57 protein-coding genes and 3 tRNA genes (2 of these 60 running past the window's edge) are annotated in these 56,738 nt (G+C 59.9%); 16 read left to right on the top strand and 44 right to left on the bottom strand.

Going from position 1 to position 56,738, the window contains the following annotated elements:
• The 3 genes in view from IE079_RS18000 to IE079_RS17990 are tightly spaced (at most 15 nt apart) and all read right to left on the bottom strand, a layout consistent with a single transcriptional unit that may run on beyond the window.
• Positions 1-1,442, bottom strand: the 5' portion of a protein-coding gene (locus tag IE079_RS18000; RefSeq protein ID WP_227712594.1) for a glycosyltransferase family 4 protein. Its footprint begins 463 nt before the window's first position; 1,442 of the gene's 1,905 nt are visible here — the first part of the coding sequence; its start codon is at positions 1,440-1,442; the stop codon falls past the left edge of the window.
• Positions 1,429-1,827 carry a 6-pyruvoyl trahydropterin synthase family protein gene (locus IE079_RS17995; RefSeq protein ID WP_189578322.1) on the bottom strand — a complete coding sequence of 133 codons (399 nt, stop codon included), beginning with the start codon at positions 1,825-1,827 and terminating at the stop codon, positions 1,429-1,431. The genes IE079_RS18000 and IE079_RS17995 overlap by 14 nt, the downstream gene beginning before the upstream one ends.
• 15 nt (positions 1,828-1,842) lie before the next feature.
• Entirely contained in the window at positions 1,843-2,832 is a 990-nt protein-coding gene (locus IE079_RS17990) for a zinc-dependent alcohol dehydrogenase (protein WP_189578320.1), read from the bottom strand.
• 119 nt (positions 2,833-2,951) lie between these two features.
• On the opposite strand from IE079_RS17990, the gene IE079_RS17985 reads away from it, so the two are divergent.
• From IE079_RS17985 to IE079_RS17965, 5 genes are all read left to right on the top strand, one after another.
• Positions 2,952-3,725 carry a CDP-alcohol phosphatidyltransferase family protein gene (locus tag IE079_RS17985; RefSeq protein WP_189578318.1) on the top strand — a complete coding sequence of 258 codons (774 nt, stop codon included), beginning with the start codon at positions 2,952-2,954 and terminating at the stop codon, positions 3,723-3,725.
• A complete protein-coding gene (locus IE079_RS17980; RefSeq protein WP_189578316.1) occupies positions 3,700-4,323 on the top strand; it encodes a YceI family protein in 624 nt (207 codons plus the stop codon). Before IE079_RS17985 ends, IE079_RS17980 begins: the two co-directional genes overlap by 26 nt.
• Before the next feature lie 105 nt (positions 4,324-4,428).
• Complete coding sequence (locus IE079_RS17975; RefSeq protein WP_189578314.1) at positions 4,429-5,421, top strand: DMT family transporter; 993 nt, start codon at positions 4,429-4,431, stop codon at positions 5,419-5,421.
• A gap of 75 nt (positions 5,422-5,496) precedes the next feature.
• Positions 5,497-5,573 (top strand) — tRNA-Val (locus IE079_RS17970).
• 253 nt (positions 5,574-5,826) lie between these two features.
• On the top strand, positions 5,827-6,621 hold the full coding sequence (locus IE079_RS17965; RefSeq protein WP_189578312.1) for a hypothetical protein: 795 nt from the start codon (positions 5,827-5,829) through the stop codon (positions 6,619-6,621).
• Between the two features lie 360 nt (positions 6,622-6,981).
• On the opposite strand, the gene IE079_RS17960 is transcribed toward IE079_RS17965, so the two are convergent.
• The 12 genes from IE079_RS17960 to IE079_RS17905 all read right to left on the bottom strand — a co-directional run bounded on the left by IE079_RS17960 (position 6,982) and on the right by IE079_RS17905 (position 18,401).
• Positions 6,982-7,974 (bottom strand): major capsid protein, encoded by a 993-nt coding sequence (locus IE079_RS17960; RefSeq protein ID WP_189578310.1) that lies wholly within the window; start codon positions 7,972-7,974, stop codon positions 6,982-6,984.
• Positions 7,975-8,109: 135 nt separating this feature from the next.
• The gene (locus IE079_RS17955) at positions 8,110-8,640 is read right to left on the bottom strand and encodes a hypothetical protein (protein ID WP_189578308.1); all 531 of its coding nucleotides are present in this window, start codon (positions 8,638-8,640) and stop codon (positions 8,110-8,112) included.
• A gap of 12 nt (positions 8,641-8,652) precedes the next feature.
• Positions 8,653-10,047 carry a phage terminase large subunit gene (locus IE079_RS17950; protein ID WP_189578306.1) on the bottom strand — a complete coding sequence of 465 codons (1,395 nt, stop codon included), beginning with the start codon at positions 10,045-10,047 and terminating at the stop codon, positions 8,653-8,655.
• Positions 10,037-10,441, bottom strand: coding sequence for a hypothetical protein (locus tag IE079_RS17945; RefSeq protein ID WP_189578304.1), 405 nt, complete (start codon positions 10,439-10,441; stop codon positions 10,037-10,039). Before IE079_RS17945 ends, IE079_RS17950 begins: the two co-directional genes overlap by 11 nt.
• Positions 10,442-10,787: 346 nt before the next feature.
• On the bottom strand, positions 10,788-13,160 hold the full coding sequence (locus IE079_RS17940) for a DNA primase family protein (RefSeq protein WP_189578301.1): 2,373 nt from the start codon (positions 13,158-13,160) through the stop codon (positions 10,788-10,790).
• Positions 13,157-13,480, bottom strand: a complete 324-nt coding sequence (locus tag IE079_RS17935) for a helix-turn-helix domain-containing protein (protein ID WP_227712593.1) — start codon at positions 13,478-13,480, stop codon at positions 13,157-13,159. The genes IE079_RS17940 and IE079_RS17935 overlap by 4 nt, the downstream gene beginning before the upstream one ends.
• Complete coding sequence (locus IE079_RS17930; protein WP_189578299.1) at positions 13,477-13,683, bottom strand: hypothetical protein; 207 nt, start codon at positions 13,681-13,683, stop codon at positions 13,477-13,479. Before IE079_RS17930 ends, IE079_RS17935 begins: the two co-directional genes overlap by 4 nt.
• Positions 13,680-13,895 (bottom strand): helix-turn-helix transcriptional regulator, encoded by a 216-nt coding sequence (locus IE079_RS19120; RefSeq protein ID WP_227712592.1) that lies wholly within the window; start codon positions 13,893-13,895, stop codon positions 13,680-13,682. The genes IE079_RS17930 and IE079_RS19120 overlap by 4 nt, the downstream gene beginning before the upstream one ends.
• A 79-nt stretch (positions 13,896-13,974) precedes the next feature.
• On the bottom strand, positions 13,975-14,484 hold the full coding sequence (locus tag IE079_RS17920) for a hypothetical protein (protein ID WP_189578297.1): 510 nt from the start codon (positions 14,482-14,484) through the stop codon (positions 13,975-13,977).
• Entirely contained in the window at positions 14,481-15,821 is a 1,341-nt protein-coding gene (locus tag IE079_RS17915; RefSeq protein WP_189578295.1) for a site-specific integrase, read from the bottom strand. The genes IE079_RS17920 and IE079_RS17915 overlap by 4 nt, the downstream gene beginning before the upstream one ends.
• 259 nt (positions 15,822-16,080) lie before the next feature.
• Complete coding sequence (locus tag IE079_RS17910; protein ID WP_189578293.1) at positions 16,081-16,872, bottom strand: GNAT family N-acetyltransferase; 792 nt, start codon at positions 16,870-16,872, stop codon at positions 16,081-16,083.
• Between the two features lie 257 nt (positions 16,873-17,129).
• A complete protein-coding gene (locus tag IE079_RS17905) occupies positions 17,130-18,401 on the bottom strand; it encodes a PucR family transcriptional regulator (protein WP_189578291.1) in 1,272 nt (423 codons plus the stop codon).
• Positions 18,402-18,538: 137 nt separating this feature from the next.
• On the opposite strand from IE079_RS17905, the gene IE079_RS17900 reads away from it, so the two are divergent.
• The 3 genes from IE079_RS17900 to IE079_RS17890 are packed head-to-tail and all read left to right on the top strand — an operon-like array spanning position 18,539 to position 21,818.
• The gene (locus IE079_RS17900) at positions 18,539-20,074 is read left to right on the top strand and encodes a flavin-containing monooxygenase (protein WP_189578289.1); all 1,536 of its coding nucleotides are present in this window, start codon (positions 18,539-18,541) and stop codon (positions 20,072-20,074) included.
• Positions 20,071-20,991: an alpha/beta fold hydrolase gene (locus IE079_RS17895; protein ID WP_189578287.1), complete on the top strand. Its 921-nt coding sequence runs from the start codon at positions 20,071-20,073 to the stop codon at positions 20,989-20,991. The genes IE079_RS17900 and IE079_RS17895 overlap by 4 nt, the downstream gene beginning before the upstream one ends.
• The gene (locus tag IE079_RS17890) at positions 20,988-21,818 is read left to right on the top strand and encodes an SDR family NAD(P)-dependent oxidoreductase (protein ID WP_189578285.1); all 831 of its coding nucleotides are present in this window, start codon (positions 20,988-20,990) and stop codon (positions 21,816-21,818) included. The genes IE079_RS17895 and IE079_RS17890 overlap by 4 nt, the downstream gene beginning before the upstream one ends.
• Positions 21,819-21,840: 22 nt before the next feature.
• Here IE079_RS17890 and IE079_RS17885 read toward each other — a convergent pair whose 3' ends face one another.
• The 7 genes from IE079_RS17885 to IE079_RS17855 all read right to left on the bottom strand — a co-directional run bounded on the left by IE079_RS17885 (position 21,841) and on the right by IE079_RS17855 (position 28,108).
• A complete protein-coding gene (locus IE079_RS17885; protein WP_189578283.1) occupies positions 21,841-22,848 on the bottom strand; it encodes an NAD-dependent epimerase in 1,008 nt (335 codons plus the stop codon).
• Positions 22,849-22,927: 79 nt separating this feature from the next.
• Positions 22,928-23,662, bottom strand: coding sequence for a TIGR04219 family outer membrane beta-barrel protein (locus IE079_RS17880; RefSeq protein WP_189578281.1), 735 nt, complete (start codon positions 23,660-23,662; stop codon positions 22,928-22,930).
• A 99-nt stretch (positions 23,663-23,761) separates the two neighbouring features.
• Positions 23,762-24,478, bottom strand: a complete 717-nt coding sequence (purC, locus tag IE079_RS17875; protein ID WP_189578279.1) for a phosphoribosylaminoimidazolesuccinocarboxamide synthase — start codon at positions 24,476-24,478, stop codon at positions 23,762-23,764.
• 79 nt (positions 24,479-24,557) lie between these two features.
• Positions 24,558-25,649, bottom strand: coding sequence for an NlpB/DapX family lipoprotein (locus tag IE079_RS17870; protein WP_189578277.1), 1,092 nt, complete (start codon positions 25,647-25,649; stop codon positions 24,558-24,560).
• On the bottom strand, positions 25,650-26,528 hold the full coding sequence (gene dapA, locus IE079_RS17865; protein ID WP_189578275.1) for a 4-hydroxy-tetrahydrodipicolinate synthase: 879 nt from the start codon (positions 26,526-26,528) through the stop codon (positions 25,650-25,652). It lies immediately after the preceding gene.
• A 264-nt stretch (positions 26,529-26,792) separates the two neighbouring features.
• Positions 26,793-27,866: an AI-2E family transporter gene (locus tag IE079_RS17860; protein WP_189578273.1), complete on the bottom strand. Its 1,074-nt coding sequence runs from the start codon at positions 27,864-27,866 to the stop codon at positions 26,793-26,795.
• Between the two features lie 8 nt (positions 27,867-27,874).
• Positions 27,875-28,108 (bottom strand): sulfurtransferase TusA family protein, encoded by a 234-nt coding sequence (locus tag IE079_RS17855; RefSeq protein ID WP_189578271.1) that lies wholly within the window; start codon positions 28,106-28,108, stop codon positions 27,875-27,877.
• A 116-nt stretch (positions 28,109-28,224) separates the two neighbouring features.
• Between IE079_RS17855 and IE079_RS17850 the strand changes: the two genes are divergently transcribed.
• Positions 28,225-29,703: a M48 family metalloprotease gene (locus tag IE079_RS17850; RefSeq protein ID WP_189578268.1), complete on the top strand. Its 1,479-nt coding sequence runs from the start codon at positions 28,225-28,227 to the stop codon at positions 29,701-29,703.
• Positions 29,704-29,735: 32 nt separating this feature from the next.
• Here IE079_RS17850 and nadA read toward each other — a convergent pair whose 3' ends face one another.
• The 15 genes from nadA to aspS form a co-directional block, all read right to left on the bottom strand.
• Entirely contained in the window at positions 29,736-30,797 is a 1,062-nt protein-coding gene (gene nadA, locus IE079_RS17845; protein WP_189578361.1) for a quinolinate synthase NadA, read from the bottom strand.
• A 195-nt stretch (positions 30,798-30,992) separates the two neighbouring features.
• Positions 30,993-31,068, bottom strand: a tRNA-Lys gene (locus IE079_RS17840).
• A 42-nt stretch (positions 31,069-31,110) separates the two neighbouring features.
• Positions 31,111-31,186, bottom strand: a tRNA-Lys gene (locus IE079_RS17835).
• 47 nt (positions 31,187-31,233) lie between these two features.
• Positions 31,234-32,001 (bottom strand): tol-pal system protein YbgF, encoded by a 768-nt coding sequence (gene ybgF, locus IE079_RS17830; RefSeq protein ID WP_189578266.1) that lies wholly within the window; start codon positions 31,999-32,001, stop codon positions 31,234-31,236.
• A 32-nt stretch (positions 32,002-32,033) separates the two neighbouring features.
• Complete coding sequence (gene pal / locus IE079_RS17825) at positions 32,034-32,603, bottom strand: peptidoglycan-associated lipoprotein Pal (RefSeq protein WP_189578264.1); 570 nt, start codon at positions 32,601-32,603, stop codon at positions 32,034-32,036.
• Between the two features lie 67 nt (positions 32,604-32,670).
• A complete protein-coding gene (gene tolB, locus IE079_RS17820; protein WP_189578262.1) occupies positions 32,671-34,005 on the bottom strand; it encodes a Tol-Pal system beta propeller repeat protein TolB in 1,335 nt (444 codons plus the stop codon).
• Between the two features lie 53 nt (positions 34,006-34,058).
• On the bottom strand, positions 34,059-35,111 hold the full coding sequence (tolA, locus tag IE079_RS17815; RefSeq protein ID WP_227712591.1) for a cell envelope integrity protein TolA: 1,053 nt from the start codon (positions 35,109-35,111) through the stop codon (positions 34,059-34,061).
• A gap of 3 nt (positions 35,112-35,114) precedes the next feature.
• A complete protein-coding gene (tolR, locus tag IE079_RS17810) occupies positions 35,115-35,567 on the bottom strand; it encodes a protein TolR (protein WP_189578260.1) in 453 nt (150 codons plus the stop codon).
• Between the two features lie 26 nt (positions 35,568-35,593).
• Entirely contained in the window at positions 35,594-36,283 is a 690-nt protein-coding gene (tolQ, locus tag IE079_RS17805; protein WP_189578258.1) for a protein TolQ, read from the bottom strand.
• Between the two features lie 20 nt (positions 36,284-36,303).
• Positions 36,304-36,759: a YbgC/FadM family acyl-CoA thioesterase gene (locus tag IE079_RS17800; protein WP_189578256.1), complete on the bottom strand. Its 456-nt coding sequence runs from the start codon at positions 36,757-36,759 to the stop codon at positions 36,304-36,306.
• Positions 36,743-37,780: a Holliday junction branch migration DNA helicase RuvB gene (ruvB, locus tag IE079_RS17795; RefSeq protein ID WP_189578254.1), complete on the bottom strand. Its 1,038-nt coding sequence runs from the start codon at positions 37,778-37,780 to the stop codon at positions 36,743-36,745. Before ruvB ends, IE079_RS17800 begins: the two co-directional genes overlap by 17 nt.
• A 233-nt stretch (positions 37,781-38,013) precedes the next feature.
• Positions 38,014-38,643 (bottom strand): Holliday junction branch migration protein RuvA, encoded by a 630-nt coding sequence (ruvA, locus tag IE079_RS17790; RefSeq protein WP_189578252.1) that lies wholly within the window; start codon positions 38,641-38,643, stop codon positions 38,014-38,016.
• 60 nt (positions 38,644-38,703) lie between these two features.
• Positions 38,704-39,261, bottom strand: a complete 558-nt coding sequence (ruvC, locus tag IE079_RS17785; protein ID WP_189578250.1) for a crossover junction endodeoxyribonuclease RuvC — start codon at positions 39,259-39,261, stop codon at positions 38,704-38,706.
• Between the two features lie 39 nt (positions 39,262-39,300).
• Entirely contained in the window at positions 39,301-40,050 is a 750-nt protein-coding gene (locus tag IE079_RS17780; RefSeq protein WP_189578248.1) for a YebC/PmpR family DNA-binding transcriptional regulator, read from the bottom strand.
• 71 nt (positions 40,051-40,121) lie between these two features.
• Complete coding sequence (aspS, locus tag IE079_RS17775) at positions 40,122-41,927, bottom strand: aspartate--tRNA ligase (protein WP_189578246.1); 1,806 nt, start codon at positions 41,925-41,927, stop codon at positions 40,122-40,124.
• Positions 41,928-42,210: 283 nt separating this feature from the next.
• Between aspS and fabR the strand changes: the two genes are divergently transcribed.
• Positions 42,211-42,834 (top strand): HTH-type transcriptional repressor FabR, encoded by a 624-nt coding sequence (gene fabR / locus IE079_RS17770; RefSeq protein WP_189578244.1) that lies wholly within the window; start codon positions 42,211-42,213, stop codon positions 42,832-42,834.
• A 7-nt stretch (positions 42,835-42,841) separates the two neighbouring features.
• On the opposite strand, the gene IE079_RS17765 is transcribed toward fabR, so the two are convergent.
• From IE079_RS17765 to guaB, 6 genes are all read right to left on the bottom strand, one after another.
• Positions 42,842-43,267 carry an HIT domain-containing protein gene (locus IE079_RS17765; protein WP_189578242.1) on the bottom strand — a complete coding sequence of 142 codons (426 nt, stop codon included), beginning with the start codon at positions 43,265-43,267 and terminating at the stop codon, positions 42,842-42,844.
• 4 nt (positions 43,268-43,271) lie between these two features.
• Positions 43,272-44,615: a UDP-glucose dehydrogenase family protein gene (locus tag IE079_RS17760; RefSeq protein WP_189578240.1), complete on the bottom strand. Its 1,344-nt coding sequence runs from the start codon at positions 44,613-44,615 to the stop codon at positions 43,272-43,274.
• Positions 44,616-44,680: 65 nt separating this feature from the next.
• Complete coding sequence (gene galE, locus IE079_RS17755) at positions 44,681-45,673, bottom strand: UDP-glucose 4-epimerase GalE (protein ID WP_189578237.1); 993 nt, start codon at positions 45,671-45,673, stop codon at positions 44,681-44,683.
• Positions 45,674-45,702: 29 nt separating this feature from the next.
• Positions 45,703-46,167: a tRNA adenosine(34) deaminase TadA gene (tadA, locus tag IE079_RS17750; protein WP_373296227.1), complete on the bottom strand. Its 465-nt coding sequence runs from the start codon at positions 46,165-46,167 to the stop codon at positions 45,703-45,705.
• A gap of 66 nt (positions 46,168-46,233) precedes the next feature.
• A complete protein-coding gene (guaA, locus tag IE079_RS17745) occupies positions 46,234-47,811 on the bottom strand; it encodes a glutamine-hydrolyzing GMP synthase (protein ID WP_189578233.1) in 1,578 nt (525 codons plus the stop codon).
• A gap of 60 nt (positions 47,812-47,871) precedes the next feature.
• Positions 47,872-49,335: an IMP dehydrogenase gene (gene guaB / locus IE079_RS17740; protein WP_189578231.1), complete on the bottom strand. Its 1,464-nt coding sequence runs from the start codon at positions 49,333-49,335 to the stop codon at positions 47,872-47,874.
• A 268-nt stretch (positions 49,336-49,603) separates the two neighbouring features.
• Here guaB and xseA point away from each other — a divergent pair, with 268 nt between their 5' ends.
• The 3 genes from xseA to IE079_RS17725 all read left to right on the top strand — a co-directional run bounded on the left by xseA (position 49,604) and on the right by IE079_RS17725 (position 53,540).
• The gene (gene xseA, locus IE079_RS17735; RefSeq protein ID WP_189578357.1) at positions 49,604-50,962 is read left to right on the top strand and encodes an exodeoxyribonuclease VII large subunit; all 1,359 of its coding nucleotides are present in this window, start codon (positions 49,604-49,606) and stop codon (positions 50,960-50,962) included.
• 190 nt (positions 50,963-51,152) lie between these two features.
• Entirely contained in the window at positions 51,153-53,027 is a 1,875-nt protein-coding gene (locus IE079_RS17730) for a propionyl-CoA synthetase (protein WP_189578229.1), read from the top strand.
• Positions 53,028-53,330: 303 nt separating this feature from the next.
• Positions 53,331-53,540 carry a cold-shock protein gene (locus tag IE079_RS17725; protein WP_189578227.1) on the top strand — a complete coding sequence of 70 codons (210 nt, stop codon included), beginning with the start codon at positions 53,331-53,333 and terminating at the stop codon, positions 53,538-53,540.
• A 91-nt stretch (positions 53,541-53,631) separates the two neighbouring features.
• Here IE079_RS17725 and leuA read toward each other — a convergent pair whose 3' ends face one another.
• Positions 53,632-55,305, bottom strand: coding sequence for a 2-isopropylmalate synthase (gene leuA / locus IE079_RS17720; RefSeq protein WP_189578225.1), 1,674 nt, complete (start codon positions 55,303-55,305; stop codon positions 53,632-53,634).
• Between the two features lie 145 nt (positions 55,306-55,450).
• On the opposite strand from leuA, the gene IE079_RS17715 reads away from it, so the two are divergent.
• From IE079_RS17715 to IE079_RS17705, 3 genes are all read left to right on the top strand, one after another.
• Positions 55,451-55,954 (top strand): Lrp/AsnC family transcriptional regulator, encoded by a 504-nt coding sequence (locus IE079_RS17715; protein WP_189578223.1) that lies wholly within the window; start codon positions 55,451-55,453, stop codon positions 55,952-55,954.
• A gap of 286 nt (positions 55,955-56,240) precedes the next feature.
• Complete coding sequence (locus IE079_RS17710; RefSeq protein WP_189578221.1) at positions 56,241-56,513, top strand: BrnT family toxin; 273 nt, start codon at positions 56,241-56,243, stop codon at positions 56,511-56,513.
• Between the two features lies 1 nt (position 56,514).
• Positions 56,515-56,738: the 5' portion of a CopG family antitoxin gene (locus IE079_RS17705; RefSeq protein ID WP_189578219.1), read on the top strand. It continues 79 nt past the right edge of the window; only the first 224 of its 303 coding nucleotides appear in the window; its start codon is at positions 56,515-56,517; the stop codon falls past the right edge of the window.

The raw sequence follows: 56,738 nt of genomic DNA, 5'->3' as shown, positions 1-56,738 counted from the left end.
TTCGACACCAGATCAATCAACGCCGAGGCGGTGAGCAGGTTCAGCGACCGTGGCAGGCGCTGGTCCAGGTTGGTCGCCTCCAGCCGTTCGATATGAATAGCCGGGCCCGACTCGGCCCGGGGATTATTCCTGAGCAGCGCTGCATCCTGGTCGAACAAGTGCCAGCGGCTGTCGGCCAGGCCGGCATCAGTGAGGGCCCGGGTCAGATAACGCCAGTTGGAGCCGGTACCAGAGCCGATATCCGCAATCACCGGAGCCTGCTGGCCCTGCTGCCGCAGCCAGTCTATCGCCTGCGCGGTCAGCGCACCGGCGCGGGCCGCGTGGTCCGCCGGTTCCCGCAGGCCCAGCCAATGGGCATCGAAGTCACTGCCTGTGGGCAATGCCTGCGCAACTGCCTGCTGGAATTCCCGGGCAGCCTGCTGCCAGCTCCGCAGATGGCGGGTACTATCGACAGCGGCTTCCTGTTGGCGGGCCAGTATTTCCGGGTTCCGCCAACGCGCTTCCAGCAGGCGTGACAGCGCGGCCACCTGCCCTGCCGGATAGGTGACGCAGCCGGGTCGGTCAGCGGTGACCGCCAGCGCGCCACCATCGGACGAGATTACCGGCAGGCCGTGTGCCAGGGCCTCGTCAATCACCATACCGTAGCCTTCATTCAGCGACGGCAAGACAAACAGGTTGGCCCGCCGGAAAGACCGGGCCAGCGCCTTGCCGGACAGCTCGCCGGTCAACCGGATCCGTTCGGTCAGGCCCAGGGCTTCAATACGCTGCTGAACACTGGCAGCATAGGCCGGGTCCCGCTCAAGCGACCCCGCCAGCTCACAGTGCCAGCCGGTGCCCGGCAGTTGCGCCAGCGCTTCAACAAGATGGTGCTGTGCCTTGCGGGGTGACAGATGGGCGAGACACAGGATACGGAGATCGCCTGACGGTGACACCGGGCGCCCGATTGCCGGATCCGGGCGGTGCACCCCCGGCGGCACGGTAGCGATTCGGTTGGCGGCAACGTCATACCGGGAGAGCCTCTCCGCGGTGGTGTTGCTGGTGGTAATCACCCGCCGCACCGCCGCCAGGGCGCGCCGCTCGGTATCGAAAAAATGCTGCTGGTCCGCCCCGGTAAGGCCGGTTTCATCCGCCAGTGGGTGATGGACCAGTGCCATCAGGTCAATGCGATGGCCGTGGCGCTCGGCCACTTCCGGGCAGCCACCCAGGGCCAGGCCGTCGACAATAACCGTGGCGTGATCAGGCAGCCCTGCCAGGGCACCTTCCAGCGACTGCCGGGCCTGCTGATCCACCCGGGGGAACTGTCCTGCCAGCCCCAGAAGCGTTACCGGCTGGCCGAGCTGTTGCAGGCCATCCACAATCGCCCGCACATAACCATAGCCGCCGGTGAGCTGCCCCGGGTCCCCCGGGACCAGGATCGTCCACGGTGCCTCAGATCTGGCCACGATAGCTGGCCCAGGCAACGTGGGATTCCGACAGGGTAACCACCAGCCCGTTCAGCCCCCTGGCACCCTCACCCAGTCGACCATCGTGGATCGCCTCGGCCATGCAGTCGAAGATATGCCGTGCCATGAATTCGGTGGTGGTGTTGTGGCCATAGAATCGCTCCAGCTCATCCAGATTCTGCATGTTGATGGGGGCCAATACTTTGCCAAGTGCCTCACTGGCCAGGCCGATATCCACCACCAGGTCGTGGTCGTCCAGTTCCGGGCGTTCGAAACCCACATCCACCACATAGGTGGCGCCGTGGAGTTTCTGGGCGGGGCCGAAGAGCTCGCCGTCAAGGCTGTGGGCAATCATTACATGGTCACGAACGGTCAGTGTGTACATGGTGCGTCCTTGGTTTCAGGCGTAGTGAATACGATGACACAGCGTGTCGGAAGCGCCGGCCGCCAGTTGCTGCATGACCGCTGGCAGCTCGCTGAAAGGACTCTCGCCGGTGATCAGGGCATCCAGTGCCGGCTCCGCCAGTAGCGACAGGGCCAGGGCCATGCGGTCGGCATGACTCCAACGCGGGGCCTGCTGCGGGCTGACCTGCCCGACCTGACTGGAGCGCAACGTCAGCCGGCGGGAGTGAAAGCTGCCGCCCAGGCTTGCCGGCACGGCCTGACGACCGTACCAGCTCATCTCGATAATACGGGCCTCGTTGCCCGCCAGGGCCAGAGCGCTCTCCAGCCCACCAGGATGGCCGCTGGTGTGAAACACCAGGTCATGATCGTCCTGTTCCGGAGAGCCTGCCCAGCGCACGCCGAGGGATTCCAGAACGGCCTGCCGGTGAGGGTTGGGGTCAATGGCCGTTACCCGTGCACCCGGGATACGGGCGGCCAGCCAGGCCACCAGGCAACCGACAACACCACACCCCACCACCGCAATGCGATCTCCCACCAGGGGCGCGCCATCCCACAGGCCATTGATGGCGGTTTCCATGTTGGCCGCCAGCACCGCCCGCTCCGGTGGCACGCCCTCAGGCAACGGGGTAACCGCCGATGCCGGCACACGATACCGTTGCTGGTGAGGAAACAGGCAGAAAACGGGGCGGCCCACCAGGTCCACGCGACCACCAATCACCCGGCCGACGTTCATGTAACCGAATCGGACCGGGCCCGGGAATTCCCCCTGCTGGAACGGCGCCCGCATGCGCTGGTGTTCCGATTCCGGCACATCCCCGTTGAACACCAGTGCCTCGGTGCCACGGCTGATGGCGGAGTAAAGGGTTTCCACCTCGACCCAGCCCTCCTCCCCTGAATGGTGAAAGACCTGGCCGTCGGCAATCTCACCCCGGCCGTTTCCCAGGGACCAGAACGCCGGAGAGGTTTCCGTTGACGATGAGGTCATAGTCGCTCCATGCTTGAATGTGAATACCGGAAAGGTTCTCACCGTGGGCGCAGGTGAACCGGAACCGGGCCGGTGGTGTATTTATGGGAACACAGCATAGCGTACGACAGGTAACGGGTATGGATTCTTCCCTTCGCGACTCTTCCTTCGGCAACAAGGCCCTGGCCCGGGCACCCTGGCCGGACCTGCTGCTGGGAGGCCTTGCCCTGGCGGTATTGCTGGGTCTGTCCAGACTAACGCTGGAAGTCACCATCCTGCCCCTCGCCCTGGCCGGCCTGCTCTACGCGGGCCTGACTGTGCTATTGATAACCGGGCTGACCCTGAGCCGGAGCCGCTTCGGCCCCGCAGACCGGGTCACCCTTGGCCGCGCCGTGCTGGTGCTGTTCCTGACCAGCCTGACCTTCCAGCCCGGGTTGCTGCAACAGCTTGCCTGGCCTTATGCCCTGCTGTGTCTGGCTGCGCTGAGCATGGATGGGGTCGATGGTTACGTGGCCCGCCGCACCGGCACCGCCAGCGATTTCGGCGCCCGCTTCGATATGGAGCTGGACGCCTTCTTCATACTGATGCTGTGTCTGGCCACGATGATACTGGGAAAGGCCGGGCCGTGGGTACTGCTGATCGGCCTGATGCGCTATGGCTTCGTGATAGCCGGCTGGCACTGGAAGTGGCTCAATAGTCCATTGCCGGAGAGTTTCCGGCGCAAGACGGTGTGCGTTTGGCAGCTTGTCACCCTGATGGTTGCGCTGCTGCCACTGACGCCGGACCTGCTGGCCCATGCTACCCTCATGATAGCGCTGGCGCTGTTGTCCTGGTCCTTCGCCATCGATATCCGCTATCTGTACCAGCAAACCCGACAAGGAGCTCATGATGAACACTCAACGGAAGACCGCTAACCCGATAGTTGCCGGCCTGGCAGCTGTCTCCCTGGCCATGGGCAGTACTGCCGTGCTCGCGGAGCCCCGAAGTTACAAGATTGATGACAACCACTTCGCGATCACCTTTGAAGTGGACCACCTGGGCTATGCCTCGGTGATTGGCATGTTCCTGAAGGCAGAGGGCCAGTTCGAATACGATGCCGAAGCCCGGGATGTGCCCTCCGGCACAGTGGTGGTCCAGAGCGCCAGCGTGTTCTCCAACCACGAGAAACGGGACGAACACCTGCGCAAGGACGACTTCCTGCACAGCGAACAACACCCCGAAATCACGTTCGAAGTCACTGACTTCGAGCCCACCGGTGACGACACTGGCAAGCTCACCGGCGACCTGACCATGCTCGGCCAGACGCACCCGGTGACCCTGGACGTGACCCTGAACAAGGCGGCGGAGTACCCGATCAGCCATGAAGAGTACACCCTGGGCCTGTCGGCGAGCACCACCATCCAGCGCAGTGACTGGGGCATGACCTACGCCCTGGACCCGCTGATGGTAGGTGACGATGTGCATCTACGCTTCGAGTTCGAGGCTATCCGGGACAATAACGGCTGGTTCTGACCGACGCAGCGGGTGCTACGGTCGTGGTTTCAGGCCGGGTCGATTAGCTGGGGCGTTATGAGCATGCTAAACTCCGCGCCCTGATTTTCGGATGAGATCGGTGCCATGGCCCTCTCCAACACCAACAAATCGGACCTCCTCCTGGTCGGTGTGACCCTGCTGGCGGCGTTCAGCTGGGCCTTTTCCAAGGAAGCGGTGCTGCTGATGCCACCGCTGATGTTCATGTCTCTGCGTTTTCTCATGGCCGGCGCCATTCTGGCCTTGATGGCCCGGCGGCAGCTGACGCGCCTCAGCACTACGCAGATCCTGCGCGGTGCGCGGGTCGGCCTGGTCTTCGGCTCCGCCATGAGCTGCTGGGTGATGGGGATCTGGCTCGGGGTCAACCTGGGCGAAGCCGCCTTCATTGTCAGCCTTGCGGTGGTGATTGTCCCCGTCATTGCCCGTGTTTTCTTCCGGGAGCAGCAACCCCTCAGCACCTGGCTGGCCCTGCCTGTGTCCGTCTGCGGCCTGGCTTTGCTGTCGCTGGAGAATGGCTTCCGGCCGGAAAAAGGCCAGCTGCTGTTTGTGGTCGCGGCCTTTATCTTTGCCACCGCCTATATCCTCACCTCCCGCACTGCCAATACCCGCACGGTGGTCAAGCGCAGCGGCGAGAGCGTCACCAAAGAGCGGGTGCCGGCATTACCACTGACCACCCTGAGCATGACCACGGCCGGCCTGCTCACCGGCGCGATCTCCCTGTTTTTCGAGCAGTGGCAAGCCACGTTTGCCAGCTTCACCGGTGAGATGTTCTGGTGGCTTTTCGCCAGTGCCACCATTGGCACCGCCTTCCGCTTTTTGGTGCAGACCTATGCCCAGAGCCTGTCTTTCCACAGCCATGGCGTGGTGATACTGGTGTTGGAGCCGGTGTGGGTCGCCCTGATGGCCTGGGTCTGGTTCAGCCAGACCATGACCCCCACCCAGCTTGCCGGCTGCGGCGTGATCCTGCTGGCCCTGCTGATCAACCGCTGGACAGAGCTCTCCCGCAGCCTGCGCAGCTGGCTGCGCAAGTCCGGCCGCGCCCGCCGGATTGCCCGCATTCGCTCGTCCCGGCAGGTCTGAAACCGCCACGAAAAAGTGCCGGAAAATGGTTGACCACGGGAGCCCGGATCAGTATATTTCCACCCCGTTGCACACAGGACCATAGCTCAGTTGGTTAGAGCGCTGCCTTGACATGGCAGAGGTCGGCAGTTCAAATCTGCCTGGTCCTACCAGAATTGCTTTAAAAAGAGCCACTTAGAGCGCAAGCCGAGTGGCTTTTTTGTATTCGGTTACATGACACTGCTACGTGTTACCAATCTGTGACCATGAAAGCAGAACAAACCGCTCGCATGGTTGCCCAGCGGTCGCGCCACCTGCCGGAAATGGTGGGACTGTCAGGAGAGACTGACGCCCTTGCCAGCGTTCACCCTCCGTTACAAAACTGTTAGGCTCTAATCCACCTTTGTCCATAGATGGATTAACCAGATGCCGAACAAAAATCTTGCTGCCGTTTCTGTTGTCGTGGCCAGTGCGTTACTAGCTGCGGGATGCGCCACTCAGCCTTCAGAACAACTCACCCCGTTATCTCCGAAAAACATCACCATTAAACGGCCCGCCTTGCAGAATGAAACAACTGTAGAAATCGGGCAAAGCATTATGTTTTGGGCATATGGCCCAGCGGAGACAGTAATCCAGCTTGAACGCCCCTATGAGTTTGAACACGACGAACGCAGTCTTTCCCTAATCGGTCCTAACTTTCCAGCGGTTGCTATGCTTGGGAATGACTATATCGCTCGGGTTAACTATGTGTCCGTTGATGGTGAATTTACTGCGATCAAACCGGGAGAGCTATTACTTTCATCTGGGCCTGAGGGCTGTTCCCTTCTGGTTGCTAATACTTTCTCGCTGCCAGAGGCTGGCGGAGCTAACCCAGTAGACGGCATCTCCAGTATTTTTTCGGGCAAGCGAGCAATCTTTGGCGGCACGAAACCAGCCCAAGAGCATCAAATACCCACGGAAGTGTGCGGCATAGACCAATCGACGATTGCGGATTCAGAGGATAGCTTTAGGAAAGAGCTGGTATATCTAGGGCGCTCGGGAGATACGATTCAGCTTTCCTATCGAGAGTTTTATAACAACATGGCAAGACCAGCATTCTCTAACAATATCCAGTATGACCTTGGCGACAGTGACGTGATCGGTTTTCAAGGCGCCAGGTTCAAGGTGCTCTCAGCCACTAACACCTTCTTTACCTATGAAGTCATGAAACACCTTCAATAACTTCTCTCAAGGGCACTGCTCACACCATTGGATAAATCCCCGGCTAAGCCACGCCGGGTCATGGCCTGTAACGTTGCAGATCCGGCGCAACATCCATGTGCACTCGCACATAGCGTCGAACGCTTCCTCTAGGTCGTCAGCGGTCGCTGAATGGCTTTTCTTGCCCTGCCAGTAGCGTTTAGCATCATCCACTATCAAGGCCAGTGCAGACACCCACAAGCGGCGCTCTGCCAGACCAGCATCAGTACCGTAGTCGATAGGATCAAGGGGAAAGGGTGCCGCCGGTGAGCCTGCCACGTACCCACCGACGGCGTTGTTGCGCTTCAGACCAGATGAGGTGCCAGTCATCAGCGCGAACTCTTACAACGTGTGCTTCAGGAAAACCATCGGCACGGCTTTACGCTCGATTGAGCGCGTCCAGTTGGTTGCGTCGGCCAGCTCTGCAATGGTCGGGCTTTCACCGACAACGGCAGTATCAGACCAGCTAAAGCCAAGCGGATGCACCGCCAGGTTCACACGGCTGTGAAGTACCTGTTGGCCCCCACCGTTACCGGAGGAAGGCAGGCTTTCCACTTCGGTGCCGTCAGCCACTCGTGGTTCGCCCATGGCATACCCTACCGCACCAGCACCGAACAGAACGCTTGTGTAAGTGGTGTCCGTCGCCACTACTTTTGGCATGGCCTCATCCATCACCACCGCCAGCCCTCGGAAGGTCGGCATGGTCAGACTGCCCTGTGAGTCTGGAATAAACTCGATCAGGTCATCTTTCAAGGCTTTGCGGTAGGTGTCCGGGTGCATGGCAATGGCAGACAGTGAGTCCATCGCATCGCCCATGGTGCCAGCGGCATCAATGACGGCGGCGGCGCTAAACGCGGATGGTGTGTCTGCCGTAATGTCCAGAATCATATCGCCGGAATCGTTGGCCAGGTTGCTGGCCTCAATACCCTGAAGGGTTGATACCAGACGTTTCTGTACCTGTCGGTTCCAGTAGGCCACCACGCGGTTCTGAATGCGGATCATTGCATCGTCACCGGCAATCTCTGAGGCCAGGTTCATGGTTGACCAAGAGCCATGCAAAAACGATTTGCGCACCTTCTGTTTGAAGCTGCCAATCTTGTGCGGGGTGGACTCGATAGCGGGGTCATCGTTTACAACGTCCGCTTCATCGTCGGCAAGATCCAGCCAGCCGGGGACAGTGAACGCATGAGCGCCAGCGGTGAGCTGATCTTGCATCACGGCGTTATTGACCAATACACCAGACTCAGCGAGCGCGGTACGCACCATGCTGTTCTGGATGATGTAGTCGGTAAATTTAACGGGTTCGATTACGTCTGAAAGTCTTACAACGGCCATAAGAATCACCTAGTTATGGAAACTATTTAAGGTTGATTCTCGGCAAACCACGGGTTTGGGAGAGTTGCGCCACGGGCGCGAAAGGGTCAGCCGCCGCACCGCCAGGGCACGGCTAACTGATTGATTAAATTATACTCAATTCAGCCCGAAACGTCTAGCGGGCGCGCTTTCGGATTGGGTGCCGGTCTGGGTAGTGCTTGCGGAAGTTCCGGCCCCTGTAGCGCCTCCACCGGTTGCCCCTGAGCCTTTAATCATTGCCCTGATACTGGGTATCAACTTGTTCTCGGCAATGCGTCTAATGCCGTCCTGATCCAGCTTCACGGGGACGCGCTCGCCCTTTTCTGGGATCTCCACTTCCAGCGGTTCGCCGGAGTCTTTCGAGATGAGCGCGTCACCTTCGCCGATGTCGTAATGGTGGGTGATTTCCCGGAACAGTGTTTCCGCCATATTCGGCATGGCGACCTCTTCCAGCATGTTCTGGCGGGGTAGTTCCACCGTCACACGCTGCAATTTTGCTTTGGCCTCGTCCCGTTCTTTCTGGGCCTGTTCCAGCTCTGCGGTTGCAGCCTCGCCGTCAGCCTTGGCCTTTCGTTTCTCGCCTACCAGCTCGTAGTTTTTGGCTTTCAGCTTTTCAATCTCTTCTTTCAGTTGCTCAACTTCGCTCATGGTGTCACCTCGTTAGTTATTGAACGCAAACTCTACATGCGGGAGTGGTTGGTAGCCGGTCAGGGCATAACGACAAGCGTCGGCGGCATGATCGGCGGCAGTGGAATCGACATCTTCCGGTTTACGGGGATCTCTGGGCAGCGCGGGGACGGTCTGCCACCACACTTGGCAGTTGCGGGAGACGTACAAGCCAGGACGGTCTGGGGTGCCAGCGTCAGCCAGCATACGGCGCATGATCTGCCAGCCTGCCAGCCGTGAGCCTTTGTGTGCTTTGGTGAACGATACGCCAGCCTTGCGGAACTCGTCGCCGATGGTGCCGGACTGCGAGCCGTTGTTGTTGAATATGGCGTCATCCGCCACGCCTCTGGGTGAAGCGCGCCATTGCTTGCACATACTGATAATGCGGTCGGCCTGATCGGGGACGGTCAGCCCTAAACCGGCATTCAAATCGTCCGGGCTTGTGGTGCTTTCCTCATCCACCAGGACAACCGAACCTTTCGGGTAGAAGTAACCGTCTGGTCCTTCCGCGCCTGGGGACTGAGCACACAGATACGTGACAGACGGCGCGGCGCTTCCGAAGTCGTGAGCCAGGTATATCTTCCAGCGGTCGGTGTCCCATTGGTCCGGCAGGGGCAGCTCTGGCCATGGCTCTACTCTTACTCGCTGCTCATCGATGACTGAGCTGAAGTAGGCACCACGCAGAACAGACCAATCACCTTCCAGCCAGGCACGGCCTAACTCTGGGTCAGTGGCACAACTGGCCATCAGGTTCTTTGCGTAGCGGTCACGGTCGATGAACTCGTTATCCCGGTAGGTGCTGGCAATGGACACAAAATCAAAACCAGTGGCCTCGTCAATGTACGGCTTCCATGGCTCTTTCAGGGCGTATCGTCGCACCAGCCACGCATGACCTACGCCACCAGGGTTAGCAATCAATATAAACCGTGTGGGGACGCCAGCAGGGGCGCGCAGGGATGACCTGAGCCGGTCGGTCAGTGCTGGACTGGCGTACTGCCCTGCCTCATCCACGGCGATGTGGGAGAAAGACTTGCCCTGATACTTTGCAAAGTCGTTTTCTCTTTCGAGCTGATCCAGTTGGACAGTCGCGCCATTGGGTAAGGTGAAGCGGTGTTTCTGGCCATCAAACCGGAGCTTATCGCCATACACTTTGGTGAAGTAGGAACGGAACTCTGCCTCAAGATCCTGAAGGCCGGGGAAGCTCTTACGCACCACCAGACAGCGCGCCTCGTCACCATGCTGTTCACAATGACGTAGGAATATCGCGGCAAGGGTAAACGTCTTACCACCACCACGGCCACCACCTAAAAACAGATCAAAGGCTTCCGGCACTGCCATGGCCTGGGCTTGCCAGGGGCTGAGTTGATCCGGGCGTTGTTCAGTTGCCATCGGGTAGCCTCTCCTGCTCTACCTGAATGGCTTTTGCGTACTCCGAAGGGTCAAGGGCCTGGGGCAAGTTGAACACCACACTAACGCGCTCTGAGGCTCCCTTGGGCTGCTTTTCCGTCATACCATGCCGTACCGCCAGCAACGTCTGGGCAGCTTTGGTGTCACCCTCCATGGCGCGGCTATACATGGCACCCAGTAGTTGATCCCGCTCCACTGCCAGGGCGTTGTCCCATATCTCTTTACTGGGCTTATGCTCGGCAATGACGCGCCTGAATTGATCCAGGGGCATACCTAACGCAGTCGCGGCGGCGGATTCAGACAGCAGACCATTAGCGGCCATGCTTTCAAGATGGTTCTTTGCACCAGCCGGTAGCTTTTCAAAGGGTCTGGCCATGGTTATGCCTCGTTAATTGCAGGTTTACTTATCGTTATTATCGCATTTAGGGTCACATATTGATAACACGTTGCGAACGCATATGAACAATAACTGTTTTCTAACATGGGGTTACGAATACTTTACTATGCCATAACAGGGTAGCGGTCGTTTGTTCGTTCTGTTGCTCGTGGCGGGAAATGGTTTTCCGTTGCTACAGGGTCATCAGGGACGGAAGGGTCACGTATTCCCACATTCCCCAATATCCAGAAAAGAATGTTTTAGGGTCATACTGAAATACAAATAATCTCTTTTTCTTCCATCACGGAATGTCGGGAGTGGCGTCCCTGCCGTCCCTGTTTTGCTATCAATGTGCGTAACTTCTGAAGTCCACGGCCCTCTTGCACTTAATGCCGGTGAGATACCTTGTGCCGTCCGACTTCTTCCGCTCAAATCCGAGCATAACCAGGCGATCACCAAACGACTTTTGCGCCAGACGTTTGTGAATCCCGTTTTCCTCTGCCCACGCCTTGTAAGCATCAAACAACGATTGCGGTCTGATCTTTCCGCCGGGGTCACGCTCGCACTCATCATCAACGAATTGCGCTACCTGATCGGCCTCAAGTCTCCATTTCTCTCTGGCCTGTTGGCAGCTCTCCGGCATCGTAAAGCGGTTTTGCAGTGCATCAGCATAAGCATCAAGGGCAAGGCTCAGGATTCCCGGCAACTCTTCCATCAGCTTGTCCTTTAACTGAGGGTCGCAGTTACCCAGCTCCGGCTTGAACTTGTTGTTGAACTCCACCACCAGGGCGCGGCGGAACAGTGCGTCGGAAAAGTCCCGCGTATGGGGCATATGGTTCGTACCAAACCAGCAGGTAGCGAACGGCCGCATCACAAACGGGTCTTTGAACTTGTGCTCAACGGTTGTAGGTTCGCCTGAGACAATCCCTTTCAGGCTGGCATCGTCGATCATTTCGCCCTGTTTGATCTCGGTTACGATGTTGGCCAGCTTGCCGTGTAGGTGAGCGCGCTGGAATGAGCGGTCAAAATGCGACGGCTGTACGCCTGCCACGTTCTCCGGGCCTGCCAGGGCCTCCAGAACAGACAGCAGAACAGATTTACCGTTAGCGCCTGTACCTACCATGATGATGAATTTTTCATGCCTGCAATGGGCCATGAGGGTGTAGCCGATCATTTCCAGCAGTGCCTGGGATTTGTCTCCGGCATCAGGATCGTCCTTGAATACCTCGCTCATAAACTGAATGAAACGTGGCGCTTGTGCCTTTGGGTCATACTCCACTGGAATCTGGGTTGTCCGGTAATGCTCCCGGTTGTGGGGCATCAGTTGCCACTGGCCAGACTGCAAAACCAGTTCGCCATTCAGCGTATTGACGCATTCAGGCGGCCCGACATTAAACGTATGGTGAGGGCGGAATATCTCGGTTCTGAACAGGTCTGCCACGCTATCCACCAGACTTTTTTTAACGCCATCGGCGTTGTCGGCCAGGTGGTGCTGTACCCACTGCTTCACCGCTCGATCTTCCTGCTTTTGCCAGACGCCAGTGTCCCGCCACTGCCAGACGAACGTGTCAGCCGCCATGACGTTGTTGTGGCCTACCTCATCCACCAACGAACGGGCAAGCTGCAAATCATCGGTGCCGCCATCGTCATAACAGGCGCGCTCTGTTTCTTCCATGACGCTGAAGGGCAAGCCGGTGGCCTTCTTGATTGCCTGCCGTACCTGTCGTTTTTTAGTAGGTGACAGCGGTATGGTTTCCTTAACCAGTGCGTCAACATCATCCGGGTCTGATTCCGGGGTCAGTTTTTGGGCATCAGCCAGGATCTCGGCATATTCACGCGGCGCGTAACCTTTGGCTCTCGCGCTGGCAATGGCATCATCCAGTTCCTTACCTCTGAGCAGGGCGGCGCGCTCTGGGCCTCGCTCGGCTTCTACTCGCTCGACATAGGGCACACAAAACAGACGTATATCGTCATCCTTCCAGCCCTTCGCCACCAGACGGCCAGCAACTTTGATTAAGTTAGGGTGCACTTCATCGCCTGAGCAAATAGCAGCTACCCAGTCGTTTATGTCGGTGTCATCAAACGCATCAGAGAAAGAATCAGACTCGCCGATCTCCTTCTGCTTTTTCGTTTGCAGCGGTTGCCGGAATTGGTCGATGCCGTCCATCTTGTCCAGCTCGTCCAGGGTGTAACCTTCTTCCGCATCATCAAACGTATGCAGGACGTTGTAAGCAGCGTCAGCCGGAACGCCTATATAGTAGGACTGGGAAAGGGTGCGGCTTTCATAGGCCAGCACACCACCTAACATGCCATTCAGGACTTCGATGTACCGTAACCGCTCGTCGGGCGTTATCGCCGTTGTGAGAGGTGTCAGAACGCGCCAGCGAGGGGCATCAGGTGTGGCGCTAAAGGTCGGCGCAATAACTGCCTTCAGGTTGTGACCTTCCAGCAGTTCAATGGCCTGTTCGGGTGTCATTTCTTCGCTGTCGTAATCGCCTTCAATGCCGGTCACTTCCAGCACGTTGGCGTTGTGGCGCAAACAATGTTTGTCGGTACGAATATCTCCAAACGTGGCCAGCTTAATCAGCTTGCAGTCATCCTTAACTGTTGCCGCCGGGAGATCCTGAAGCCACTGACAGAACTCTGGCCAGGTCTGGCACTTGTCGGCCTTTTTGGTGCCGGAATTGTTGAGCCATAGGGTGTAGTGCATAGCGGTCATACCTCACCTCCCGGCATCAGCACATATTCAGCGACACGGTGTAACCGTCCTTTGGAATCGGTATCTTCCCGCCGGTTGGTAATGATTTTGTACCCATGCTTACGCAATTCCATGACGCGGGCGGCAGGGTGCATAACATTTAGATGGTGCCGCGCATAAAGGGTCGTTAATGCACGATTGTTTTGCAGGTAATCCAGAATCCGGGCGCGTTGTGCGGCTGCGGATAGATCACGCATGTTCTCGCTGTCGGTGTTATACTGAACTTGCTCAAGTTGATTATTATTTGTGCTCTGGCTGGAAACGGTCGGGGCATTTTTCATTTCGCGCCCTCCTTATAATCCAGCAGACGGAAAACATCAGCCAGGCTGATTACCTTGCAGCCGCTAAACTGGCGGACAGTCACATAACCAGTGCTAACCGCATCGGTTACGGTATGCGCCGGGAGTCCAGTAAGGTGTGTAACATTGGACAGCGCCACGTATTCGCGCCCATTGGAAATGAAGGTGCCGGGAGTCCGCTTCATGCTGTGGCCTCCCGTTGCTTGGCCTCAAGCCATGCGTCGAGCTGGCCACGGGTCCAGCCTACACACCGGGGAGAGATGCGAATCTTGCGAGGAAAGTCGGGGTCGGTTTCTGACAGTTGGTGGAGCTTGGTTCTGCCCATGCCGAGATATATACAAGCATCGGCAACGCGGAAAAAAGCCTGTTCGGGTTGGTGTTGCGGTTGAATGGACACTTAGAGCGCCTCCGTTGTTCATTAAGGGACGCTCGTAGGGTGCTTTTGATGCCTGTTGGCAACCGTGGGTGCTTGCCAGCTAAGTTATTCTGAGCCTTATAGTTCGCTCCGATTCACTCACAGACAGGCGTTTTTTGATTCTCCGGGCAACTTCTGTTTTCGAGAGTTTGGTTATAGATTCAGAGCGAATTTTATCAGCCTCTTTTTGCCATTGCTGCCACACAGGGTGGCGCTCCTCTTCAACCTGTTGCTTCCTGTGGTCGGCATCTTTCCCGAACTGCCGTTGTACTCCCATCAGCCATTTATCATGTTTGGCATTCTCGAAATTCATTCTTGCTTTGAGAATCCAAAGGCGGAAGTCGCTCTCATCGCCACGCTCTATTGCATATTCGGCAGCTCCCAGCAGTTTCAGAATATAAGGCTTCTGTGGTAACTCGTCTGGCAAGCTATCTGCCGCCTTTTTCCAGGTTTCAACGAGCAAGACCCAGTCATTCGGCAATACGAGCTGATCCGCCTTTATGCGGATTACCTCGCGTTCCTTAGACTTTTGCGAAAAATACGCTTTCACCTTTTCTGGATCTAAAGTCATACCGCCTCCCTCTGCTCAACACTAGCGCCAAACTCCCGCAAAATATCTTTTGCTGCATCCGGGCAAAGATGCCCATAGTGGCTTTCGATCATCGCCACGGACTTGTGACCTGCCAGTTTTGCCACTGCGAACAATGGCACACCAGCGGCCACGAGAGAGCTTATAAAGTGGTGTCTCAACGCATATAGAGTCAGATCGTCTGGCAGACCGCCTAACCGTTTAACACGTCTCCACGGTTTGTCATGGGCGTTTTTGTCCATGCGCTTGCCAGTCACCGGAGATGGAAAGACAAGGCCGGAATCAGGCTTGCCGTTTTGCTCCCACCAGGACTTGACCACGGCCATTGCCTGCGGCGGGAGATCCATTTCAACACGCGCGGCTTTGTCCTCGCCGTGATGCTTGGTTTTCTCCGGCGTTTTGGTCAAACGTCCGAAGGTCGGGTTTAACTCCGATTGCCACTGCAACGAATAGAGATCACCGGGACGCATACCAGTAAACAGGCTCAACTTAGCGAACGGAATAAACCAATGGGGAAAAGCCACGTTGTCGAGGTCTGGCAAATGGGGTTTGCCATGCTTTCGGCTGTTGCGTCTCCCCTGCCTGATTTCCTCGGAAAACGCATCCAGGCCATTGTGAAAAGCCGCCAGCTCATCCTTAGTCAATAACCGTCGAGTGGATTCCCTTCTCTCCCGCAGCTCTCTGGCTCTCTCACTGTCGAGTGGCTTCTCTAGGGAAACATGCTGCAAGGGGTTTTCATCTAGCACACCGTCAACAATTGCCTGCTTTAGCAGGGTACGCAACGCTCCATAGGCTCGTTTAAGTGTTGCGTGAGCGCGTCCTTTCTTCTCTTTATCTGCTTGCCATGTGTGAATATCGGCGCGTGTCAGGCTGGCCATATCCCTGTCGAGTAGGTTCTCGAAGTTGGAGCGAAGTATTGCCAGTGTTCCATCCCCTGCGCTCCGGCGTGACTGGTAACGTGTATATGGTCCGTCGAGGTAGGCTTTCAGGGTCCGATGGGCGGCGCGTTGCTCTTGAGAGATAGCGAGAGCCTTCTTTTCTGCCTTCTCTGCCAGAACGTCCACATCGTCGTTGCGCCAGCCCATAGCCTTCTCTGCGGCTTGTTGCGGCTTCATTGCGGGATAACGACCTACTGTTGCAGTCTTGCGCTTGCCCCTCGGGTCCGTATAGCGATAGCGCCAGCTCCCGCCGGTTTTGGTCTTGAGTAGGTGCAGGCCGGTTACTTTCTCGCACCACAAGGTTGCTCTGTCTGCGGAGTCCTTGAGAAATGTATTTGCGGCTGAATCTGAAATGCTTGTATCGAGCTTGGCCTTTGCCATGTGTCACCCCGTGTCACCAATCTGTGACCTTAATGGTAACACATAAGCGAACAAACGTGGTCTACCATGAACACAAAAACTATTTAAGTCTTTGTTTTGTCGTTGTAGCCACTGTTTTTTAAGGATCTGTTTTGTCTTGACATGGCAGAGGTCGGCAGTTCAAATCTGCCTGGTCCTACCAGATTTATGAAAAGCCCCCGAGCGGAAACGTTCGGGGGCTTTTTCGTTGGCGGTGCCTTTTCCGGACACCAACCAGACATCAACTGACCTGTGAACGGCCAAAGAAGTAGAAACTGAGCCCGTCATAGTTGCGGAAGCCCAGGCGCTGATAAAGCGGCAGGCCGAAGGGGCTGGCCTGGAGAGTGACGAGGCGTGCGCCGCGCGCGAAACCGGCATTGACCGCCAGGCGTGTGCAGGCCCCGGCCAGCCCCTGGCGCTCGGCGTCGGCCACGGTGCCTACCCAGTAGATGCCGGCTGAGGCTCCGGTGACATAGGTCAGTGCCGTGGCCTGGGGCGCTCCATCCTTGTAAGCCACGTAACCGCAGACGTTGTCCCCCAGCACCCGGTCGCCGTGTTCGAAGAACCCGGCCACCTCGTCGGCCGAGACGCCAAGCCTGGGAAAGGCCTCCATGTTGACCTTTACGCAGTCCTTCAGGTGCGCCTCGCTCTCGATCGCCACCGTATGGACACCCTCGGGCAGGGGGACGGTTTCCAGTTGCCGGTTGATGATCATGCAGGGGGAGCTGGCGCGGGGGAAAATGCCGGCATCGGATAACAGGCTGTCCATGTCTTCATCGAAACGCTTGCGGGTCAGCAGCGCAAAGCCCCGCTCCCGGGAGCCGAAGAAGCCCATGGCCTGTTCGAAAGCCTTGCCTGCGGGCACCGACGGGTCGAGCCGTAAGGCACAGTTACGGTACAAACCGGGGCGGTGGGTGGACCCCGCTATCATCAGCATACCACCCTGCTCATGGGTCTCGGCAGGCTCCTGCCAGCGGGCATGCATACGAAACGATTCGATCAGGTTCTCATCTGCGAGCTGGGCACCAATCACCTGTATCCTCCCTATACCCCGTAACACTCTCAATACCATGGGACGAAACGGGCCCGTTCCGCCGGATTGTTGCCGCCAATACCCTTGACCGGTCGGGCGCCCCGCTCCAGTCTGGATCGGGTAGCGCCTCCTTATCCAGTGTATGCATCACACCTTTGACAATATCCTCCCTACCGGCGAATGGGTCGAGTCTCCGGCGTACCTACAGGACAAATCAACGTTTCGGTATCAGGCTGCCTGTTGCAGGTCGCCCACAATCAACCGGCGGGAGGTCGTTTCTGTCCGTTGCTCCAGGTAAGCAGTTCGAGCGCAGCGCCGACATGTATGCGGTTCTCGGCCAGCGGCCGTGGCAGTAGTTCCTCGGCCCGGGCCAGTCTGCGTAACAGGGTATTACGATGAGTGTGCAGTTGCCTGGTGGCCTGGGCGGCGTTGCAGCCGTGACAAAGGTATGTGAGCAACGCCTGCTGTAGCTCGGCACCGGCTAAAACCAGATCACCCAGGGTATGAGAGACGAACTGACGGGTTGCTTCCGGGTCTTCGGACATGAGTGACACCAGGCGAATCTGGTCGAAGCTGATGATCCGGCTTTTCGGGCGCAGCCGGCCGAACACCCGCTGCGTGGTCGCCGCTTCCAGATGAGATCGGCGAAAGCCGTCGAGGCCGGAACCGTGGGAACCGACTGTCACGAACACACCGGACAGGCTGGCCAGGTACTGATCCATCCGAGGCAGATCGACAGGCACTTTGGCGTGGCACCAGACCCATAGGGTCGCCGAGTTGGCGGCGATAGTGAGTACCTCGCTGGTACCTGCGTAGCGGGCGAATGCCCCGGCCACGCTTTCCAGCCGTGAAAGTTCAACGTTCGGGTCCTCACACCAGATGATCGCCGCCAGATGGGGCTGGTCCACCGCGTATTTCAGCTGGACGTTGAGCCGCTGCACGCTGGCCAGATCGCCCTCCAGTACACGGCTGATCAGTTCCCGGCGGTCCACCTGGCTGCTGCGAATCAGTTTCTCCCGCTCATCGTGCATGATAGCTGCTACACCCTCCATATTGGCCTCCACGAACGCATTTATCGAGCGGGATGACAGTTCCAGCAGTTGCCGCAACTGGTCGGGGTCGCCGGTCAGTTCGAAGGCCACCTTCATCCACAGGTTCCACGCTGCATTCTGGGCCGCCTGCGCCGCGGAAAACATCAGCTCGGGCACGCCATGGCGCACCAGTTCCCTGGCATTACTTTTCATATCCTCGGAAATGTAGGGTGGTACCGGCGCCCCCGGTTTTTCCACATTCGCCAGTGCCCAGTGGGTTAGGCTACCCCGGTTGGCGCGCCTGGTGGCGGCCGCCAGTACCGGGTCTTCGGCGACGGCTACGGGAGAGTCTGTCCTCATGCTGGCATTGTCGATCTTGTTGAGCCATTCCACCGGCGAACTTAGCACCCGCTCCGCGCCCTGCCGGAGCAGTTCAAGCACAGCCGGGGAGACATCCGCTGACAGGTTTTCCGATCTTGGGGAGGCGCCAGCATTCATGGCAGAGGGTTCACTCCTGGAAAAGGATTAAAGTGCACAATAATAAACCCAATATGGTGTCAAGTGTACCTTGTTGCCGGCACGGCGAGTCCATAGGATGGAATCGGGCCCTTTGACAAGAGCAGCGAGGAATCGTTATGGCCGGAAAACAACAACAAGAAAATGCAGAGCACACTGATGTCCTGATTATCGGTGCGGGCCTGTCGGGCATTGGTGTTGCCCGCTACCTGCAGGAAGAGGTGCCTGATGCCTCCTACACCATCCTGGAGTCCCGGGCCGCCAGCGGAGGTACCTGGGATCTGTTCCGCTATCCCGGCATCCGGTCGGACTCGGACCTGCACACCTTTGGCTATGAATTCAAACCCTGGGTGGACGACAAGGCCATTGCCGGTGCGGGCCCGATTCTTGATTACCTGCGAGAGACCGCTGCCGAAAACGGCATTGATCGGCATATCCGCTACCGGTATCGGGTTGTCAGTGCCGACTGGTCCTCCGAAGAGGCTCGATGGCATGTGGAGGCAGAATCCGGAGACGGTGGCGAGTGCCACCACTTTGTCTGCAAATGGCTGTTTTCCGCCGCCGGCTATTACCGCTACGACGAGGGCTATGCCCCGACCTTTGCGGGCAGCGAACGCTTCCGGGGAGACATCATCCACCCCCAGCACTGGCCCGAGGACCTGGACTATACCGGCAAGCGGGTACTGGTCATTGGCAGCGGCGCAACGGCGATTACCCTGGTACCGGCCATGGCGGAAAAGGCCGGCCACGTCACCATGTTGCAACGCACCCCCAGCTACGTGATGAGCCTGCCCTCCGAAGACGCCATTGCCAGGCTGCTTGCCAGGATACTGCCGGCGGACAAAGCTTACGCCGCCACCCGTGGCAAGAACATCACCATGTCCCGCAATATCTGGCGCTTCTGCCAGAAACACCCGAAAGCGGCCAGGCGCCTTATCCGCTGGCTCAACAAGCGGTCGCTGCCCAAAGGCTATCCGGTGGACGAACACTTCAACCCGCCCTACAACCCCTGGGACCAGCGCCTGTGCGTGGTACCGGATGGTGACCTGTTCAAGGCCATATCCCGGGGGAAGGCTTCCATCGTTACCGACCACATCGACACCTTCACCGAACAGGGTGTACGGCTGAAGTCCGGCGAAGAACTCGAGGCGGATATCATCATCACCGCCACCGGGCTTAACCTGCAGTTGTTCGGGGGTATCCGCCTGTCCAGAGATGGCGAGGACGTCGATCTGTCACGTACCGTAGCCTTCAAAGGCATGATGCTCAGCGGACTACCGAATTTCGCGTTCGCCATCGGCTACACCAATGCCTCCTGGACCCTGAAGGTGGGTCTGGTTGCCGAGCACCTGTGCCGGTTGCTCAATCACATGACGCAGCACGGCTACGACATCTGTTGCCCGGAACTGCCCTCCCCCGATATGCCGACCCGCCCGCTGCTGGATTTCGACGCGGGCTACGTACAGCGATCCCTCGATAGCCTGCCGAGGCAGGGTGAGCATGCGCCCTGGCTGATGCCCATGGACTATCGGGTGGATTCCAGGGTTTTGCGCCAGGGCCCGGTGACCGATCCCGCCCTGAAATTCTCGCTGGCCGGGTCCACTGACAAGGGCCGGACGGCGAAATCGAACATCACTGAAGAGGTAAATTCATGAATGCGCTTTTCCGGCTTCGGGGCGAGGACCGTTTCTGCGAGCTGTCCCATGGCCTGCGTCTGTGTTACCGGGAATATGGTCACCCGAACGATGAACCCATGTTGCTGGTCGCCGGCCTGGGACTGCAGCTGACCTCCTGGCCGGCAACCATGGTCGAGCACCTGACCGCCGAAGGTTACAGGGTGGTGGTGTTCGACAACCGTGACGTGGGTCGGTCTTCCATGCATGAGGGGCAGCCACCTGGCGTGATGCGCCAGCTTTTCAGGGTGCCTGCCCCTGACGGCTACGATATTGCCGACATGGCCCGTGACGCTCTCGGCCTGCTGGATCATCTGAACATTGAAAAGAGCCATGTCGTCGGCATGTCCATGGGTGGCATGATCGCCCAGACCATGGCTGCGCTGGAGCCCCGGCGCCTGTTGTCGCTGACCTCGATCTTCTCAACCACCGGCAACAGGCGGGTCGGCCAGCCGGCCATGTCCTCGGTCATAAAGCTGGTGGGCCCGCCGGCCCGTACCCGTGAGGACCATGTGAGTCGTCACCTGGCCATGATGCGGCACATCGGCCCGACGGCGTACCCCCTGTGCGAAGAGACCCATGGGGCTTATGCCGCCGAGGGCTGGGACCGGGGTCACGGCGAACACGCTCATAAAGGGGTGGCGCGTCAGATCGGCGCCATCGCCAGGACCGGTGACCGCACCCCTCAGCTGAAGACGATCCGTACGCCCACCCTGGTCGTTCACGGGGACAGGGATCTGATGGTGGCTCCCAGCGGTGGCCAGGCCACGGCCAGGGCTATCAAAAACGCCCGGCTGGTTACCATTCCCGGCATGGGGCACTCCTTCCCCGAGCCGGTCATACCGGAACTGGCCGGCGCCATCGTTGCTCATGCGCGGCAGGCCGGAGGCGTGTCATGAAACAGTTTACCGATAAGGTTGTGGTAATTACCGGCGCCGGTTCCGGCATGGGCCGCGGCTACGCCCTGGCGTTTGCGCGGCTGGGCGCGAAACTGGCGCTGAACGACTACGACCGCGAGGGCCTCGAGGAAACCGGCACATTGGTCCGGGCACTTTCCGACAAGGCATTGCTGACCGATGTGTTCGACGTGGGCAGCCGGGGACATATGTACGATTTCGCCACAAGGGTGAAAGCGGAAATGGGCAACGCCAGCGTGATCATCAACAACGCCGGCGTTTCCGGGGAAGGCCTGCCGACATGGGGGCTCAGTGACGACTCCTATGAGCGGGTCATGCAGATCAACTTCTTTGGCGTGCTCTACGGCACCCGCGCCTTCCTGCCGCAGTTACTGGCCAGCGATGAAGGCGCGGTGGTCAATGTTTCCAGCATCTTCGGGCTGGTGGGCACGCCCAACTCCTCCGATTACTGCGCCTCGAAGTTTGCGGTGCGCGGGTTCACGGAATCCTTGATGGTGGAGCTGGAGGAATCACCGATCTCGGTTCATCTGGTTCACCCCGGCGGGATCCGGACCAACATTGCCAAGGGTGCGGTGAAAGGCGAGGAGTTTGCAGACAAGTACCTGAAGACCGAGCCGGACGACATCGTGGAACAGGTTATCCGCTGTATCCGCTCCGGTAAGCAGCGGCTGGTCTACGGGCACCAGGCCCGGCGAATCTGGCTGGCGTCCTGGGCCATGTCGCTGGAGAAGCGCAACCGGCTGCTGTTCCGGGAGATGCAGGACATGATGGATCCCGAGCACTACAGCATACTCCGCCCGGGCGCCTGAACTGCCGGTACCGGGCCGATAATCAGACCTTGTAGAAGTCCCGGTACCACGCGACGAAACGGGCCAGGCCATCCTCCAGCGAGGTCTCGGGCCGGTAGCCCACGTCGTTGATCAGTGAGTCCACATCGGCGTAGGTGGCCTCCACATCGCCGGGTTGCATGGGCAGATAATTCTTCTCTGCAGTGCGCCCGGTTTCCTGCTCGATGATTTCGATGAAACGGGCCAGCTCCGCCGGGTTGTTGCTGCCAATATTATACAGCCGGTAAGGCGCCCTGCTGGACGCGGCATCCGGTTCCAGTCCGCTCCAGTCCGGATTGGGCTGGGCCACATGGTCCAGTGAACGAACCACACCTTCGACAATATCGTCGATATAGGTGAAATCCCGCTTGTGTTGCCCGTAATTGAAGACGTCGATTGGCTCCCCGGCGAGAATCTTGCGGGTAAAGATAAACGGCGCCATGTCAGGCCGGCCCCAGGGACCGTATACGGTGAAGAAACGAAGGCCGGTGGTGGGCAACCGGTACAGATGGCTGTAGGTGTGGGCCATCAGCTCGTTGGCTTTTTTCGACGCCGCGTACAGGCTGACCGGATGGTCCACGTTGTCCTGCACGGAAAACGGCATGGTCTCGTTGGCACCGTAGACCGAGCTGCTGGAGGCATACACCAGGTGTTCTATCCGGTTGTAGCGACACCCTTCCAGGACATTCATGAACCCCACCAGGTTGCTGTCCACATAGGCATGGGGGTTCTCGATGGAGTAGCGCACCCCGGCCTGGGCTGCCATGTGGGCCACCCGTTGCGGCTGGTACTGCCGGAAAAGCGCTTCCATGGCGTCGCGGTCGGCGATGTCCTGACGTGCTTCGGTGAAGCCCCGGTAATCGCGAAGCCCGTCAAGCCGGGCTTCCTTCAGGTTGGTATCGTAATAGTCGTTGACGTTATCGACACCGATAACCTCGTCGCCCCGCTGCAATAGCCGGCGCGCAAGATGGAATCCGATAAACCCGGCGGTGCCGGTAACAAGCAGTTTCAAGTCTCTGTCCCTGTCGTCTGAGCGCGGCGAGTGTCCGCCCGCTGTTCCGGTTGTCTGACCGGAGCAGCGGGCTTCTCAATCAGAAGCTGAAGCCAACACTGGCGAATGGCCCGCCGACATCGATATCCAGGCGCTCGTCACCGTCTTCATAATCAACGGCCATTTCCCGGTAACCCGCCCGTAGCTGAACGCCGGCGAAAACATACTGACCGTAGATATCATAATCATACACGGAGTCGCCATCGTAACTGATGATATTGCCGGTAATGCCGGCGGATACGCCGGTCAGCGGCAAGTCAAAGCGACCGGCGGCATAGAGCATGGGCAGAACGGCGCTGACCTCCGTGCGGCTGACGGGATAGAGGCCTGTGGTGTCGGTCACTTCCAGCTCCGCGTCCAGGTCACGGGCGGTCAGGCCCAGGTCCAGATTGACCCAGTTGTCGAGCACTTCGTAATAGAGGGTCAGGTCGGTCTGGCGCCAATCGAGGCTGGAATCCACCGGCACACCGCCAGGAATGCTGTCGAAACCGGTACCCAGTTCGCCACTGCCGCTCTGGTCAATGTGCAGATAACTGAGGCGGACATTGGGCAACAACGGAATCGGGTGCTCGAGGTAAGCGGAGAGATTCGCCTCGGTGTTGTTGCTGAGATCCAGGTCATTCTCCACGTTCACCCGGTCGCTGCCCTTGGCCGCCTTGCCGGAAAGATCGGAATCCCAGTAACCGATACTGGCACCAAAGCCCAGGACATCGGCGTGGGCAACCGGCATGGCGACCAGGGCCGATACAACCAGTGCTGACTTGAGGGTTTTCATGGCATTCTCCCGGCTGGCGATTGCGTTGGCCAGCTGTTTGCAAAAGTGAGATCAACAGACCGATTGCCAGCGTGGTGGGCCGAAAGTGGCCCATGCTGTTCAATCGTCGAAATGGATACCGAGGCGCCGCCCGACCTCTTCGTAGGTTTCGATGACGTCACCAAGCCCCTGGCGGAAACGGTCCTTGTCCATCTTCTTGCGGGTCTCGCGATCCCAGATGCGGCAGCCGTCGGGGCTGAACTCGTCACCCAGCACGATACGCCCTTCGCAACGACCGAACTCCAGCTTGTAGTCCACCAGCAGCATGCCGGCGTCGGCAAACAGGGTCTTGAGGACACTGTTCACTTCATAGGTCAACCGCTTCATCTCGTCCAGCTCGTCCTGGTTTGCCCAGCCGAAGGTGACCGCCAGTGATTCGTTGACCATGGGGTCGTGCAGTTCGTCATTCTTGAGGAACAGTTCGTAGGTCGGCGGATTCAGGTCCTGCCCTTCTTCCACCCCGAGACGACGGCACAGACTGCCCGCCGACACGTTACGGACGACGCATTCCACGGGAATCATCTCGAGTTTTCTGACCAGGGATTCCGTCGGCGACAGTAACTGGTCGAAATGAGTGGGCACACCGGCCGCTTCCAGCTTTTCCATAACAAAGGCATTGAAGCGGTTATTCACCATGCCCTTGCGGTTGAGCTGTTCCTTTTTCTCCCCGTCAAACGCCGAGGTGTCGTCCCGGAACACCAGCACGAAGCGATCGGGGTTATCAGTGGTAAAAACGGACTTGGCCTTGCCGGCATAGAGTTCGTTGCGTTTTTCCATATCAGTCTCCGGTGACCAGCACCCTGCCAGGCTGGCCACACCATGGTTCATTCCGCCCGGTGTTCAGCCGGGGCGGCGATCAATAAAGGTATTGGTAGAGCCGGGACAGCACGGACCGGGAGTAGTTACCGCCATTATAGCCGTCTGCCCGGTCGGCGGTGACAGTGACCTTGCCATCATCTTCCACCAGCTCAATGCGGTTGGTGGCAACCGGTTCCACCTCGTCGCCGGCAAACCAGCTGGTAAACCAGTTGCGTTGACGGTCATCCGCGGGGCGCCCGTCCACCAGGAAATAACCGGCGCTCTGGTCCAGGTCCAGGATGGGGATGTTCTCGTCCTCGAAGACCCGCCGCACTTCGGTCCAGGCGCGGTCATAGGGCAGCTCGATAACCACCGCCTGTTCCTGCCCGGCGTCAGCCTGACGCATGGTGACACGAGGCTCGCTGGTCATGGCCAGAGCGGCGCGGGAATAGGAGCGGTTGTCTTCCTGCTCCTGCAGGAACCGCGACAGGTCACGGAGCAGTTCTTCCTCCAGCACCTGGTCCATGGGCTCGTCCTGCCAGGACAGCAGGCGCCCGGGCGCTTCCGTCACCAGCCTCGGGCGAAGCTGGATTTCCGTGGTCTTGCGTCGCACACCCGGGGCCAGGCGCGCCTGCACCAGAGTCAGCGGCTCGTTGGCCTCGGCTTCGTCCAGACCCACCAGCTCGCGGGCGCGGCGGCTGTAATTGACGATCTCACTCTGCATCATGCCCAGCTGCGTGCTATCCGATGCCACACCCAGACCGGTCCGGGTCATCCAGGCCGCCACCGCGGGCCAGATTCGCCCGGGCACGTCATTTACCAGCAGCCAGGACTGATCGCCCACCGACTCGATGACATAGTTCTCATCAAGAATCTCGGAGGTCAGATCCGGTGGCCGGGGCACCTGGTTGGCCATGGTCCCGCTGCCGCTGACCGGGCGGATGGGGTAAGCGGCCCGTTGCCGTGGCAAGGGTTCGCCGTCGACGCCATGCAGGGGGTCGGCCTGCTCGGCCGTGGCATAGTTGTCGGACCTGTCCTGGATCAGGCCGCAGCCACTGGCCAACAAGCCGGCCGCCACAAGCGACAGGAGTGAACGAACCCGGGGCAAATGACGGGAACAAGACATCACGTTATGGTTACTGTCGGTCATTCAGAGTACGCCTGCCGCATTCAGTGCTTCTTCAACCTCACCGTGGAACTTCTCGCTGAGGGGCGTCAGGGGTAACCGGATACCCGTGTCCATCATGCCCATGCGTTGCAGGGCCCACTTGACAGGAATCGGGTTGGCCTCGAGGAACAGCTTACGGTTGAGCGGCTCGAGGATCTGGTTCAGGCGCTCGGTTTCCGATTCATTACCTGCGATCGCGGCTTCACAGAGCTGGGACATCAGCCTGGGAGCGACATTGGCGGTCACCGACACGTTGCCCTTGCCGCCAGCCAGCATGAGCCCTGCTGCGGTGGCGTCATCACCGGAATAGACCGCCAGGCGGCCCTCGACGGCCTTTATCAGCTCCGCGCCCCGGGGAATATTGCCGGTGGCGTCCTTGATGGCCACGATGTTGGGGATGTCCGCCAGACGCTCGACAGTCTCATTGAGCATGTCGCAAGCCGTTCGGCCCGGCACGTTATAGAGCACCTGATTGACGTTGGGCACCGACTCCGCAATGGTCTTGAAGTGGCGGTAGAGGCCTTCCTGGGTCGGCTTGTTGTAGTACGGCACCACCAGCAGGCAGGCATCCGCGCCAAGCTTTGCCGCCTCCGACGTGAGGGCTATCGCCTCATGGGTGGAGTTACCCCCGGTGCCGGCGATCACCGGAATCCTGCCCGCTGTCCGTTTGATGATCTGCCCGATCACCTTGAGATGTTCCTCGGGGGTCAGGGTTGCTGACTCGCCAGTGGTGCCGACGGCGACAATACCGTGGGTACCGTTATCAAGGTGAAAGTCCACCAGTGCATCCAGCTGCTCCCAGTGAATGCTGCCATCCGGGTGCATGGGCGTCACCAGCGCGACGAGGCTACCAGTAATCATAAGGACTCCGTGCAGATAAAACGGTTATGGTAATCTTGGGTGTCAACCGACACAAGGGAAACAAGGGAGAACCCATGGCAAAGCCGGAACTCGACCAACCCGTTCACGATTTCGAAACGCCTGTCACCGGGGACCAGACCATCCGCCTGTCCGATTTCGGGGGACAGAAGCACGAGATGATCAACTTTTAACCGCAAGATAACACCCCGGGATGCACCACCCAAGGCCAGGATTTCCGGGCACCTCAGCAGCGGAACGGCAAGATTACTCTGCGAGCTCCTCGGGACTGCCGGGCCTCACCGGCCACGCTGAAAATACGGCCTTGACCATCGTCGCCAGCGGAATGGCAAAGAACACGCCCCACAACCCCCAGATGCCACCAAAGAACAGCACAGCAACAATGATCACCACCGGATGCAGGTTGTTCACCTCGGAAAACAGCAATGGCACCAGCACATTGCCGTCCAGGGCCTGGATAATGCCATAGGCCACCATCACCCAGATGAAGTGCGAGCCCCAGCCGAAGGCGAACAGGGCAATCATCGCCACCGGCACGGTAACCACGGCTGCGCCGATGTAGGGAATCACCACACTCAGCCCGACCAGCATCGAAAGCAGCGCTGCATAAGGCACGCCGAGAAGCTTGAAGGTCACGAAGGTGACACCGCCGACAATCAGGATCTCCACCGCCTTGCCGCGGACATAGTTGGCGCACTGCTGATTCACCTCCTGCCAGATCTGGCTCATCATCGGCCGCTGGCTAGGCAACAGGCGAGCGATGGACCGGAGTATCAGACGACGATCCTTGAGCAGGAAAAACACCAGGATGGGCACCAGCACCACATAGATAAGCAGGCCCACCAGGTCCGGAATACTGCTCAGAGAGAAGGACACCAGCCACTGGGTCACGTTGCCTGCTTCGGCGGTTACCTGATGGTAGAAGTCGTTCACCGCGTTCATGGAAATCAGATTGGGGTATTGCTCCGGCAGCAGCTCCAGGTAGCTGCGCATTTCCCGGAAGATTCGCGGAGCCTCGGTAGCCAGGGACGCCAGCTGGGCCCAGATCAGCGGCAATAGCCCGAACAGGAAGCCTGCCAGGGTGCCCAGAAACACCACAAAGCCACCGATAATGGACACCAGTTCAGGCAGCCCCAGTTGGGTCAGGCGCGCCACCAGACCCTGGAGGATAAAGGCGATAATGACCGAGGCAATCACCGGCGCCAGCATGGCGCCAAAGAAGATGATGGTCAGAACACCGGCCAGCAACAGCAGGAACAGGACGACAGCTTCGTCGTCCGAGAAATACTTGTGGGCGAGACCACGTAAAATTCGCACCATCGGGGAACTTACTCCTGCTTACCGACACGAATGACAAAGCGGAAACGACCCTGGTGCTCGTCGCTGGCGACCAGTTCGTGCGCGGTATGGGCCAGCCAGGCAGGAATATCCCGTGCCGAACCGGCGTCGCTGGCCAGCACTTCGAGCTCCTGGCCCGCGGTCATGGTGCCAAGCTGCAACTTGGCTTTCAGCAATGGCATCGGGCATCGCAGCCCGGTAGCATCAAGGGTATTATCGACCATAGGTTGTTTCTGACAGTCTCGCGCTGGTGAACGGGTCACTATTATGCCCATGGAGCCGGCGACTTGCATTGTTTCCTGTGCCCGCATTATTTCATCTGGAGTGTATCAGCCAAGGTATGACTTTCGATTCGACCATTAACCCCTGCCCGCCACGACGATACGTGGCATTGGTCATGACCCTGGTCATGTTCTTCGCACCCTTGTTGAGCGGCTTCGCCCGGGCCCAGGAAAGAGACCTGCCGGCCATTGGCGGACTTGGCGGCGGCCTGCTGTCCGACCAGATGGAAACCGAGATTGGCCAGCAGGTGATGAGTTCCATCCGCCGGTCCGCCAGCCAGATCCACGATCCGCTGGTGAACGAATACCTGACCTCGCTTGTTTACCAACTGGTGCCCTACACCCCACTAAGTAACCGGGAACTTACCATCGTGGTGATCGACGACCCCGGCATTAACGCCTTTGCGGTACCCGGGAACATCGTCGGCGTCAACGGTGGCCTGTTCCTGAACGCCAGGACCGAACAGCAGTTCGGCTCGGTCATGGCCCACGAACTGGCCCATCTGAGCCAGCGCCATTTCGCCCGGCGCCTGGAACAGCAGGAGCGTTCGGCCCCCCTGACCGCGGCGGGCATTATTGCCGGTATCGTGCTGGCTGCGGTTACCGGTTCCGACGCTGGCCTGGCCGCCATCATGGGCACCCAGGCCATGAGCGTGCAGAACATGCTGGCCTACAGCCGCTCCCATGAACAGGAAGCGGACCGGGTCGGCATGGAAATCATGGCGGATGCCGGGCTCAACCCCAGGGGAATGCCAGAAATGTTCGAGACCATGATGCGGCAGAGCCGTCTGCAGGGGAATCGGGTCCCCGAATACCTGTCGACACACCCCCTGACCCAGTCACGGGTTTCCGACACCCGCAGCCGCGCTGACCAGTATCAGGGTGTTTCTGATAGCGACAGCCTGGAGTACCACCTGGTGCGCGCCCGCCTGCAGGTCCGTTTCGCCCGTAACAGGGGCGAAGTCATTGACGCCTTCACGGCCTATCTTGACAAGCCGGACTCAGGGCGCAAGGAAGCCGCCCGTTACGGGCTGGCGGTTGCCCAGCTGGCCAACGAAAACGCCGGTCGCGCCCGGGAGATTCTCGAACAATTGCTTGCGGGCAACCCCAACCGCATCACCTACCAGGTCACCCTGGCGGAAACACTGCAGGCCCAGGGCAAACTGGAACAGGCCCGGGAACTGATGCAAAAGGCCCTGCGCCGCAACCCCGGCAACTACCCGATCACCGACCGGCTGGCGCACATAGAAACCCAGGCAGGAAACGGCAGCCAGGCCGCGGATTACCTGAGAACCCTCACCCGTGAACATCCCCATCGGGAAGAGCTATGGCTGCGACTGGCGGAAGCAGAAGGTATGGCCAGGAACATCGTTGGAGTGCACCGGGCACGGGCGGAATACGATCTGCTGATGGGCGACCTGGAGGCCGCCCAGCGTCAGCTGCGCCAGGCCCAGGAGCGGGCACCGGCCAGCACACCCCTGAGGCAGGTTATCTCGGAACGACTGGCGGAAGTCAGCCGTCGCCTGAGCCGCTCATGAGGCACCCCGACCGGATAACAACTGGCATCACGTCAGGCGTTGCCGGCCGCCTTCAGATTCATTTTGGAGGTGAAATCCAGCATGCGCCGCAAGGGCTTTAACGCCTCTTCGCGCAAGCTATCATCCACATGGACTTCCTGATCGCCCTGTTGCAGTACACGCAACAGGTTTTCCAGTCCGTTCATGGCCATCCACGGGCAGTGGGCACAACTGCGGCAGGTGGCGCCGTTTCCGGCCGTGGGCGCCTCGATCAGGGTCTTGTTCGGGGCCAGTTGCTGCATCTTGTAGAAGATGCCGTTGTCAGTGGCCACAATGAAACGCTCGTTGGGCATGGACTGCACCGCATGAATCAGCTGTGAGGTCGAGCCCACCACGTCGGCCATGTCCACCACCTGCTCCGGTGATTCCGGGTGCACCAGCACGGCGGCATCCGGGTACAGGGCTTTAAGATCCTCCAGCCCCTGGTACTTGAATTCCTCGTGCACAATGCAGGAGCCATCCCACATCAGCATGTCGGCACCGGTGGCACGCTCGATGTAACCACCCAGATGCTTGTCCGGTGCCCACAGGATCTTTTCGCCCCGGGCGTCAAGGTGTTCCACGATAGCCGGCGCGCAACTGGAGGTGACCACCCAGTCTGCCCTCGCCTTCACAGCGGCAGAGGTATTGGCATAAACCACCACGGTGCGGTCCGGATGCTGATCGCAGAAGGCGGCAAACTCGTCGGCCGGGCAGCCGATATCCAGTGAACAGGTCGCTTCCAGGGTTGGCATCAGCACGCGCTTCTCCGGGTTGAGGATCTTCGCGGTTTCCCCCATGAAGCGAACGCCCGCAACCACGACCGTGGAGGCCGGATGTTCGTTGCCGAAACGGGCCATTTCCAGGGAATCGGCGACACAGCCACCGGTCTCCTCGGCCAGCCGCTGAATATCCGGATCGGTGTAGTAGTGAGCGACGAGCACCGCATCCTGCTCCTGCAGTGCGTCACGAATGCGCGATTCCAGCTCGGCCTTTTCCTCAGCACTGAGAGGTTTTGGCTCTGCCTTGTGGGCAAGGTGCTCCTGAACCAGGATACGATCTTCAGCTCGTGTCATCATTCGCTTCTCTGTTGCTACTCCAGAATACCGGCAGTATAACATCCCGCCGGGTCGCCGCTTTCCGGTCATATCGGTGTCACCGACAGCCTGCATTATAGAAAGCCTGCTCCATACCTGATTGTGGGGTTTTTCAGGCAAAAAAAAAGAGCCCTGAGGCTCTTTATTACGGCAGACTGCATCAGCCTGTCTGATTGGTGGGTCGTGAAGGATTCGAACCTTCGACCAATTGGTTAAAAGCCAACTGCTCTACCAACTGAGCTAACGACCCGTAACCGGGATCAAACCAGCCTTCCTTGCCAGCTTTCAAATTTGGTGGGTCGTGAAGGATTCGAACCTTCGACCAATTGGTTAAAAGCCAACTGCTCTACCAACTGAGCTAACGACCCAAACGAGGCGCATATAGTACGGATTTTTTGTGGTTGATCAACCCCTTTTAACCCGCCCCGAGATATTTTTTTGCCAGATTGGCCGCCTGGCTGGCGCCGTACTGATTCACCACTCGTTCCATATAGCGCTCGGCCTGATCCTTTTCGCCCATGCGGTCATGAACCACCCCCAGCTTGTACAGCGCATCCGGCGCCTTACGATGGTCCTGGAACCGGGTCGCCACGATGGTGAATGCCTGCTTGGCCTGTTCCAGCTGCGGCTTGACCAGGTAGACCTCACCCAGCCAGTAATAGGCATTGACCGTCAGATCGCCTTCGGGGTATTCATTGATAAACTCGTAGAGTTCCCCGATCGCCTCGTCATAGGCCTTGTCCTGCTGGATCAGGGTCTGTATCCGCTCGTAGGTTTCCCGCTCCTCTGCCGAGGGCTGTCGGTACTCCTGGCTCACGGTTTGTGGCTGCGGCCGCTCGCTGGAGGCCGCTGCGGTCGAACTGCCTGATCCGCCGGTGCCGGAACCACGCTGTTGCTGCTGTTCCGACAGCTCCATGAGTCGCTGATCCAGATCGATATAGCGCTCACGTGACTGACGCGTCAGCCGATCCAGTTGATGTCGCTGTTCCTCCACCTCGCCACGCAGGCTACGAACCTCCTGCTGAAGACGTTCAATCATGAAAAACAGTTCGGCATTGCCTTGATTACCGGCCGATTGCCGGCGGGCCTCCGACTGATTGTTCTGGTACGCGGGCGTGGAAGATTGCGCCAGGGCACCGGCGGAAACCGCCAGCGCCACTGTCGCCACGAGAAGCTTTCTCATGGGTACACCTATTTGTCAGTTACCGCTTGAGTTTAGCGGAAGATCAGTTCCACCCGACGGTTCTGGGCCCAGGCACTCTCGTTAGAGCCCATGGCTGCCGGCTTTTCCTCACCATAGCTTACGGTTTCGATCTGGCCGCGATCAGCACCGTTGACCACCAGGAATCGCTGGACCGCGTTGGCACGGCGCTCACCCAGAGCCAGGTTGTACTCCTTTGTGCCACGCTCATCGGTGTGACCTTCCAGGCGCACGTCGACGTCCGGATTGTTGGCCAGGTAACGGGCGTGGGCCGCCAGTACGTCACGGGATTCCGCCTTGATCTGGGCCGTGTCGAAATCAAAGTAGAAGGTGGTAATACGGCGCATGGCAGCATCGTCGCCGCTGGCACCCTGCTCCGCCTGGTCACGACGCTGCTCATCCCTCAGTTCGTCGGAGGAGATACCACCGTCACCGTCACCACCGTAGACGGAGGCACCGCCGTCCTGGTCCACCGCGCTCATTTCTTCGTCGGTCATGGGTTCGTCCCCGGTGGTGCTACAGCCGGCGACCAGCCCCAGCGAGAGCACAAGGGCAAATGCGGATTGCTTCATCATGGTGTTCATAGAACGTCCTTCTGGTTTGGTTTCTGTTTTCCTGTGTTCAGCGAACCCGGTCTCTCTCCACTAGCCCTCAACGGAGGACCGGAGACCAGGCCGGATCACGCACATCCCCATTGGCCGCAGGCAGCGTATACGCTGCCCCACCGTTGGTGGAGATCACGGTCAACACATTGTCATTACCCTGGCGGGTCGCGTAGATCAGCATCCGCCCGTTGGGGGCGATGCTCGGGGATTCGTCCGAACCGGTACGGGTCAGCACCTGCTCATCGCCGGAGTCCAGCTCGGTGCGGGCAATGTGAAAGCCGCTGTCACGCTGATGAACGTAATAGATGTATTCCCCATCCGGACTGAATCGTGGCCGGGCGTTATAGCGGCTGCCAAAGGTCACCCGGCGGGGCGACGCACGCTCGCTGTCCTTGATGTAGATTTGCGGTCCGCCGGAGCGATCCGATGTGAAAGCAAGGCCATCTCCGTCGGGGTGCCACTCGCCCTCGGTATCAATGCCCCAATGATCCGTCAGCCTTGTCAGCGAACGGGAGTCCAGGTCAAGGCGGTAGATTTCGGCGTTGCCCGAACGGGACAGGGTCACCAGCAGGGAGCGGCCATCGGGAGACCAGTCGGGGGCGGAGTTCAGCCCGGGGTAGGACGCCACCACGGTTCGCTTGCCGGTGGCCAGTTCGTGCACAAAGATCTCTGGCCTGCCACTTTCGAACGACACATAGGCCAGCTGCTTGCCATCCGGCGACCAGGCCGGTGACATGATGGGTTCACGGCTCTCCAGCCTGACGCTGGCGCGGCGGCCATCCACATCGCTGATCTGAAGACGGTAGCGGGGGCTGCCCTCGTGCTCGTCCAGGGTGACATAGGCAAGCCGGGTCGAGAACACGCCCGGCTCCCCGGTCAGGGCCTCGTATACCTTGTCGCTGATATGGTGTGCCAGGGTGCGCAGGTTGTTTACCGACGTGGTGGAGGTTTCCCCCAGCATCCGTTGTTCGCTGTTTACATCAAACAGTTCGTACCGTGCCCGGACCCGGTCACCCTCGCGGGTGACGTTACCCACCAGCAGGTACCGCTGCCCCAGCATCCGCCAGTCCCGGAAAAACACATCGTCGCCACTGGAGGGCAGGCTCAGCATTCGCTCTGCCGACAAGGGGGTGAATTCCCCGGTCATTTCCAGGTTGTTGCGCACAATGGTGCTGATATCGTCGCCCGCCGGCAGGTCACCGGATTCAGCGAAAGGCACCACCGCGACGGGTACGGCTTCACCCGTGCCCTTGGTAACACGGATCATCAGCTCTGCATTGGCGGTGGTCGCCAGCATAAGTGCGGCCACCAACAGGACCAGTGCCACCGGCCCGTATTGCCTCGTACGCCCGCTTGCCGGCGCCTGATTGGTTGCTGTCATTCTGGCCTCACCATTCTTTCTGGGGTTTGCGGTTAAAATTCCTGCAAAGCGACTCAGATCTCCGGTTCAAACTGAATCGTGAACTGCCTGAAGTAGCGCTCGAACGTATCCCGGCTGTCGGGAACCGGGTACTCACGAATCGCCCGGGCGGCGCTGACGGCGGAGTTATCAAAAGCCCGGTTACCGCTACTTTCGACGACATCCACCGACTGAAGTTCACCGTTGGGCAGCAAGGTCAGCCGCAACACCACGCTCATGCCCTCCCGCGCCGACGATGGCGGGTACCACTGATTCTCGATGGCCTGACCGATCAGTGAGACGTAGCGGGCCCTTTCATTCTGCATCTCGGTTTCCCGCGCCCGGGCCGCAGCGGCCTGTTCGCGACGGCGCTGTTCCGCCAATCTTGCCTCCTCGGCTTCCCGGGCCATCTGCTCAAGCTGCTGCTCCCGCTGTTGCCGTGCCCGTTCCTGGCGCTGACGTTCGGCCTCCTCCTGGCGACGGCGTTCCTCCTCCTGACGCTGGCGTTCCTCCTCCTGGCGGCGACGCTCCTCTTCCTCGCGGCGCTGCTGTTCCTGCCGCTGGCGCTCCTCTTCCGCCTTGCGTTCAGCTTCCTCGCGGGCCTTGCGTTCTTCCTCGGCCTGGCGACGGGCCCGTTCTTCGGCCTCTGCTTCGGCGCGTTCCCGGGCAGCCTCTTCCTCCCTTGCCTGGCGCTCACGCTCCTCTGCCGCCGCTTGCTGTTCACGGCGTTGTTGCTCAAGGCGCTCCTGTTCCTCGCGCTCGGCCTCTTCCCGGCGCTGGCGCTCCTGCTCCTGCTCGAGTCGCCGCTGTTCCTCTTCCTGCTGCTCGCGTTGCTCTTCCTCCACCGGCGCTGGCTCATCAGGCTCAGGTTGCGGGGGTGGTGCGGTGGTTTCCTCGGGTGGCACGGCCTCAGGCGAGACCAGCCGGGCCGAGATACTGGGCTCCGGAGGCTCTTCCAGGGGCGTTATCCACTGCCAGCTCATCAGGGTGATAACCACAATGACGCCATGGAGTACCAGTGAAAGCAACACTGGCGACGTCCATCCCGGGCGCATGTCCTTACGTTCTTCGGCTCGTGGATCCGTCACAAGTCAACCACCCGCGTCGTCCAGGTCTTCAGCCTCGGTAATCAGGCCCACGTTGGTGGCACCCGCCTGCTGCAATACTGACATCAGTCGCACCACCTTGCCGTACTGCACGTTGTCATCGCCACGCACCAGCACCTCACGGTTGGTACGTTCCGCCATGATCTTGCCGACCATTTCCTGTACCTGCCCCAGCGGCATGGGGTCACTGCCCTCATCCCCCACCTGCAGATAATAGGCGCCATTGGCGTCGACCGAGACCACCACTGACTCGGTGTCCTTCTCGGCCTGGATCGGGTCCGAGGTGGTCTCTGGCAGTTCCACCTTGACGCCCTGGGTCAGCATGGGCGCCGTCACCATGAAAATCACCAGCAACACCAGCATCACGTCAATGTAGGGTACGACGTTGATCTCCGCCATGGGCTTGCGGCGAACCGTCTGCATCATTCCGCCTTTCATTGCATCCTCTCCCGTCGCTCGCGCGATCAGCCCTGGCTGCCGCCGTCACCATGCACCCGACGATGCAGGATGCTGGAGAATTCCTCGGCAAAGGTCTCGTAGTTCTTCAGCAGGGCATCGGATCTGGCAGCGAAACGGTTGTAGGCGATCACCGCCGGAATGGCCGCAAAAAGGCCCATCGCCGTCGCAATCAGCGCTTCGGAAATACCTGGCGCGACCGTGGCCAGCGTCGCCTGCTGCGCGGTTGCCAAACCCCGGAATGAGTTCATGATGCCCCAGACGGTGCCAAACAGGCCGACATAGGGACTGGTGGAACCCACCGTTGCCAGAAAGGGCAGGTGCGCCTCCAGGCGCTCCTGCTCCCGGGAAAAGGCGACCCGCATGGCACGCTGAACGCCGTCCATGACGGCGTCCGGGTCCCGGCTCTGCTGCCGCAGACGGGAAAACTCACGGAAGCCGGCGCGGAATACGGATTCCATCCCGGAATAGGGTGTCGGGTTGGCATTGACCTCCCGGTAGAGCTGACCAAGGTCCATGCCTGACCAGAACTGTTCCTCAAAGTTCAGTTGCGCGCGCCTGGCCTTGCGGAAAGCCTGGACTCGCTGGAAGATCAGCGCCCAGGAAATCACCGATGCCAGCGCCAGCAGCAGCATGACCATCTGGACCAACGGGCCTGCCTGGGCGATTAGGTGCCATACGGAAAGTTCTGAATCCACCGTTTACTCCTGATGTCGTTCTAGGATGTCTTTGTTGCCAGCTGCTGTTTCAGCAGCTGGTTCAGGTCTTCCGGCAACCGCCTGGGGCGCCCGGAATCCAGTGCAATGCAGGCGACCCTGACGGTTGCACTGGCCAGTTCCCGGCCACTGTCCTTGCGGCTTACCCGCTGATCGAACTCCATCCATACGCGACCGGCGGCCACCAGATCCGCCGTTACCAGCAGTTCGTCATCCAGGTAGCCCGGAGCCGCATAGTGAATGGTAATTTTCTGCACAACGTAGCTGATATTGTCGCTGAGCCCCGCCCGTAGCCCGACACCACGGCTGCGTACCCACTCGGTACGGGCCCGCTCCATATAGTGCAGGTACTTGGCATGAAAGATAATACCTCCGGCATCGGTATCTTCGATATAGACTCGTACCGGCAGGGTGAAGGCGGATGAAGTCTGGTCGGCGTCGTTACTGCTGTCCGTCAAGGAGATCCTCCTGCCGTGATGACCGGGGCGTGGCACCAAAATGGAGATAGGCGCTATTGGTCACCATACGCCCCCTTGGCGTGCGGACCATGAACCCCTGCTGTATCAGGAAGGGTTCCAGCACGTCCTCTATGGTACCTCGTTCTTCACTGATGGCCGCAGCCAGACTGTCGACCCCCACCGGACCACCATCGAACTTTTCGATCATCGCCAGCAGCAACCGGCGGTCCATGTGATCGAAGCCTTCGTTATCCACTTTCAGCATGTTGAGGGCCAGGTCGGCCACCTCGACGGTAATCGCCCCATCGGCTTTCACTTCCGCATAGTCCCGCACCCGCCGCAGCAGGCGGTTGGCGATCCGCGGGGTACCCCGGGAGCGCCGGGCAATTTCGAAAGCACCGGCATCGTCTATGGATACCTGCGACAGTAGCGCAGACCGCAGGATGATCGAGGTCAGGTCCCGGGTATTGTAGAACTCCAGCCGTTGCACGATACCGAAGCGATCCCGCAGGGGTGAAGTCAGCAGCCCCGCGCGGGTCGTCGCCCCGACCAGGGTAAAAGGCGGCAGGTCCAGTTTGATGGAGCGGGCGGCCGGGCCCTCCCCGATCATGATATCGAGCTGGTAATCCTCCATCGCCGGATAGAGCACTTCCTCCACCGCCGCGTTGAGACGATGAATCTCGTCGATAAACAGCACATCACCGTGCTCGAGATTGGTCAGCAGCGCCGCCAGATCCCCGGCCTTTTCCAGCACCGGACCGGAGGTGGTCTTGATAGCCACGCCCATTTCGTTGGCAATGATATTGGCGAGGGTGGTCTTGCCCAGACCCGGCGGGCCAAAGATCAGGGTGTGGTCCAGCGCTTCACTGCGGGCCCTGGCGGCAGAGATGAAGATTTCCATCTGCTCGCGGACCGTGGGCTGGCCCACATAGTCTTCCAGGCGGTGGGGCCGTATGGCCCGGTCGTAGACCTCTTCCTGGAGACCGGCCTGGGGAGAAATCAGTCGATCAGATTCAATCATGTAAGGACTCGTTACAGGTTTTCACCATCATACCTGTGTTCGAATGATTAGTGTGCCCTGACCGGCATTTGCGGAGTCCATCGGCAATGCCCTGCCCTCAATAGCCTTTGGCAGGCACCTCCGGTCACCCCTTCAACCCGGACACATTGTACGGTCAGTAGTATGCCTGTCACGTTACGCTCTTTACACATTCCTGCGTATTATCAGGCTCGAAGGGCCCCGGCAAGCAGGTATTAGCGGGTGGGAATCATGGCCTTGAGCGCATGCCGGATCAGGTCTTCCCGGCTCATGCCCTCTTCCGCGACACGATTGATGGCCTTGCTGGCTTCCTGGGGCTTGTACCCCAGGGCGATCAATGCGGCTTCCGCCTCTTCCGGAGCATCTGGCTGCCTCGGGGGCTGCCTGGAGGTATCGCCTGGTTTCACGGCGCCTTCATGGTGGGGAACAAACTGACCTTCCAGTTGACCAATACGGTCCCCCATGTCAATCAGCAGCCGCTCGGCGGTTTTCTTGCCCACACCCGGCAGCTTCACCAGGGCGCTGGCGTCCCGCTGTTCCACACAACGGATGAACTGATCGGCGTCCAGACCGGAAAGGATGCCCACCGCCAGCCGCGGCCCTACGCCGTTGACCTTGATCAGCAACCGGAACAAATCCCGGTCCAGGCGGTTGGCAAAGCCGAACAGGCTTTGGGCGTCTTCCCGTACGGCGAAGTGCGTGTGCAGCACCACTTCCTGACCGGTTTCCGGCAGATGGAAAAAGGTGGTGTAGGGAATGTCCACTTCGTAGCCAAGGCCCCCTGCCTCCACCAGAAGATGGCCGGGCTGTTTTTCTATCAGGATACCGCGCAGTCGTCCGATCACCGGGTCTGCCTCCGTTTGAGTGTTGCTGGACGTTCGAGTGTTATTGGAACAGCGGGAAGATTAACGCATCCGGCCGCCACGGACACGCCCCCTGGCGGTCGCCCGGGACGTTGACACTGACTGCCCGGCAGCCCCGGACAACCGCGCCACGCTCTGGCTCATATGGGCATGGCACAGGGCGATAGCGAGGGCATCGGCGGCATCCTCCTGGGGCCTGCGGGACAGCTGGAGGATGGCCTGCACCATGTGCTGGACCTGGGACTTGTCGGCGCCGCCCTTACCCACCACGGCCTGCTTGACCTGGCGGGCCGAGTACTCATGTACCGCCAAGCCGGAATTGGCCGCACTGACAATGGCCACGCCCCTGGCCTGACCAAGCTTGAGGGCCGAATCCGGATTCCGGGCCATGAACACCTGCTCGATGGCAAATTCGTCCGGACGGAATTCGGCAATCAGGGTTGCCAGACTCTGGAAGATAATCTGCAGCCGCTCGGCCATGGGGCGCTCACCGACCCGGATACAGCCGCTGTCCAGGTAGTCGGTAGTGCGACCGCCGGTGCGGATAATGCCGTACCCGGTGGTACGGGACCCGGGGTCGACACCCAGGATTATCGCCATCAGGCCCAGCTCCCGTGCATCTTGTGGATAAAAAAAGACTCAGCCGTTCAGCTCCTGCAACACCTCGTCGGAGAACTCGGCATTGGAATATACGTTCTGCACATCGTCCAGGTCTTCCAGCGTATCGATCAGCTTGAAATTGGATTCGGTGCCGTCGCGGTCCAGGTCCACGGTTGTGGACGGAACCATGGTGACTTCCGCATTGTCCGGTTCGAGGCCGGCTTCGACCAGCGCTTCCTTCACATCCAGGTAATCTTCCGGGGTGGTACGCACCTCCAGGGAGCCGTCTTCCTGTTCGACGATATCCTCGGCACCCGCCTCCAGCGCCACCTCCATCAACTGCTCTTCGCTGGTGCCTGGCGCATAGCTGAGAATACCCTGTTTGCTGAACAGGAAGGCCACCGAGCCATCGGTGCCCAGATTGCCGCCGAACTTGTTGAAGGCGTGGCGAACCTCGGCCACCGTGCGATTGCGGTTGTCGGTCATCACTTCCACATACATGGCGACACCACCGGGGCCATAACCCTCGTAGGTCAGCTCCTCGTAGTTGTCGTCATCACCACCACCGGCGCCCCGTTCAATGGCGCGCTCGATGGTGTCCTTCTTCATGTTGGCGGTGAGCGCCTTGTCCATGACCGCTCGCAGGCGCGGATTGTCGTTCGGGTCCGGGCCGCCCAGCTTTGCTGCCACCACCAGTTCACGAATGATCTTGGTGAAGATCTTGCCACGTTTGGCATCCTGGGCCGCCTTGCGGTGCTTGATGTTGGCCCATTTGCTGTGCCCGGCCATAAACCACTCCCATTTACTGCTGGCCTGTGAATTGGAATTCGCTCCGGCGGGTGACCGGAGCGGCTACACACTTAACCTTCTGACTTGCCGCCTTCGCTGTCAGCAGACGCCGCTGCCGGCTTCTTGCGCAGGCGGATATTGAGTTCCTTGAGCTGCTTCTCGTCCACCTCACCCGGTGCCTGGGTCATCAGACAAGTGGCACTCTGGGTTTTCGGGAAGGCGATAACGTCGCGGATCGAGCTGGCGCCGGTCATCAGCATCACAAGCCGGTCCAGGCCAAAGGCCAGGCCACCGTGAGGGGGACAGCCGAACCTCAGTGCATCCAGCAGGAAACCAAACTTGGCCCGGGCTTCCTCTTCATCAATGCCCAGAACACGGAACACGGACTGCTGGGTGTCCTCGTCGTGGATACGGATCGAGCCGCCGCCCAGCTCGGTGCCGTTCAGCACCATATCATAGGCCCGGGACAGCGCACTGGCGGGGTCCGCTGCCAATTCTTCCGGGGTACAGCTGGGTGCGGTGAACGGGTGATGGATGGCGGTCAGACGACCATCGTCGGTTTCCTCGAACATGGGGAAGTCCACCACCCACAGGGGTGCCCACTCGCTGGTGAGCATATCCAGATCGTGACCGACCTTGATCCGCAACGCGCCCAGGGCCTCGTTGACAACGGAAGCCTTGTCGGAGCCGAAGAAAACGATATCACCGTCTTCCGCACCGGCACGCTCCATCACCGCCATGGCGGTTTCATCACCCAGGAACTTGACGATGGGCGACTGCAGGCCTTCAACACCCTTGGCAATGTCGTTGACCTTGATGTAGGCAAGGCCCTTGGCGCCATAGATTCCGACAAATCTGGTGTATTCGTCGATCTGTTTGCGGGTCAGGCTGCCGCCGCCGGGCACGCGCAGCGCTGCTACCCGGCCTTTCGGGTCTTTGGCGGGACCGGAGAAGACCTTGAAGTCCACACCCTCAACCAGATCACCCACGTCCACCAGCTCCAGCGGGATGCGCAGGTCCGGCTTGTCGGAACCATAGCGTTGCATGGCTTCGGCGTAGGGCATGCGCGGGAATTCCGGCAGCGCCACCTCCAGCACGTCCTGGAACAGGTTACGGGTCATGGATTCGGTCAGCTGCATCAGGTCTTCTTCGCTGACGAAGGAAGCCTCGATATCCACCTGGGTAAATTCCGGCTGACGGTCAGCGCGCAGATCCTCGTCACGGAAGCACTTGGCGATCTGGTAGTAACGGTCAACGCCGGACACCATCAGCAACTGTTTGAACAGCTGGGGCGACTGGGGCAACGCAAAGAAGGAGCCTTCGTGGGTACGGCTGGGTACCAGGTAGTCACGGGCGCCTTCCGGGGTGGCACGGGTCAGGATGGGGGTCTCAACATCCATGAAGCCGTTGCCGTCCAGGAAATTGCGGAGGTAGCTGGTGACGCGGGAACGGAACCGCAACCGGTTCAGCATTTCGGGACGGCGCAGGTCCATGAAGCGATAACGCAGGCGCACGTCCTCGCCCACATCCACGTGCTCGTCCAGGGGGAACGGAGGTGTCGCGGCGGCGTTGAGGATGGTCAGCTCACGACCCAGCACTTCCACCTGGCCGGTGGGCATGTTGGCGTTCTCGGTGCCGGCCGGGCGACGGCGCACCCGGCCCACGACCTGGATAACAAACTCGCTGCGCACCTTTTCCGCTTTGGCAAAGCTTTCCTCGGTATCAGGATCGAACACCACCTGGGCCATGCCATCCCGGTCACGCAGGTCCAGGAAAATGACGCCCCCGTGATCCCGCCGGCGGTGGACCCAGCCACAGAGCGTGACGTCCTGATCGATGTTTGATTCGTTGATTCCACCGCAATAGTGACTGCGCATACCCGTTCCCATAGCTGTCGTTCAAGTTGTGTGATCTGAAATCGGGCCACCGAACGGTGGCCGCCCCGAAGGGGGATGTGAAAAGCCGGTCATTATAAACACAATCGCGCCCAAAATCAGGGTTGAGTACCCTGTTTTCAGGTACCCGTCCGATTAACGAACTGGCCGGGCGAGATACTGGAGACATTTCGTGCAAACCATCACGGGTAATGGTGATCCGCTACCATCCTCATCATTGGGTGACTACAATAAGCCATCGTCAAGATGTACAAGGATTACCCCCGTGTCAGCCCGCGCTGAACAAAAACTCCGCACCCGTCGCGCCCTGATGGACGCTGCCCTCTCCCAGCTCAGCGCCGACCGGGGCTTTGGCAGCCTCAGCCTGCGGGAAGTGGCCCGCGAGGCCAGCATTGCACCCACCTCCTTCTATCGCCACTTTGCGGAGCTGGATGAACTGGGCCTGGCCCTGGTTGACGAAGGCGGCGTTGCCCTTCGCCAGCTGATGCGACAGGCACGCAAACGGATCGCCCGGGACGGCAGCGCCATCAGCACCTCTGTGGACACCTTTCTGGAATACCTTGCCAACAACGCCAACCTGTTCCGGCTGATGCTGCGCGAACGTACGGGGGTTTCCAAGCAATTCCGCACGGCGGTGAAAGCTGAAATTGATCACTTCGTAACGGAACTGGCGGATGACCTGGCCCGTTTCGGGGAAGAGCGCGGCAAACCTCTCACCAGCCCTCGTACGGTCGCCGAAGCCATGGTGACCCTGGTATTCAACCAGGGCGCGGAAGCACTTGATGCCAGCCGCGAGGAAAAGGAACAGCTACGGCAACGGCTGAAAATGGAGTTGCGGATGGTTCTGCTGGGCTCTCAGATGATGGCCCGTCGCCAACGGTCGGCGTGAGCGGGAATCAGGAGGCCTTCAGCCGGGCAAGCACCGGCGCCATGCGGGTGCGGCATTTCTCAACTTCTTCGTCGGTATAAGGCACTGGCGGCTGGACACCCCACACCGGGCCGGGCCAGCCGGTATCCCCCTGTTGGCGGACGATGTGATGCAGGTGAAGCTGCGGCACCATATTGCCCAGCGCCGCCACATTCAGCTTGTCACCGCTGAACGCGGCCATCATGCCCTCCCCCAGAAAGGACGACTCCGCCAGCAACTGCTGCTGATCAGCCACGGACAACTGATAGATCTCGCGGATGTCCGGGCGCCTGGGAACCAGCAGCACCCAGGGCCAGGTGCGATCATTCATCAGCCGGATGTCGCATAGCCCCGAGCGACCGAGGCTGATGGTGTCAGCCTCGAGCCGCTGATGAAGGTGAAACTCGGCAGCCATCGGGTCAGACGGCCCTGAACTGGTTGCGGCCACGGCCAATGGCGTAATAGACCAGGTCATAGCGATCAAGCATCTGCGGGTCGTACATGTTGCGACCATCGATGATTACCGGTTCACTGAGGGCTTTCGCAATGGCCTCGAAATCCGGCGAGCGGAATTCCTTCCACTCGGTGCAGATCACCAGGATATCGGCACCGCGCAGAGCCTGCTCCTTGGTACCGCACAGCTGCAGGTCATCCCGGTTGCCGTAAATGCGCTGGGTTTCCTCCATGGCCTCCGGATCGAAGGCCTGCACTTTCGCGCCGGCCTGCCACAGGGATTCCATCAGGGTGCGGGCCGGCGCCTCACGCATGTCGTCGGTGTTGGGCTTGAATGACAAGCCCCAGACGGCAACCGTCCTGTTCGCCAGATCGCCCTGGAAGTAATGGCTAACCTTGTCGAACAGTACGTGTTTCTGGTCGTAGTTCACTGCTTCCACCGCGTTGAGCAGTTTTGACTCATAGCCACAGTCGTAGGCAGTGCGCGCCAGCGCCTGAACATCTTTCGGAAAGCAGGAGCCGCCGTAACCACAACCCGGATAGATAAAGTGATAGCCGATACGCGGGTCGGAACCGATACCCCGGCGCACCGCCTCGATATCGGCACCCAGGCGCTCGGCCAGGTTGGCCACCTCGTTCATGAAGCTGATCTTGGTGGCCAGCATGGCATTGGCGGCGTACTTGGTCAGCTCGGCGGAACGGATATCCATGAAGATCATCCGGTCGTGGTTGCGGTTGAAGGGATAGTAAACCTCCCGCAACACCTCTTCCGCCCGGTCGCTGCTGGTGCCAACGATGATGCGGTCCGGCTTCATGAAGTCATTGACGGCGGCGCCTTCCTTGAGGAATTCGGGGTTGGATACCACATCGAATTCCAGCTCGCTGCCACGGTGGTCCAGCTGGAGGCGGATGGCATCGCGTACCTTGTCGGCGGTGCCCACCGGCACCGTGGACTTGTCCACCACTACCTTGTAGTCATCCATGTGCTGACCGATGGACCTGGCTACCGCCAGCACGTATTGCAGATCTGCGGAACCATCTTCATCCGGAGGTGTACCCACGGCGATGAACTGCAGCAGTCCATGGGCCACCGCTTCAGCAACATCCGTGGTGAATTGCAGACGCCCGGCGTCGGTGTTGTGCCGGACCACCGGCTCAAGGCCCGGTTCATAGATCGGAATCTGGCCGTTCTTCAGTCGCTCGATCTTTCCCTGATCAACGTCCATGCAAAGCACATCGTGGCCGGAGTCCGCCAGGCACGCGCCTGTCACCAGCCCCACATAGCCTGTGCCGAAAATGGTAATCTTCATGGGTTCATTCCTTGCCTTCTGATCGAGTTGAAATCACTTTAAATAAAAGCCCTGGCTTACTGATTTTACTGATTTTGTTTTCGGATTTTCTGCCACTTGAACTCCCAGTCGAGAGCCGTCTGGACGATGGTTTCCAGATCATCGTGGTCCGGGGTCCAGCCAAGGGTTTCGGTGATCTTGCGGTTGTCCGCCATCAGCGCTTCCGGGTCACCGGCACGACGACCGGTTTCTTCCACCGGGAAGTCCACACCGGAGCGGGACTTCACCACATCGATAACCTCATGAACCGTAAAGCCCCGCCCGTAGCCGCAGTTGAGTACACGGGAATCACCGCCCTGGGACATATAGTCCAGCGCCATGACGTGGGCCTTCGCCAGGTCTTCCACGTGGATATAGTCACGGATGCAGGTGCCGTCCCGGGTGTCGTAATCCGTACCGAAAATACTCATGCCCTGACGAAGACCGGTCGCACACTCACAGGCCACCTTGATCAGGTGCGTGGCTTCCGGTGTCGCCTGCCCGAGCAGCCCTTCCGGGTTGGCACCGGCAACATTGAAATAGCGCAGGATGACGTACTTCAGGGATGAGGCCGCGGCCAGATCCATGATCATGCGCTCGCTCATCATCTTGGACGCCCCGTAGGGGTTGATGGGCGCCAGGGGCATGTCCTCGGTGAGCACGGTTTCCTCCGGCATGCCGTAGACGGCCGCCGTTGATGAGAACACCATGTAAGGCACGGAGTAGCGCTCCACGGCCTTGAGCAGATTCAGGGTATTGCGGGTGTTGTTGCTGTAGTACTTGAGGGGATTGGCGACGGATTCCGGCACCACGATGTTGGCGGCAAAGTGCAGTACCGCGTCGAACGAGTGGCTGGCGAAAAGGTCGTCGATAGCCTGCTCGTCGGCCAGATCCCCGACCACCAGTTCGCCGGCGGTAACCGCCCAGGCATAGCCGGTGGAGAGGTTATCAAACACAATGATGTCATGCCCGGCCTGGCCCAGCTGGCGCACCACATGACTCCCGATATAGCCGGCCCCGCCGGTCACCAGTACTTTCATGCTGTTGTTCCGTTTCGTCCCTGAATCACTCAGGCCTGAGGTTTGTTTCGGGCCCGACGAATCTGTTCCCGGCGGGCGGCGAAGAAATCTGTCAGTGTCTGCCCGCACTCGGCAGAAAGGATGCCGCTGGTGGTCGCGACTGTCCAGTTGAAGTGCGGCTCTTCCAGGGTGGCACGGATTGACTCAACCGCCCCGCCCTTCGGCTCGGTCGCACCGTAGACCAGTCTGGATATGCGGCTGTGAACCAGCGCACCCACGCACATGGTACAGGGTTCGAGTGTTACGTAAAGCGTGGCACCGGACAAGCGATAGTTGCCCACCCGGGCAGCGGCATCCCGCAGTGCACGGATTTCCGCGTGGCCGGTGGGGTCACAGGACGAGATGGGCGCATTGTAGCCAGTGCCCACCTCCCTGCCATCAAGAACCACCACGGCACCCACGGGCACTTCATCATGGCTCGCGGCCTGGGCAGCCAGCTCCAGGGCACGCTTCATCCATAGCCGATCGTCTTCAGTCTGTTCCGTCACGGTGTTGTCCGGCAATACTGGCAGGCGCCGCCCCTATTCCCACTCGATGGTCGCCGGCGGCTTGGAAGACACGTCATAGGTGACCCGGGAGACACCGGTAATCTCGTTGATAATCCGGTTGGAGACGGTCTCCAGCAGTTCGTAGGGCAGTCGTGCCCAGCGGGCGGTCATGAAATCAATGGTTTCCACCGCCCGCAGGGCAATCACGTATTCGTAGCGGCGCTGGTCGCCGACCACACCCACCGACTTGACGGGCAGGAACACTGCAAACGCCTGGCTGGTCTTGTGGTAAAGGTCAGCCCGGTGCAGCTCTTCCAGGAAGATGGCGTCGGCGCGGCGCAGGATGTCGGCGTACTCCTTCTTCACCTCCCCAAGGATGCGTACACCCAGCCCCGGCCCCGGGAAGGGGTGACGGTAGACCATGTCATAGGGCAGCCCGAGTTCCAGACCGATACGGCGCACCTCGTCCTTGAACAGTTCCCGCAGCGGCTCCACCAGCTTGAGCTTCATGGTTTCCGGCAGCCCGCCCACATTGTGGTGAGACTTGATGACATGGGCCTTGCCGGTCTTGGAGGCGGCGGACTCGATCACATCCGGGTAGATGGTGCCCTGGGCCAGCCAGTTAACATCGGTAATGGCGGTGGCGTGCTCGTCGAACACCTCGATGAAGGTGTTACCGATGACCTTGCGCTTCTGCTCCGGATCGTCAACGCCCTTCAGCCGACCCAGGAACAGGTCTTCGGATGCCGCCCGGATAACCTTGACGCCCATGTTGCGGGCGAACATGTCCATGACCTGGTCGCCCTCGTTCAGGCGCAGCAGACCATTGTCCACGAACACACAGGTAAGCTGATCACCAATGGCACGGTGCAGCAGCGCCGCGGTTACCGATGAATCCACTCCGCCGGAAAGGCCCAGCAGGACCTTCTCATCGCCCACCTGCTCCTGAATCTGGCGTACCGCGTCATCCACAATGCGGGCCGGTGTCCACAGCGCCTCGCAGCGGCAGATATCCTGAACGAAGTGCTCCAGAATACGCTGGCCCTGAAGCGTGTGGGTCACTTCCGGATGGAACTGCACACCGTACAGGCCCCGACTGGTGTCCTGCATGGCGGCCACGGGCGCGCTTTCGGTGGACGCCAGCAGCTCGAAGCCCTCCGGCATGACCACGACCTTGTCGCCGTGACTCATCCACACGTCCAGCAGTGAATCGCCCTGGGCGGTGAGGTGATCCTTGATGTCCTTCAGTAGCGGCCCTTCGGCGCGAACCCTGATCTGCGCATAGCCGAATTCCCGCTTCTCGGAGCTGGCCACCCGGCCGCCAAGCTGCTCCGCCATGGTCTGCATGCCGTAGCAGATCCCGAGCACCGGTACGCCCCGATCAAACACACCTTCCGGGGCCCTGGGCCCGCCGAGCTCGGTGACGGATTCCGGCCCACCGGCCAGAATGATCCCCCTGGGCCGGAATTCATCGATTGCTTCCGCCGTGAGGTCAAAGGGCTTGATCTCACAGTAGACCCCGATCTCACGTACGCGGCGGGCGATCAGCTGGGTGTACTGGGAACCGAAATCAAGAATCAGGATGCGGTGGTCATGGATGTTCTGGGACATGAATTCCTCAACAGACTAGACGAAAACGGCCCTCAGATGAGGGCCGAAAACCAGGCAATGTCAGCCAACTCGGTAGTTCGGGGCTTCCTTGGTGATGGTCACGTCGTGTACATGACTCTCACGCATGCCGGCGTTGGTGATCCGGACGAACTGGGGACGGGTTCGCATCGTCTCCATATCGGCACTGCCGGTATAGCCCATGGCCGCACGCAGGCCGCCCATCAGCTGGTGAACAATATTGCGCATGGGGCCCTTGCAGGCGACACGGCCCTCGATGCCTTCCGGCACCAGCTTCTCGACGCCCTCGCTGGCATCCTGGAAGTAGCGGTCACTGGAGCCCTGCCCCATGGCCCCGATGGAGCCCATGCCACGGTAGGCCTTGTAACTCCGGCCCTGGAACAGCTCCACCTCGCCTGGCGATTCATCGGTACCCGCCAGCAGGCTACCTACCATCACGCAGTAGGCGCCGGCGGCGATGGCCTTGGCAATGTCGCCGGAGAACCGGACACCGCCGTCGGCGATCAGCGGTACGCCGCGATCTTTCAAGGCCGCCGCCACATTGGAAACGGCGGAGATCTGGGGCACACCGATACCGGCAACAATGCGGGTGGTACAGATGGAGCCGGGGCCAATGCCGACCTTGACCGCGTCCGCGCCGGCATCCGCAAGGGCGATAGCCGCTTCGGCAGTGGCAATGTTACCACCAATGACATCCACCTGCGGGTACTGCTCCTTGATCCAGCGAACACGGTCGATGACACCGGCGGAATGGCCGTGAGCAGTGTCCACCACGATCACGTCAACACCGGCCTCAACCAGCGCTCCGACGCGGGCTTCGGTGTCAGCGCCGGTGCCCACGGCAGCGCCTACCCGCAGACGGCCCTGGTCGTCCTTGCAGGCCAGCGGGTAGTCCTTGGCCTTCTGGATGTCCTTGACGGTAATCAGTCCGCGCAACTCGAACTCTTCATTGACCACCAGCACCTTCTCGATACGGTTGCGATGCAGCAACTCTTTCACTTCTTCCAGGTCGGCCCCCTCACGGACCGTCACCAGCTTGTCCTTGGGCGTCATGATATCGGCAACCCGGGTGTCCATCCGGCTCTCGAAACGGATATCGCGACCAGTGACAATGCCCACCAGATCCTTGCCATCAACCACTGGCAGACCGGAAATACTGTTGGCCATGGTAATGTCCACCAGCTCCCGCACCGTGTTGGAGGGGGTAACCGTAATGGGATCCTTGACCACACCGCTCTCGAATTTCTTGACCTTGCGCACCGCCGCAGCCTGCTTCTCGGCCGTCATGCTCTTGTGCATGATGCCGACACCGCCCTCCTGGGCCATGGCAATGGCAAGCTCGGCTTCGGTGACGGTATCCATGGCGGCTGAAATCAGCGGAATGTTGAGGGTAATGCCTTTGGTGAGCTGGGTTTTCAGATCCACGTGCTTCGGCAGCACGTCTGAGTAACCCGGCATCAGGAGAACGTCGTCAAACGTGAGGGCTTCTTCGGCTATTCGCAACATTGGGACCCGCCTTCTGGACAAACTGTATGGAGGCCCGGCGCCATTGCTGGAGCACACAACGGAACCGGTCACCTTAATCGAACTATTATAAGTGTCGCGAGCGCCACAGTAAACTGCACCACAACCGGCCCTGGAGTGCATCTTGCTGAATTTTCGTTGTTTTTAATGCAACGGCTTCTCGGAAAACCCGTATGGCGAGCGAGAAGGTTCTGATAACATGGTGATTTCCGGCCCGACGGCGGGCTTCGACAAGCCCAGAGAGACAATGATGTACCCTGACTCCTCCCAACCCCTTCGCCCTCATGCACTGACCGTCTCCGAACTGAACCGGCAGGCCCGGCACCTGCTGGAAAGCAGTTTCATGCAGGCCTGGGTGGAAGGGGAGCTTTCCAGCCTGTCACGGCCTTCCTCCGGGCACTGGTACTTTTCTCTCAAGGACCAGCGTGCCCAGGTGCGATGCGCCATGTTCCGGGGTTTCAATCAGCGCATCCGGGAGATTCCGAAGGAAGGCGATCAGGTGCGCATTCGCGGCAAGGTCAGCCTGTACGAGAACCGGGGCGACTTCCAGATCATTGTCGAGCACCTGGAGCCGGCCGGCCTCGGCGCCCTGCAACAGGCCTTCGAGGCCCTGAAGGCCAGGTTGGAGGCAGAAGGGCTGTTTGCAGTGGAGCGCAAGAAGCCGATCCCGGAGATGCCCCGCCATATCGGTGTGGTCACGTCCCCGACGGGCGCTGCCATTCACGACATCCTGACCGTGCTAGGGCGCCGCTGCCCCGGCATTCCCGTCACCCTCTACCCGACCGCCGTGCAGGGGCAGGCGGCCACCGCCAGCATTGTTGACGCCATCAACCGGGCCGTTCGCCATGACCAGGCCGACGTGCTGATTATCGGGCGCGGCGGCGGCTCCCTGGAAGATCTCTGGTGCTTCAACGAGGAAACTGTGGCCCGCGCCATCGCCGCCTGCCCCATTGCCACCGTCAGTGCCGTGGGCCATGAGGTGGATGTCACCATTGCCGATTTCGTGGCGGATCTGCGTGCGCCCACCCCATCCGCCGCTGCCGAGAAAATCTCGCCGGACCAGTCCACCTGGATCGCCCGGCTGACCGATACCCGCCAGCGTCTGGTCAGCGCCGCCAGGCGCAACCTGCGGCAACAGGACACACGGCTGGGTCAGATCGCGGCAAGACTGCGAGACCCCCGACACCAGTTGCAGGAAAAAGCCCAGCGCCTGGACGATGTGGAGCTGCGCTTCCGTCATGCCATCCGGCAGCGTCTGGCGACCGAGCAGACCCGCAACAGCCACCTGGCCCAGCGCCTGATGAGCCACCGGCCCTCCCGCCAGATTGGCGAACAGAGCCTGAAGGTGGAACAGCTCGGTGAACGCCTGCAGGCCAGCCTGAATCGGCGGCTGGAAACCGGCAACCAGCAACTGGACACCGCGGCCCGCACCCTGAACGCCGTCAGCCCCCTGGCGACTCTGGGCCGGGGCTACGCCATCGTCTCCAGCGACGACCAGACCGTGGTCCGAGACCCCGCGACCCTGGCCCCCGGGGATCGCATCCGGGCGCGACTGGCGAAAGGCTCGGTGGACGCTACCGTGTCCTCGGTTGCCCCAGGGGCGGACTGACCCGCCGAGCCATTGCCGGCCAACCCGCCCAAGATACCGCCATTTCATGTACACACCTTCACGGCGCCCGGAAATAGCCGCTGCCGGGCTGGTTAGCCTTTGGTCTACTTCCGCTGTAGCACAAATCCCTTACAGTCGAACTCCTATCATGACCAAAAATAACAATGAACCAAGGTGACGAGGTGACCCTATGGATTATCAATCAGAGTTCCGTCGTTCCGTGGACCAGCCCGAGCAGTTCTGGCGCGAGAAAGCCAGTGCCATTGACTGGATCCGCCCCCCGGAAGACATCTGGAAAGCAAAGGACAACGGCCATGGCGACTGGTTTCCCGATGGCCTGATCAACACCAGTGATGTGGCCCTGGATGCCAACATCCGTGCCGGTCGCGGTGACCAGAAGGCACTGATCTACGACTCGCCGGTCACCGACACCACCCACAGCTACACCTACCGGGAGCTCACTGACCAGGTCGCCCGCTTTGCCGGTGTGCTGAAGGCCCAGGGCATTGGCCATGGCGACCGGGTGATCATCTATATGCCCATGGTGCCCCAGGCGGTGATTGCCATGCTGGCCTGTGCCCGCCTGGGCGCCATTCACTCCGTGGTATTCGGCGGCTTCGCGGCCCACGAACTGGCAGTGAGGATCAACGATGCCAGCCCCAAGGCGATCATCACCGCCTCCTGCGGCATCGAAGTCAGCAAGGTGATTGCCTACAAACCCCTGGTAGACAAGGCTATTGAAGAGGCCGATCACAAGCCGGAATGCTGCATCCTGTTCCAGCGCCCACAGGTGACTGCCGAGATGGTAGCCGGGCGAGACCTGGACTGGGACGAGGAAATGGCAACAGCTTCCCCCGTCGACCCGGTACCCGTGGCCGCCACCGACCCCCTGTACATCCTCTATACATCGGGCACCACCGGTAAGCCGAAGGGCGTTGTCCGCGACAATGGCGGCCATGCCGTGGCCCTGCGCTACAGCATGGAACTGGTCTACGGTGCGCAGCCGGGGGATGTGTTCTGGGCAGCGTCGGATGTCGGCTGGGTCGTGGGCCACAGCTATATTGTCTATGCGCCCCTGTTCATGGGCTGTACGACCATTCTGTACGAGGGCAAACCGGTCAAGACCCCGGATGCCGGCGCCTTCTGGCGCGTGGTACAGGACCATGGCGTCAACTATCTGTTTACCGCCCCGACCGCGTTCCGGGCTGTGCGCAAGGAAGACCCGGAAGCGGACCTGATGGGAAACTACGACATCAGCTCACTCAGGCGCCTGTTCCTGGCCGGTGAGCGGCTGGACCCGTCCACTTACGAATGGCTGATCGAGCACACCGGCCTGCCGGTACTGGACCACTGGTGGCAGACCGAAACCGGCTGGGCCATCTGCTGTAACCCGGTGGGCATCGAGGAAATGAAGACCAAGCCCGGCTCTGCCACCGTGCCATCCCCCGGCTATGACGTTCAGGTGGTCAGTCCGGACGGGCGCCCCATGCCCCATGGCGAGCAGGGCCAGGTGGCCGTGAAACTGCCACTGCCTCCAGGATGCCTGACTACGGTATGGGGTGACGACGAGCGCTTTCGCAAGACCTACCTGGACCCCATCCCGGGATACTACAGTTCCGGCGACGGCGGTTTCGTGGACGAGGACGGCTATGTCTTCATCATGGGCCGGACCGATGATGTCATCAACGTGGCCGGTCACCGCCTGTCCACCGGCGAAATGGAGGAAGTGGTCGCCTCACATCCTGCCGTGGCCGAGTGCTGCGTGGTGGGAGCCAGCGACGAAATGAAGGGCCAGGTTCCCATGGGCCTGGTACTGCTCAAGGACGGTGCCACCATTGACCCGGAGGAACTGGAGGAAGAACTGGTGGAAATGGTACGGGACAAAATCGGAGCCATTGCCTGCTTCCGCCGGGCCATCGTGGTGGAGCGGCTGCCCAAAACCCGATCCGGCAAGATCCTGCGGCGGGTGATACGACAGATTGCCGACGGCGAGCAATGGTCAGCACCATCCACCATAGATGACCCTTCCATATTACAGGAAATCAACCAGCAGATGCGCCGATGACCGACTCACGGAATTTTGACATCGTCATGACAGTTGCTTGTTTTGCATGAAAAAGCAGGGGGTGCTCAAGGGTCTCAAAAAATCTTTGACGCCCCCTGAACTGGGTCTATACTGAAAATGCTGTGGAAAGACAGCGGTATTAAGTGAAAGTGTTGCAACGATCTGCTTTTCAGGCGTTCGGTTACTCCTTCCCTCAGTACAACTGCCATCTCCCCAGCAAAACTGTGTCGGTGTGTTATACGGCCACCGGCACCCGAAATAAGTCCCGTGAGGGCGCAACGTTCAGAAACACAGGAAAGATCAATGTCTGATACAAAAACCGGCAGCGTAAAGTGGTTCAACGAGTCCAAGGGTTTTGGCTTTATTGCCCAGGACGGCGGCAGTGACGTTTTCGTTCACTACAGTGCAATCAATTCAAGCGGGTTCAAGACACTGGCCGAAGGCCAGCAGGTTGAGTTCACCGTTACCCAGGGCCCGAAAGGACCCCAGGCGGAAAACGTAACCCCGGTTTAAGGTTACGCATTCCGTCCATTGCCCCTCACGGGCTTTGGAAACCGTCAAGGAAAGCCGGCAACTGCCGGCTTTCCTGCGTCTGGACGACGGGTCAGGCCGTGGCGGGCTCGGCTTCTGCCGTCGCAACCACGTGATTGCCCACCGCCGACAGCAGCGCCTGCAGGGTCGCTGAGGTTGTATCCTCCGCCAGGGCGGCGGAACTGTGGACCTCGCCATTCACCACGGTGCGGATGCAGGCCATGGCATTGGCGGTGGTGCCCTCCCCCAGCGCGAACTCATCGTAGGCTTCCACCGCCACGGAGATGCCATATCGATCCTGCAAGGAGGCAACCACGGCTTCCACCGCACCGAGGCCATGGCCCTTCAGTTCGACCGCCGGCTTGCCGAACTTGATGGTGGCATTCACACCTTCCTCATCCCGGTGCAGGTCGTAGGTGGACAGGCGCCAGCCGTCGGCCACAGCCAGGTAACGATCCTCGAACAGGCGGTGGATGGTGTGGGAGTCAATCTCGCCACCATTGGTTTCCGCTTCCCTCTGCACGCACTGGCTGAATTCGATCTGCAGCCAACGGGGCAGGCTGATCTTGTAGTCCCGCTCCAGTACATGGGCGACACCGCCCTTGCCGGACTGGCTGTTGATACGCACCACTTCCTCGTAGCGCCGGCCCAGATCCCGGGGATCAATGGGCAGGTAGGCCACATTCCACTTGTCACCGTCATTGCGGTAGGCCAGGCACTTGCGGATGGCGTCCTGATGGCTGCCGGAAAAGGCGGTGAATACCAGCTCGCCGGCATAGGGGTGCCGCGGATGGGTGGAAATCTCGGTGCAGGCCTCCACCACATCGGTGATCTCGGCCATGTTGGACATGTCCACTTGCGGGTCTATGCCCTGGCTATACAGGTTCATGGCCATGGTAACCAGGTCCATATTGCCGGTGCGTTCCCCGTTGCCCATCAGCGTACCTTCCACCCGGTCGGCCCCTGCCATCACCGCCAGCTCGGCGGCGGCCACGCCACAGCCGCGGTCATTATGGGTATGCACGCTGACGCTCAGGTGCTCCCGGCGCTGGATCTTGTCACAGATCCACTCGATCTGATCGGCGAACACGTTGGGGGTGGCCATTTCCACAGTGGCGGGCAGGTTGATGATCACCTTCTGGCCCAGGTCCGGGCGCCAGACTTCAGTCACCGCATCCACCACCTCGGCGGCGTAGTCCAGCTCGGTTCCGGTGAAGCTTTCCGGTGAATACTGGAAGGTCCAGTCGGTTTCCGGGTAGCGGGTAGCCAAGTCTTTCACCACTTTGGCACCGTTCACGGCAATCTGCTTCACGCCCTCGCGATCCATGCCGAACACCTGCTGGCGCTGCACGGTGGAGGTGGAGTTGTACACATGCACGATGGCGCGCTTTGCGCCCTCCAGGGCCTGGTAAGTCCGCTCGATGAGTTCAGGCCGGGCCTGGGTCAGCACCTGAATGCGGACATCATCGGGAATCCGGTCTTCCTCGATCAGCTTGCGGCAGAAATCGAAATCCGGCTGGCTCGCGGCCGGAAAGCCGATCTCGATTTCCTTGAAGCCGACCTTCACCAGCAGATCGAACAGACGCTGCTTCTGGGCCACGGTCATGGGCTTCACCAGCGCCTGGTTACCATCCCGCAGGTCCACGGCACACCAGGTGGGTGCTTTTTCAATGACCTGGTCAGGCCAGCGGCGATCCGTCTTGCGAACCGGCTGAAAGGGGATGTACTTGCTGTGATCAAAAGCCATGGTGGTGTCCTTATGTCTGAATCAGCATCAGGAATAATATGACAACAGGATAACGCAGGAAGCCGGGAATTTGTTTGCTTTTTTTGCCCCTGATGACAAACTGGGCGCAACAAATAACCCTTTACGCTACACGGATGGCAATTTAATGCCCATAAAGGACCAGGACCTGCACAAACTGGATCGCACGGACCGCCGCATCCTCGACGCACTCCAGCGCGATGGCGGCCTCAACAACCAGCAACTGGCGGAAGCGGTTGACCTGTCCCCCTCCCCTTGCCTGCGACGGGTGCGGGCCCTGGAGGAAGCGGGCATCATCCGCCAGCGGGTGACCGTGCTGGATCACAAGAAGCTGGGCCTGTCACTGACCGCCATTATCCTGATCGGCATGGACCGGCACACCCCGGAACGGTTCGAAGCCTTCGAGCAACAGGTGGCACAGTACCCGGAGGTGCAGGAGTGCTACCTGATCACCGGCCAGGATGCGGACTATATGCTGAAAGTGGTGGTGCCAGACATGGATCATTACCACCATTTCCTGCTCAACCAGATCACCCGGATACCCGGGGTCAGCGGCGTTCATTCCAGCTTTGTGCTGCGACGGGTCATCGATTCCACCGCCCTGCCCCTGAAATACCTGGAGAGCCTTTGAGTACCAGCTTTCATGCCGGTCTATCCACCGGGCATACCTACGTGCCCAGAGTCCCTGCCGTCCGGAGTTATAGAACGCCGATCAGTTCCAGGGGTGGCCCACGCAAGGGCGTATAACCCCTGCGGTAGCCGTGGGGCCAGACTGTAGAATCCTGAATTTGTGGCATTTTGTTGGGGATTCGGGCGACCTGATCCTGAAGCTATGCGAATGGGTGTTATACGAATGCGTTCGTAAAACCAGCTGTTAGCAAGATGCCGATAGGCACACACTCTGCTAGACTCGTTTCATGAAGCAAATTAACTGGAGTGCTGAAAAGAACCAGCAGTTGATGAGCGATCGCGGAGTTTCCTTCGAAGATGTCCTGTTTGCTCTTCAGTCTGGTGGTTTACTAGATGATGGACCTCACCCCAACAGGGACAAGTATCCGAATCAACGTCTGCTTGTGGTTCGGATTGACGATTACGCCTGGCTGGTGCCGTACGTCGAGGATGATAGAGAAATCTTTCTCAAGTCGGTTATCCCCAGTCGCAAGGCCACCAAAAAATTTCCAGGGGGGTAGCATGGCCAAGACCAAATTAGAGCCCGAAGAGCAAGAGCTGCTGGAGGCTTACGAATCCGGAGAGTTCGAGTCAGATCTGGATGCCGATCGTCGGGAGTACTTGACGAAGGCAGCGGAAGAAATGTTCAAGAAAGACAAGCGGATCAATATACGTATCTCCAGTCGCGACCTGGAGGCACTGCAACGTCGAGCACTGGAAGAGGGACTTCCTTACCAGTCCCTGGT

The organism is Marinobacter zhanjiangensis, from assembly GCF_014651935.1.
Classification (GTDB): Bacteria; Pseudomonadota; Gammaproteobacteria; order Pseudomonadales; family Oleiphilaceae; genus Marinobacter; species Marinobacter zhanjiangensis.
Note: the sequence above shows the minus strand (reverse complement) of the source record. Positions and strands in the feature narration are given on the sequence as shown.

Excerpts from the sequence above, each read along its gene's own strand:
- IE079_RS17995 (WP_189578322.1), bottom strand. The coding sequence starts at position 1,827 with ATGTACACACTGACCGTTCGTGACCATGTAATGATTGCCCACAGCCTT.
- IE079_RS17990 (WP_189578320.1), bottom strand. The coding sequence starts at position 2,832 with ATGACCTCATCGTCAACGGAAACCTCTCCGGCGTTCTGGTCCCTGGGA.
- IE079_RS17985 (WP_189578318.1), top strand. The coding sequence starts at position 2,952 with ATGGATTCTTCCCTTCGCGACTCTTCCTTCGGCAACAAGGCCCTGGCC.
- IE079_RS17980 (WP_189578316.1), top strand. The coding sequence starts at position 3,700 with ATGAACACTCAACGGAAGACCGCTAACCCGATAGTTGCCGGCCTGGCA.
- IE079_RS17975 (WP_189578314.1), top strand. The coding sequence starts at position 4,429 with ATGGCCCTCTCCAACACCAACAAATCGGACCTCCTCCTGGTCGGTGTG.
- IE079_RS17965 (WP_189578312.1), top strand. The coding sequence starts at position 5,827 with ATGCCGAACAAAAATCTTGCTGCCGTTTCTGTTGTCGTGGCCAGTGCG.
- IE079_RS17960 (WP_189578310.1), bottom strand. The coding sequence starts at position 7,974 with ATGGCCGTTGTAAGACTTTCAGACGTAATCGAACCCGTTAAATTTACC.
- IE079_RS17955 (WP_189578308.1), bottom strand. The coding sequence starts at position 8,640 with ATGAGCGAAGTTGAGCAACTGAAAGAAGAGATTGAAAAGCTGAAAGCC.
- IE079_RS17950 (WP_189578306.1), bottom strand. The coding sequence starts at position 10,047 with ATGGCAACTGAACAACGCCCGGATCAACTCAGCCCCTGGCAAGCCCAG.
- IE079_RS17945 (WP_189578304.1), bottom strand. The coding sequence starts at position 10,441 with ATGGCCAGACCCTTTGAAAAGCTACCGGCTGGTGCAAAGAACCATCTT.
- IE079_RS17940 (WP_189578301.1), bottom strand. The coding sequence starts at position 13,160 with ATGACCGCTATGCACTACACCCTATGGCTCAACAATTCCGGCACCAAA.
- IE079_RS17935 (WP_227712593.1), bottom strand. The coding sequence starts at position 13,480 with ATGAAAAATGCCCCGACCGTTTCCAGCCAGAGCACAAATAATAATCAA.
- IE079_RS17930 (WP_189578299.1), bottom strand. The coding sequence starts at position 13,683 with ATGAAGCGGACTCCCGGCACCTTCATTTCCAATGGGCGCGAATACGTG.
- IE079_RS17920 (WP_189578297.1), bottom strand. The coding sequence starts at position 14,484 with ATGACTTTAGATCCAGAAAAGGTGAAAGCGTATTTTTCGCAAAAGTCT.
- IE079_RS17915 (WP_189578295.1), bottom strand. The coding sequence starts at position 15,821 with ATGGCAAAGGCCAAGCTCGATACAAGCATTTCAGATTCAGCCGCAAAT.
- IE079_RS17905 (WP_189578291.1), bottom strand. The coding sequence starts at position 18,401 with ATGAATGCTGGCGCCTCCCCAAGATCGGAAAACCTGTCAGCGGATGTC.
- IE079_RS17900 (WP_189578289.1), top strand. The coding sequence starts at position 18,539 with ATGGCCGGAAAACAACAACAAGAAAATGCAGAGCACACTGATGTCCTG.
- IE079_RS17895 (WP_189578287.1), top strand. The coding sequence starts at position 20,071 with ATGAATGCGCTTTTCCGGCTTCGGGGCGAGGACCGTTTCTGCGAGCTG.
- IE079_RS17890 (WP_189578285.1), top strand. The coding sequence starts at position 20,988 with ATGAAACAGTTTACCGATAAGGTTGTGGTAATTACCGGCGCCGGTTCC.
- IE079_RS17880 (WP_189578281.1), bottom strand. The coding sequence starts at position 23,662 with ATGAAAACCCTCAAGTCAGCACTGGTTGTATCGGCCCTGGTCGCCATG.
- purC (WP_189578279.1), bottom strand. The coding sequence starts at position 24,478 with ATGGAAAAACGCAACGAACTCTATGCCGGCAAGGCCAAGTCCGTTTTT.
- IE079_RS17870 (WP_189578277.1), bottom strand. The coding sequence starts at position 25,649 with ATGACCGACAGTAACCATAACGTGATGTCTTGTTCCCGTCATTTGCCC.
- dapA (WP_189578275.1), bottom strand. The coding sequence starts at position 26,528 with ATGATTACTGGTAGCCTCGTCGCGCTGGTGACGCCCATGCACCCGGAT.
- IE079_RS17860 (WP_189578273.1), bottom strand. The coding sequence starts at position 27,866 with ATGGTGCGAATTTTACGTGGTCTCGCCCACAAGTATTTCTCGGACGAC.
- IE079_RS17855 (WP_189578271.1), bottom strand. The coding sequence starts at position 28,108 with ATGGTCGATAATACCCTTGATGCTACCGGGCTGCGATGCCCGATGCCA.
- IE079_RS17850 (WP_189578268.1), top strand. The coding sequence starts at position 28,225 with ATGACTTTCGATTCGACCATTAACCCCTGCCCGCCACGACGATACGTG.
- nadA (WP_189578361.1), bottom strand. The coding sequence starts at position 30,797 with ATGACACGAGCTGAAGATCGTATCCTGGTTCAGGAGCACCTTGCCCAC.
- ybgF (WP_189578266.1), bottom strand. The coding sequence starts at position 32,001 with ATGAGAAAGCTTCTCGTGGCGACAGTGGCGCTGGCGGTTTCCGCCGGT.
- pal (WP_189578264.1), bottom strand. The coding sequence starts at position 32,603 with ATGAACACCATGATGAAGCAATCCGCATTTGCCCTTGTGCTCTCGCTG.
- tolB (WP_189578262.1), bottom strand. The coding sequence starts at position 34,005 with ATGACAGCAACCAATCAGGCGCCGGCAAGCGGGCGTACGAGGCAATAC.
- tolR (WP_189578260.1), bottom strand. The coding sequence starts at position 35,567 with ATGAAAGGCGGAATGATGCAGACGGTTCGCCGCAAGCCCATGGCGGAG.
- ruvB (WP_189578254.1), bottom strand. The coding sequence starts at position 37,780 with ATGATTGAATCTGATCGACTGATTTCTCCCCAGGCCGGTCTCCAGGAA.
- ruvC (WP_189578250.1), bottom strand. The coding sequence starts at position 39,261 with ATGGCGATAATCCTGGGTGTCGACCCCGGGTCCCGTACCACCGGGTAC.
- IE079_RS17780 (WP_189578248.1), bottom strand. The coding sequence starts at position 40,050 with ATGGCCGGGCACAGCAAATGGGCCAACATCAAGCACCGCAAGGCGGCC.
- aspS (WP_189578246.1), bottom strand. The coding sequence starts at position 41,927 with ATGCGCAGTCACTATTGCGGTGGAATCAACGAATCAAACATCGATCAG.
- IE079_RS17765 (WP_189578242.1), bottom strand. The coding sequence starts at position 43,267 with ATGGCTGCCGAGTTTCACCTTCATCAGCGGCTCGAGGCTGACACCATC.
- IE079_RS17760 (WP_189578240.1), bottom strand. The coding sequence starts at position 44,615 with ATGAAGATTACCATTTTCGGCACAGGCTATGTGGGGCTGGTGACAGGC.
- galE (WP_189578237.1), bottom strand. The coding sequence starts at position 45,673 with ATGAAAGTACTGGTGACCGGCGGGGCCGGCTATATCGGGAGTCATGTG.
- tadA (WP_373296227.1), bottom strand. The coding sequence starts at position 46,167 with ATGAAGCGTGCCCTGGAGCTGGCTGCCCAGGCCGCGAGCCATGATGAA.
- guaA (WP_189578233.1), bottom strand. The coding sequence starts at position 47,811 with ATGTCCCAGAACATCCATGACCACCGCATCCTGATTCTTGATTTCGGT.
- guaB (WP_189578231.1), bottom strand. The coding sequence starts at position 49,335 with ATGTTGCGAATAGCCGAAGAAGCCCTCACGTTTGACGACGTTCTCCTG.
- xseA (WP_189578357.1), top strand. The coding sequence starts at position 49,604 with ATGTACCCTGACTCCTCCCAACCCCTTCGCCCTCATGCACTGACCGTC.
- IE079_RS17730 (WP_189578229.1), top strand. The coding sequence starts at position 51,153 with ATGGATTATCAATCAGAGTTCCGTCGTTCCGTGGACCAGCCCGAGCAG.
- IE079_RS17725 (WP_189578227.1), top strand. The coding sequence starts at position 53,331 with ATGTCTGATACAAAAACCGGCAGCGTAAAGTGGTTCAACGAGTCCAAG.
- leuA (WP_189578225.1), bottom strand. The coding sequence starts at position 55,305 with ATGGCTTTTGATCACAGCAAGTACATCCCCTTTCAGCCGGTTCGCAAG.
- IE079_RS17715 (WP_189578223.1), top strand. The coding sequence starts at position 55,451 with ATGCCCATAAAGGACCAGGACCTGCACAAACTGGATCGCACGGACCGC.
- IE079_RS17710 (WP_189578221.1), top strand. The coding sequence starts at position 56,241 with ATGAAGCAAATTAACTGGAGTGCTGAAAAGAACCAGCAGTTGATGAGC.